Here is a 57,671-nt window from a genome sequence, read left to right as displayed (position 1 = left end):
TCATTTGATGAGTGGTTTTACGATATTGTTGTTTATTGTACAGATTATTTCTTTTACTTTTTTCATTCAATTGGTGCTGAGTTATCTTGGTTATGTATCTAAAAGCGATTGGGTAATTTTTGTTCGTATTTTTACTTTTTTCGGAATATTTGTGCTTTCAAAATTCTTGATAGAAAAGATTGTGGCAACCATTTTTAACATTGAAGAATTTGCCGAACAATTCAATTTACAAAAGGTTAGTTACAGAACTTTTATTGGATTGATTTTATTGCCAATAAACATTTACTTGTTTTATAACAATACGCCATCAAATATTTTGATTTATTGCACAATTGCTGTGATTTTAATAATTAATTTGTTTTCTTATCTTATTTCGTTGAAGATTTATCAAAACTTACTCATCGGCAAGTTGTTTTATTTTATTTTGTATCTTTGCGCACTTGAAATAGCGCCCTACTATTTTATATATTATTTGATTACAAAAAATTTAGCACATTAGAATGTCAAACTTGAAAGTGAAAACAATTTTGGTGTCACAGCCAGAACCAAAAGTAGAGAATTCACCTTATTTTGAATTGCAACAAAAGCATAAAGTAAAGATTGATTTTCGATCGTTTATACATGTAGAAGGTGTAAGTGCAAAAGATGTAAGAGCTCAAAAAATAGACCTAAATAACTTTACTGCAATCATTTTGAATAGCAGAAATTCCGTGGATCACTTCTTTAGAGTAGCCGAAGAAATGCGTTATAAAGTTCCCGAGGATTTGAAATATTTTTGCCAATCGGAAGCGATTGCTTTTTACTTACAAAAGTATGTGGTTTATAGAAAACGTAAAATCTACGTTGGTCAAAAAGACTTTGTTGATTTATCTCCGCTAATCAAAAAATACAAAGAAGAAAAATTTCTTTTACCCGCTTCAGATCAATTGAATTATGATGTACCACAGACTTTGGATGCGTTAAAAGTAGATTGGACACAAGCCACTTTTTACAAAACAGTAATGAGCGACTTGTCTGATTTGGCAGATGTATATTACGATGTTTTAGCATTTTTTAGTCCAACCGGAATTAAATCATTGTTCAAAAATTTTCCGGACTTTAAACAAAACGATACCCGTATTGCTGTTTTTGGAAGTACTACTCAGAAAGAAGCTTTGGAGCACGGATTACGGATTGATATCTTGGCACCAACACCAGAAACACCATCGATGACAATGGCTTTGGAAAGATATATTGCCGACGCCAACAAAGGAAAATAAAACAAAATTAGAATCATAAAAAAAGCCATTCTCAATTAAGGGAATGGCTTTTTTCTTTGGTTAGGTTGGTTAATTATAATTGTGGCCCGGCTTTCACCAAGCTTTTTCCTTGTTCGTTATCGGTATATTGTTCGAAATTCTTGATGAAAAGCGATGCTAAGTTGTTGGCTTTTGCATTCCAGTCTGAAGCATTTTCATAGGTGTCTCTTGGGTCTAAAATCGCTGAATTTACATCATGTAATGACGTTGGAACTTCAAAATTGAAAACTGGAACTGTTTTAGTAGTTGCATTTTCAATTGAACCGTCAAGAATTGCGTCAATAATAGCACGTGTATCTTTTATCGAAATACGTTTTCCTGTTCCGTTCCAGCCAGTATTCACCATATACGCTTTGGCTTGGTTTTGCTCCATTTTCTTAACCAATTCTTCTCCGTATTTTGTTGGATGCAAGGACAAAAATGCTTTTCCAAAACAAGCAGAGAATGTAGGTGTTGGTTCGTTAATACCGCGTTCTGTTCCCGCTAATTTAGCTGTAAATCCGGAAAGGAAATAATATTGAGTTTGTTCCGGTGTTAATTTTGAAACTGGTGGCATTACACCAAAAGCATCGGCTGTCAAGAAAATAACTTTATTAGCATGACCCGCTTTTGATACTGGTTTAACAATATTATGAATATGATAAATCGGATAAGAAACTCTCGTGTTTTGTGTTACAGAAGTGTCTTTAAAATCAATTGTTCCATCAGAATCAACCGTAACATTTTCTAATAATGCATCTCTTTTGATAGCACTATAAATATCCGGTTCATTTTCTCTGCATAAATCTATGGTTTTGGCATAACAACCGCCTTCAAAATTGAATACGCCTTCGTTATCCCAGCCGTGTTCATCGTCACCAATTAATTCTCGTTTTGGGTCGGTAGATAATGTTGTTTTTCCCGTTCCCGAAAGACCAAAGAAAACAGCAACATCTCCTTCTTCCCCTTTATTTGCTGAACAATGCATCGAGGCAATTCCTTGCAATGGCAAATAATAATTCATCATAGAAAACATTCCTTTTTTCATTTCGCCGCCATACCAAGTTCCACCAATAATTTGGATTTTCTCGGTTAAATTAAACGCGACATATACTTCAGAATTTAATCCGTACTCTGCAAAATCTTTGAAAGAAGTTTTAGAACCATTCATTACAATGAAATCTGGCTCGCCAAAATGTTCTAGTTCGGCTTCCGTTGGGCGAATGAACATATTGGTTACAAAATGCGCTTGCCACGCCACTTCCATAATGAAACGGACTTTCAACCTTGTGTTTTCATTGGCACCACAAAAAGCATCAACAACATATAATTTCTTTCCTGATAATTGAGTAGTGGTATTGTTTTTTAACGCTACCCAAGTATTTTGGTTTATGGGTTTGTTGTCGTTAACTGCTTTTTCAGAATTCCACCAAATGGTATTTTCGGTGATGCTATCTTTAACAATGTATTTATCTTTTGGTGAACGCCCGGTAAAAACACCAGTCATAACATTTACTGCTCCAAGTTCTGTTAGTTGGCCTTTTTCAAAACCTTCTAAATTTGGATTTAACTCATCATTATATAACTTTTCAAGGGAAGGATTGTGAATAATTTCGTGAACGTTTTTAATCCCATATTTTTCTAACGAAATCGATTTCGTAATTTGAGCGTAGTTCTCCATAGAAATTAGTGTGTGTTGCATTATAAATTAGACGACAAAGGTAAAAATTAAATTCTACAAACTATTTTTTTTATTAAAATATTATCTTTTTGCTTTACAAATATTCCAAAACAAAATACCCCAAGCCAGTATTAACAGGGCTCCACCGATTGGCGTGACAATCCCAATAAATTTAAAATCAACTCCTGTTATCGCTTTGGTAGTTAACAAATAAATAGAACCCGAGAAGAAAATTACTCCAAAAATGACCAATTGAAACACCATTTTTTTTGCTTTTTCATCAAGTAAGGTATTGAGTCCTAAAAACAATAAAAAAAGCGCGTGATACATTTGATATTTTACGCCGGTTTCAAAAGCTGTGAGTTGCTCAACCGACAATTGTTTTTTTAAAGCATGAGCACCAAATGCTCCTAAAATTATTGCTATCATTCCCATCAAAGCAGCAACACTTGTAATTTTTCTTTCCATTTTATGAGTCTATACTAAAACACAAATTTATTCGTTATCTGAATACTATTAAAGAAATTTCACGTTTCTTTTGGTATAGGAACCATTTTAAAATTTATTTTTGCACCATCAATTTACAATTATGAAATCGAAGATTCACGACACTAGCGCCAGCGAACTGGTGAAACAATACCAAAAAAACAACATTAAAAACATGAGTAAAAAGATATCTCTTATACTTTGTTGCGTTTTTGTTTTCAGCCCTATCACAATAGTTAATTGCCAAACAATAAAATCAGGCGAAAGACTTGTTTTTGCGGGTTCCTATAATATGAGCGGTTTAATGACGCAATTGGCGCAAGTTACCATGTCGACCGAAAATGTTACCACTGCCAAAAACACTTATTTGCATTTGAGTTGCGAATTATCAACCTACAGCAAATGGGATTCGTTTTTCAAAATCAGAGATTTATATGAATCTTATGTGAATCCGATAACTTTAAAACCAAGTTTATATAAAAGGAACATAGACGAAGGCGGTTGGACCAAAAAAGAAAAATACGTTTTCAAAGGAAACACGGTTAATAGTACTTCGAAGAAAAGAAATCGACCCGAAACTCAAAACACCTTTACCATTGGCGGTTCCACACAAGATGTGATTTCGCTTTTGTATAAAGTAAGAACTATGGATTTGTCTAAATTTAAAGTTGGACAAACACAAAACTTAATGATTGTTTTTGACGAAAAACAAATTCCAGTTACCTTAAAATACATGGGCAAAGAAACTATTTCTGCTGGAAATTTAGGTAGCAAAGAATGCTACAAACTATCAATTGGCGCTAAAACCGATGCCTTAAAAGGAAAAGACAAAAATCTAATTTGGCTTACAGCCGACTCAAAAAAAGTTCCGGCTTTGCTAAAGTTTAGTATTCCAGTTGGAACTGGACAATTAACGTTAACCTCAGCAACTAGGATTTAATCATGAGAAAATTATATTTAGTTTTAGGAATACTATTTACGATTTTAGCAATTGTTTTTTCGGCTTTGCCGATGGATACTATTGCTTTTTTACCAATTGGGTTGGCTATGGTTTTTTGTTTGTTATTGCTTAAAAAATCTGAGGCAAATCAAAAAAAACTTCCTAATATTTTACTACTTTTATGTGTTCTTTCCTCCGTATTTGTTTTGGGGAAAACACTTCTAATAAAAGACGAGGTGGTGAAAGACACCAAATTTGAAAAAGAAAAAATTGAAACCAAAAAAGAAGCCAAAAAAGAACTCGAAGATTTAGAAAAGGATTTGGAATAAAAACAACAGCATGAGAAAAATTTTAATCATCGGTGCCGGACGTTCGGCATCTTCACTAATAAAATATCTTTTAAGAAAATCTACTCAGGAAGACTTAAATGTAACACTTGGCGATTTATCAATTGAATTAGCCAGAAGAAAAACATATAATCATCCCAATGCAACCCCAATTGCTTTAGACATAAATGATGTTGAACAGCGCCAAGCCGAAATTCAAAAAGCAGATATCGTTATTTCCATGTTACCGGCACACATGCATATAGAAGTGGCTAAAGACTGTGTAACTTTTAAAAAAAATATGGTTACGGCTTCTTATATTTCGGATGAAATGCAAAGCTTGGATGAAGCAGTAAAGGCTAATAATTTGGTTTTTATGAATGAAGTGGGACTCGATCCTGGCATTGACCATATGAGTGCCATGAAAGTAATTCATGAAATTGAAGCCAAAGGCGGTAAAATGATTTTATTTGAATCGTTTTGTGGCGGTTTAGTAGCACCGGAATCAGATAATAATCTTTGGAATTACAAATTTACATGGGCTCCACGAAACGTGGTTTTAGCTGGCCAAGGTGGTGCCGCGAAATTTATTCAGGAAGGCAAATACAAATACATTCCGTATCACAAATTGTTCCGCAGAACCGAATTCTTTCACGTCGAAGGTTTCGGAAAATTTGAAGGCTATGCTAATCGTGATTCCTTAAAATACAGAAGTATTTATGGTCTTGATGATATCCTGACGTTATATCGCGGAACAATCCGTAGAGTTGGTTTTTCCAAAGCTTGGAACATGTTTGTGCAATTAGGCATGACCGATGATTCTTATGTCATGGAAAATTCAGAGACGATGAGTTATCGAGATTTTATAAATTCTTTTTTGCCTTTTCACGCATCCGACTCGGTAGAATTAAAAACCAGAATGTCTCTTGGTATTGAACAAGACGACATCATGTGGGACAAATTAATGGAACTCGATATCTTTAATAAAAAGAAGATTGTTGGACTCAAAAATGCTACTCCGGCACAAATTTTAGAACGCATCTTAAACGACAGTTGGACCTTACAACCTGAAGACAAAGACATGATTGTGATGTACCACAAATTTGGTTACGAACTTGATGGCGAGCGCAAACAAATAGATTCCAAAATGGTTTGCATCGGTGATGACCAAATCTATACCGCGATGGCAAAAACCGTTGGCTTACCTGTTGCGATAGCGACTTTACAAATTTTGAATGGCAACATCAAAACACCTGGTGTACAATTACCAATTAAAAAAGAAGTATACGAACCTATTTTGAAAGAAATGGCAACACATGGTATTGTTTTTCACGAAACCGAAATGCCTTACGTAGGTTATAATCCTGATAAGTTGTTGGGGAATTAATTTCTGAGTTACTAAGTTCCTGAGAAGCTGAGTTACTGAGTTATTTGAAGCGAATGGTTTGGGCATTTTAGGAATGGTAATTCCTGCTGTCCGTTATACTTCGTGCCACTCCCATCAGGGCTATTTAGCCATGGCCTTTTGTTAAATCAGTTGTTAATCAAATCTTTTACTTATAACTTAAAACAAAATTTCTATTTTTGCTTTAAAATAAACTGTTTTTTAATAAAAATACAATATAACTGTACATTAGGGCTAATTATTAACTCATATTATATATCGCCCCGCTGGGGCTCACACTTTTGGATTGATAAATTATCTACCAACATGCAGTCCCGATGGGACTATAAAAGCTCCTTTAGGGTCTAAATCTTGGTAGAAAACTACAAAAATGCAGTCCCGATGGGAGTAAAAAAGCTCCTTTAGGAGCTAAATCTTGGTAGAAAAAGGTTGTTCTATGTTTTTAAGCCCCAGCGGGGCGACATATAAATAATTCGGATTTTATCCGATAATGACATTTCAAATTTATACAATGAAAATAAATCAACTACAAATAGAAATCGACGGTATCGATAAAGAAATCCTCCGCGACCTTATGGAAGATGCCCGAAAACCGATATTGCAAATCGCCAATAAAATCGGAATTTCCGGTGCTGCGATTCACCAACGTTTACGAAAACTGGAAGATGCAGGCGTAATTGCCAGCTCGAAACTAATTGTAGATAATAAAGTTTTGGGCTATAAAACCATGGCGTTTATTGGAATTTATCTCGAGAAAGCTTCGAGTAATTCGGAAGCAGTGAAAGAACTTAAAAAAATCCCGGAAGTTCTCGAATGTCACTATACAACAGGAAATTGGAGCATCTTAATCAAAATGATTTGCCGCGATAACGAACATTTGATGCAACTGCTTAACAAAAAAATTCAACCTATTAATGGCGTTTCCAGAACAGAAACGTTTATTTCTTTAGAACAACAAATTGAAAGACAGATTCAGTTATAGTTAAACTTTTATGTGACCCCAGTTTTCGCCACGCTTAATTCGGTAAATCTGCATTTCACTGATTCCGAATTGTTTAGCCAAAATCTTGATACGTGTTTTTTGATTTGGTTTACTAAGTAACTTTTTTAAATGGATAACCTTTGTTGTAGTTAGCTTTCTACCGTCGGCTTTTATGTTATGCTCTGTTAATTTTCTCAATGAATTGATAACATGCGGGCTTTTCTTATGGTGAGCCAGTTTCTCTTCGTATGTAGCCCATTTTAGGTTTTTTACCAAATCATTATCGCGAACATAATCTAAGTGCAATACATATTGCTGCTCTTCAGACGTTTTCGGAATAAATAATTCAGCCACAAGTTTGTATATAAATAGGGTCTTGTAACTTCTCTTTCCATTCACCGATTTTCCGTAACGAAAGGTTTTATAGCCATCTGCATAAGATCCTTTTAATTCGTTTCCGTCCATAAAATTTTCTGAAAAACTTATGAGCCTTCCTCTATTAGAAACAGCGTATCTAAATTTCAAGGAAATATCTGTCTCGATTTCCCGAAATTCTTCGTTTGAATAAAGTATAATCATCTATTGTGGTATTAGATGCTCAAATCTACGAAAAATTATTCTTTAGGATTTAAATATTTTGAATAAACTCAAGAATAACAAGGCTTGCGGGAAATGGATTATAAAACCGTTCGACGAAATGTATAAAAGAAAAAATCCGTCTCGTTCCAAAAAACGAGACGGATTTCAATTTATCTTCTATTTCCAAAAACCTGGAGTGCCCAGTATAAGAGCGAAGCCAACGCTCCGATAGCGGCAACTACATAAGTACGTGCGGCCCATTTCAAGGCGTCTTCGGCACCGGCGTATTCTTGTTGGCTTAACATGTTTTTATTTTTCAGCCATGCTAAAGCTCGGTTGCTGGCATCGTATTCGACCGGCAATGTAATAAAACTAAAGGCAGTAGCGACTGCCATCAATACCAAACCGATAACAGCTACATAAAATCCGAAACCTAAATGCGCTCCGGCTCCGAGAATTAATCCTCCAAAAATTAACCATTGCGATAAGGTCGATGAAACGTTTACAACTGGAACTAATTGTGAGCGCAACTGTAACATAGTATATGCCGTCGCGTGTTGAACAGCGTGACCACATTCGTGTGCAGCAACTGCTGCAGCCGAAGCATTCCGTTCGTTGTAAACGGTCTCACTGAGATTAACTGTTTTATCGGCTGGATTGTAATGATCTGTTAATTGTCCCGGTGTTGATATGACTTTAACATCATAAATACCGTGATCGTGTAGCATTTGGGTGGCGATTTCTGCACCACTCATGCCGTTGCGTAAATGAACGTGTGAGTATTCCTCGAATTTACTCTTTAACTTAGAGCTAACGGCAAAACTGACTAAGGCAATCAAGCCGATTAAAATATAATATCCTATCATGATTTATAAAATTAGTTTTTATCCTTTCATCAAATTGTACGCCATTATCTTTGCAATGACATCTTGACATTTATCTGCAAATTGTGATAAAAGCAACAAGTTCTGCGGCCTCATAATAAGTGAAATTGACACTTATAATTTCGTAACCTGCATTTGCTTTTTCGTTCAGAAAGTGCGCTACTTTGTCGGTTAGCTTTTCTTTCATGCTGCTGAAACCAGCTTTTTCAACAATGGTGTGGATTTCGTGTTTTTTCATAATGTTGTTTTTTCTTCTTATACGAAAAAATAAAAAAAGGTTACATTTGAAGTGTAGCATCGGCATTAGAATCTCGCAGGCGAGTGTCAAATATTCGAAAAATCTGTAAAATGAAAAGCTGTCTGAGCATTTGATATTAAGAGGAGAATGTCCAGTGGACATTCGGGGATAAATTAAACAAAAAATACCTGACTGCCACTGGCAGTCCTCCTTTTAATTTCAAATATTTAAGATTTAAGAATAGATTTGACCGCCGAAGATTATTTCATCCGTTCGCCTACGGCTCGGGTCAGAGCCTTGATTTTTTGTTTAGCTTCGCTTCGTTCAGCTTCGCTTCGTTCAGCTTCGCCTCGGGTCTTTTGCATCAAGGCAAAAGAAAATTAACCTACCAGATTAATCACTTTCCCTGGAACGATAATGACTTTATTTGGTGTTCTGCCGTCAAGTTGTTTAATGGTTCTTTCGTCTGCCAAAACAATTTCCTGAATCTGCTGCACCGTTAAATCTAAAGACAATTTAATCGTAAAACGCATTTTCCCGTTGAAGGAAACTGGATATTCTTTTTCTGATTCTACTAAGTATTTCTCGTTAACGATTGGAAAATCTACTGTTGAAATTGAACCTTCGTGCCCTAATTGTGACCAAAGTTCTTCAGCAATATGTGGCGCATAAGGTGAAATTACAATTGCCAATGGTTCCAATATTTTTCGGTGATGGCATTTTAGCGTTGCCAATTCGTTTACACAAATCATAAACTGTGATACTGAAGTATTGAATGAGAAATTCTCGATATCTTCGGTTACTTTTTTGATGGTTTTGTGTAATGATTTGTACATGTCTGCTGTTGGTTCTTCATCAGAAATATTTAAACCTGTATTGTCATCAAAATACAAACGCCACAGTTTTTTCAGGAAGCCTGAAACTCCGGTAATTCCGGCAGTATTCCATGGTTTTGCTTGTTCTAATGGACCAAGGAACATTTCATACAAACGCAAAGTATCGGCACCATAATCATTACAGATATCATCAGGATTAACGACATTGTATTTTGATTTAGACATTTTTTCTACTTCTCTATGAACTGAAAGAATCTCGATTCTATCACCACTTGTTATTACATCACCATCAAAACATGAAGAATTCAAAATATCAATCTTGTACCTATTGTCATCTTGAAGTTCATCAACTACAATTTCGTTTTTCAAATTAACATAGTTTACATCAACTGGAGTTCTGTAGCAAATAAAATTAAATGGCAACCCGTTTAAATCTTGATTGAATTCAAGTTGAAAGCTCATTCTCTCATATAGATAGCTTTTTAGAACAATAGGTAAAATATCTATTGAACCTCCATTAATAAACTGTGTATATAATTCTTTAGAAATTATCACCTGAGTTTGTCCGCTTTTCTCACCAAATCTGGTCTGTAACACAAATAAAAAAGCGCTTTCTCCCAAAATCATTCCCTGATTAATCAACTTCTTGAAAGGCTCTTCGGTTGGCGCAAAGCCTTTGTCTTTTAGGAATTTGTTCCAAAAACGCGAGTATAATAAGTGGCCTGTGGCGTGTTCGCTTCCGCCTATGTATAAGTCAACGCTTTCCCAATATTTCAATGCGTCTTTGCTAGCAAATTCGGCGTCATTATGCGCATCCATATAACGCATCCAATACCATGAACTTCCTGCCCAACCCGGCATGGTGTTTAATTCTAACGGAAATATTGTCGCTTCATCAATCAACTGATTACTAACCACTGAACACTGAACACTATCCCAAGCCCAATCCGTTGCATTGCCTAAAGGTGGCTGTCCATCTTCGGTTGGCAAGTACTTTTCAACTTCAGGTAAAATGATTGGTAAATATTTTGAGTCTATCATCTGAGGCATTCCATTTACATAATAAACTGGAAATGGCTCTCCCCAATATCTTTGTCTGGAGAAAACCGCATCGCGCAAACGGTAATTGGTTTTGCCTTTTCCGTGGTGAACTTTTTCTAGTTCTTCGATGATTTTTTTGGTTGCGGCTTTATAACCCAAACCGTTTAGGAAATCAGAATTTATCAATTCAAAACCATCTTTAGAAGCAAACGCTTCCTGCGAAATATCTTGATTGAAAATATTTTTAATTTCCGGCATTCCTCCCGAAGTTTCGGGATTGCCTTTGAAATGATTCGCGAAAGCATAATCTCTTTCATCTCCACAAGGCACCGCCATAACCGCTCCGGTTCCGTAACCTGCTAAAACGTAATCGCCAATCCAAACCGGAATCGATTCTTTTGTAAATGGATGTTCGGCATAAGCGCCAGTGAAAACTCCGGAAATGGTTTTTACATCCGCCATTCTCTCACGTTCCGATCGTTTTGCTGTTGCTTCTATATAACTTTCAACGGCTGCTTTTTGTGCTGGAGTTGTGATAATTGAAACCAATTCGTGTTCCGGAGCCAAAGTCATAAAGGTAACTCCGAAAATCGTATCAGGACGCGTAGTGAAAACATCAATGGTTGTCGGTTGCTCTGACAACGGAGAACCGAGAACGGAGAACTTTACTGTAGCTCCAACCGATTTTCCAATCCAATTGCGTTGTGATTCTTTGATAGATTCGCTCCAATCGATGGATTCTAAGCCTTGCAATAATCTTTCAGCATAAGCAGAAATTCGCATCGACCATTGTGTCATTTTTTTACGAATAACCGGATGACCACCACGCTCGGAAACGCCGTTTACGATTTCGTCATTCGCCAAAACTGTTCCCAAAGCAGGACACCAGTTTACTTCGGTTTCTGCCAAATAGGTTAATCGGTATTGTAATAATCTTTTTTGCTTTTCTTCTTCTGAAAAAGCATTCCATTCTGACTTGAAAAAGATTTCAATATTGTCATCGCAAACCGCATGCACTGTTGCATTTCCGGCTTTTTCAAAAATGTCAATTAGTGTCGATATGTCTTCGGCTTTGTCCGTATCCTTGTTATACCAAGAATTGAATAATTGAATGAAAATCCACTGCGTATGTTTGTAATAATCGGCATTTGAAGTACGTACTTCTCTACTCCAATCGAATGAAAAACCTATTTTGTCTAATTGTTCACGGTAACGCGCAATATTTTCTCGAGTTGTTTTTTCGGGATGTTGCCCGGTTTGAATTGCGTATTGCTCCGCGGGAAGTCCAAAAGAATCGTAGCCTTGCGGATGCAACACATTAAAACCTTTGTGTCGTTTGAAACGCGCCACAATATCGGAAGCAATATAACCTAACGGATGACCAACGTGAAGTCCGGCACCGGAAGGATACGGAAACATGTCGAGTACGTAATATTTTGGCTTGTCTGAATTATTGCTGGCAGCAAAAGTTTGGTTTTTAGCCCAATACTTTTGCCATTTTTCTTCGATTTTTTCGTGATGATATTTCATTACTCTTTTTTATTGTTTTTTTACACCTGTCAGGTTTTAAAAACCTGACAGGTGTAGTGCGCAAAAGAAATTTAAGCGGCAAATTTACGTTTATTATAATAAAGTTAAAAGTTTGTACGTTATAAAGAAGAAAAACAATTTTCTTTATTATTTTTACCACATCAAAAAACCATTTATGTTATCATCATTTGAAAAGTTCCAGAAACGCAGAGTTATTACTTCCTATTTTTCGGTCGTGTTGAGTATCTTTTTAGTGTTGTTTTTATTGGGGATTTTGGGACTGTTTGTAATCAATTCCAAACGATTATCAGACAATTTCAAAGAAGAAATCGCGATGACTGTTTTCTTTAAAACAGAAGCATCTGATTCAACAATAACCGCTTTTACAAGTGAATTGAAAACGGCAAAATTTGCAAAATCTTTTGAATATGTCTCGAAAGAAGCAGCCGCTAAAAAACACATGAAAGTAATTGGCGAGGATTTTATGCAGTTTTTAGGTGTTAATCCACTTCAGAATTCTTTTGACATTCACTTGAAAGCCGATTATGTTACCAATGCCGGCATTGCTAAAATTGAAAATCGACTACGCAAAAACGAAATGATTGCCGATATCGTTTATGATAAGCAACTAGTAACTTTAGTCAATGATAACATCAAGAATATCAGTATGTGGATTTTGATTATCAGTTGTGTTTTTGCCTTTGTTTCGGTATTACTAATCAATAGTTCATTGCGTTTATCAATCTTCGCTAACCGATTTATTATTAAAACCATGCAAATGGTTGGCGCAACCAAATCATTTATCAGAAAACCATTTATTCAACGCAGCGTTTTTCTGGGATTGATTGGTTCTGCATTAGCCATATTTGCTTTGATTGGCGTATTAGTTTATATTCAAACTACGTTCCCAAATCTTGGCATAATAGAAGATAAATTAGCTATTACAGTAGTTCTTCTGAGTGTTTTGGTTCTAGGTGTTGTGATTACATGGATAAGCACTTACTTTGCTACACAGCGCTTTTTGAATTTGAGAACTGATGATCTTTATTAAGAAATTATAAACTTAAAAAGAGGACGAGATTGCGTCGTTCCTCGCAATGACAATATGAAAAACAACGAGCAAAAACCTGATTTTCTTTTTGAAAAGGGAAACTATAAAATCCTGTTGATTGGGATTGGAGTTATCGCTTTAGGGTTTATTTTGATGAGTGGCGGCGGAAGCGATGACCCAACCGTTTTTAGCGAAGATGTTTTCAGTTTTAGAAGAATTCGTTTGGCACCAACCGTAGTTTTAATCGGTTTTGGAATTACGATTTATTCTATTTTCAAAAAATCTAAAGCTAAATAATGGATTATTTACAGGCTATTGTACTAGCCATTATTGAAGGAATAACTGAATTTCTTCCGATTTCTTCAACTGGTCATATGATTATTGCTTCGTCATTTTTTGGCATTGCTCATGACGATTTTACCAAATTATTTACTGTCGTGATTCAGCTTGGCGCGATACTTTCGGTGGTTGTTTTATACTTCAAGCGATTTTTTCAAACACTCGATTTTTACTTTAAACTTTTAGTTGCCTTTATTCCGGCTGTTGTTTTTGGATTGCTTTTCAGCAAAAAGATTGATGCTTTGTTGGAAAATCCGGTAACTGTTGCAGTTTCGTTAGTACTTGGTGGAATCATTTTATTAAAAGTTGATGATTGGTTTACACAAAAAGAGGAAACTCAGGAAACTGAAAAAATAAGTTATGCTACAGCTTTAAAAATTGGTTTGTTCCAATGTTTGGCTATGATTCCAGGAGTTTCCCGAAGTGGGGCGAGTATCATTGGTGGAATGTCACAAAAATTATCTCGAAAAACTGCGGCTGAATTTTCATTTTTCTTGGCGGTTCCAACAATGCTTGGCGCGACAGTTAAAAAATGTTATGATTATTATAAAGACGGTTTTGACTTAAACCCCGATCAGATTAACTTTTTGATTATTGGAAATGTTGTAGCCTTTATTGTAGCAATGTTAGCTATCAAATCTTTCATTGGATATTTATCTAAACATGGTTTTAAAATGTTTGGTTATTACCGAATTGTAGCTGGTTTAGCTATTCTGATTATTCATTTCTGCATCATGAAATTAACGACAATCTAATGACTTCCGAAGACTTTTTAGAAGGTCAAATCCTTTTGATTGACAAACCTTTGACTTGGTCTTCGTTTCAGGCGGTGAATAAATTGAAGTACATTTTAAAACGCAAATACAATCTTCCTAAAAAATTCAAAATTGGTCATGCAGGCACTTTAGATCCATTGGCGACAGGCTTACTGATTGTTTGCACCGGAAAATTTACCAAACGAATTACAGAAATTCAGGCGCAAGCAAAAGAATATACCGGAACAATTACTGTTGGTGCAACAACGCCTTCCTATGATTTAGAAACCGAAGTTGACGCTACTTTTCCATCAGAACATATTACATCTGAATTAATTCAGGAAACGGTAAAACAATTCGTTGGTGAAATTGACCAAAAACCGCCCGTTTTCTCTGCCATAAAAAAAGATGGGAAACGATTATACGAACACGCCCGTGCAGGAGAAGAAGTTGAAATTTCTTCCAGAAAAACTACCATATATGAATTTGAAATTACTAAATTTGATATGCCTAAAATAGAATTCAGAGTAGTTTGTAGCAAAGGAACATACATTCGTTCACTTGCTTTTGACTTTGGGAAAGCACTAAATTCTGGAGCGCATTTATCCGCTTTACGCCGAACAAAAATTGGAGATTTCTCTGTTGAAAACGGTATTTCTCCGGAAGAATTCGAGAAATAATATTGAAGATTATGAGAGTTTATGTATTATTATCCATCTTATTTTTTTGCTGCCTTGGTTATTCACAGGAAACACCAAAACAAACAGACGTAAAAGAGCCTAGACATTCGTATGCAAAATTAGACTTTTCGGTTCCTATAAAAGCCAATCAATATGCCGGAGAAATCGATCCTTACACAGGTGAAAGTGAATATTGGTTTTTACCTGACGGAATTAACGCCCGATTTGGATTTGGCGTGAAGCCAGTCGACTGGATTGGCATTGGTGCGAATTTAGGAATTGATTGGAAAGGCAGTAAATGTTTAGTGGTGGCACCCGTATTTGGATCACTCAAAATTTGTCCAAGAGGCGGAATGGATTTACGCTATTTTGTAGAAGCCGGTTTTGGAAGATCTTTTGCTCTCGGGAAAGATAAATTAGCCGGTTATTTTAAAAAAATAAGCTTGGGAATTGAAGAACCCGATAATGGTGGGATTGGTTTGTATATAGAACTTTGTCAATACGGTTTCAGCAAAATCACAGATGAAAAAATAGGTAGCTTCTGCCTTGGATTGACCTACAATTTTAAATAATTATTCCAAAGCATTTATTAAATCTATTATTTCCTTTTGAGTCGATAATCCTTTGTCGTGCAAATACCAAAGTTGCAAATCGGTTTTCCCTTTTTCGTCAATTAGTCCGTATTGCTTTTTATAATCCAAAATTAATTGTGTTGCGCCAATTGGTCTTGGTCCGAAATCACCCAAAACTTCTAAGGTGTTTTTATCAAGAATAATTAACTTCGGAATTGACTTAGTGCCATTGGTTAAAAACAAATTCATCAAGTCATCATTTTCATCGCGAAAAGCGATTTTTAATTCTATATTTTCTGAGAGTTGTGCCATTTTATAAATGATAGGAAGAAGCTGCGCTGCATCGCCACACCAACCTTCGGAAATGACTAACCAAATATATTCCTTTTGTAAACGCTGCAGTTTTTGCACATTTTCATCTGCAATTACAATCGTTTTCTCTAAACGATTCATTCTGGTTTCGTTCAGTTCGCTGTAATGTGTCAATGCTTCCGATTGTTCGTTGCCTGTTGATTTCCCTTCATTTAATAAGGCTTTGATTTGATTTCTATAATCCGTGTAACTGTGACTTTGCAAAAGGCTTTTTTCTATAATCGATTTCATAACTGCATTTTGATGCTGCGAAGTTACAAAACCCACATGTCAAAAAACATGATAATTGTTGGTTAACATTCTTTTTACCAAATACCATAAAAAAAGAGAATATGTTTATATTTGCATCACTTTTGATATTAAGAGGAGAATGTCCAGTGGACATTCGGCTTTATAGTCTCAGTCAAATTTTAAATTAAAAAGGACATACCAATGAAATACAAAAGAATTCTTCTAAAACTAAGTGGTGAAGCTTTAATGGGCGACAGACAGTATGGAATTGACCCAAAACGTCTTGCTGAATATGCTGATGAAATTAAAGAAATTCATAATAAAGGTGTAGAAATTGCCATTGTTATTGGTGGTGGAAATATCTTTAGAGGAATTGCCGGAGCCAGTAACGGTATGGATAGAGTTCAAGGCGATTATATGGGAATGTTGGCAACAGTTATCAACGGAATGGCTTTACAAGGCGCATTGGAAGACAAAGGAATGTTGACACGTTTGCAAACGGCTTTAAAAATTGAAGCGATTGCCGAGCCTTATATCAAAAGAAGAGCGGTGCGTCATCTTGAAAAAGGAAGAATTGTTATTTTTGGTGCGGGAACAGGAAACCCTTATTTTACTACTGATACTGCTGCGGTTCTTCGTGGCGTTGAAGTGCATGCTGATGTGATTTTGAAAGGAACACGTGTTGATGGAATTTATGATTCTGATCCTGAAAAAAACACCAATGCCGTAAAATTCGAAAGCATTACTTTTGATGACGTTATCAAAAAAGGATTGAACGTTATGGATTCAACGGCATTTACTTTAAGTCAGGAAAACGCATTGCCAATTGTGGTTTTTGATATGAATAAAAAAGGAAATTTATTGAAAATTTGCAGCGGAGAAAATGTTGGAACCGTTGTGAAAATATAGTTTATAGTTTGTTGTTTATAGTTTATTGTTAACCCAAAACCACAAACCCAAAACCATAAACCAAATAAAATGGAAGAAATAGAATTTATTTTAGACAGTACAAAAGAATCAATGGTTGGTTCTATTGCACATTTAGAAAAAGAATTTTTAAACATACGCGCCGGAAAAGCATCACCACAAATGTTGGGTAGTGTTTTTGTAGACTATTATGGTTCTCAAACACCATTATCTCAAGTTTCCAATGTGAATGTTCCAGATGCCCGAACGATTACCATTCAACCGTATGAAAAAAGTATGTTGCAGCCCATAGAAAAAGCAATTATGGTGGCAAATATTGGCTTCAATCCAATGAATAATGGTGAAAATATAATCATAAGCGTTCCGCCTTTAACTGAAGAAAGAAGACGCGATTTGGTAAAGCAAGCAAAATCAGAAGCAGAAGATGCTAAAATTAGTATTCGAAATGCGCGTAAAGATGCCAACACTGATATCAAGAAATTAGAAAAAGAAGGAACTTCTGAAGACATTTGTAAATCTGCTGAAGAAGACATTCAAAAACTGACGGATGGTTTTATCCGAAAAGTGGATGAACATTTGACTATCAAAGAAGCCGAAATCATGAAAGTGTAACTTTATTAATTCAATATTAAATCCGTCCTGATACATCGAGACGGATTTTTTTATTCCTATTTTTGTCAAATCATTGCTGCCAATTACTTTCAAATGAAGCGACTATTTCTACTATTTTTATTTTTCACGCTGTCGCTACAAGCACAATTCCAAGTCAATGGAATTATAAAAGATTCTGAAACAAAAAAAGCGCTTCCGTTTGCCACTATAAAAACCGAGAATGGCTTTTCTACTATTGCCGATGTTGATGGGAAGTTCAATTTTCTTTTGGCATCACAACCCGAAACATTGACGGTTTCCTATGTTGGCTATGAATCAAAAACCATTTCGCTATTCGAGATAAAAACTTTTTTTACGCTTTATCTTTTACCAAAAATTGATGTGCTGAAGGAAGTAAGCATTTCAAATATAAATCCTGCAAATGCCATTATTGCCAAGGTAATCAGAGAAAAAGAAAACAACAATCCGCAAAAAAAATTGAATAGTTTTCAATTCAAATCGTATACTAAATTATTGGTGACAGCAAATCCTGACTCAATTGTCGGGAAAATTGATACCGTTTTTGTGAATGCAGTTTCCAAAGATAAAATTGCCAAAATAGATTCGTCCGATTATAAGTTTAAGAAAATTATTGACAAACAACATTTGTTTCTAACCGAAAAAGTATCACAATTTCAGTTTGAAAAACCAATACTAAAAGAAACTATTTTGGGCACCAAAATGGCTGGTTTTAAAGAACCTATTTATGAGTTTTTAGGATTTAGTCTGCAGTCATTTTCTATTTATGATGATAAATACGAGCTTTTTGAAACCAAGTACAAAAGCCCAATTTCCAATGCAGCCCTCAAAGAATATCGGTATAAAATTCTTGACACAACTTCAATTGACAATCGACAGGTGTTTGTTTTATATTTTAAAAATAAAAACAAGAAAGGCTTGGAAGGCTTACTATATGTTGACCAAGAAAACAATGCTATCGCTAAAGCGGTGATGCGAATTCGTGGCGTTTTAGACATTACCGGAATTCACGAATTTACCTATTTGCCCGAAGAAAAAATTTGGTTTCCTATTCGGAAAAACTTTAAAATAGTCAAAGGAAAAAGTAAAGAGCCTACCAAAATTTTGGGCGGTCGAATTGAATTTGCTGCCGAAAATGATGATACCAATTCGAAAAAAGCGGCTTCCGATTTCACTTATCTTTCTTCCGAAATGCAAGCTTTTGATATAGCGGTGAATAACAATCTGAAAATTAAAAAATCTTTTGTTGCCATTGAAGTTAAAGATAATGCCAACAAAAGAGACGACGCTTTTTGGAACCAAAACAGAATGGATAGTTTGGACACGAGAAGCGAGAGAACTTATGTCGTCTTAGACAGTATCATAACTAAACAAAATATAGAGAAAAAAATCAAATTTGGCAGAAAAATTATCAATGGTTATGTGCCATTTGGTCCGTTTGATTTTGATTTGCGTTATCTTTTGAGTTATAATAATTATGAAGGATTTCGCGTTGGAATTGGCGGTATTACCAATGATGCTTTTTCGAAAAAACTTCGTATTGAAGGCTATACAGCGTATGGCTTGAAAGATGAAAACATAAAGTACAATTTAGGAACGGCTTTTAGAATTGGTAATTTTTCCAACACTTGGATTGGTGGTTCGTATACTGACGATGTTCGCGAGATTGCGAGTACCAGTTTTGCTACAGACAAAAGGGTTTTTAAACTCTATGATCCTCGGCCAATCAACATCAGTACTTTCTATAATCACAAAACGTGGCGTGGCTATATTGAAACCAAAATTATTCCAAAAACAGAAACTATTTGGCAGCTTTCACATAGCGAAATAAGTCCGTTGTTTAATTACACTTTCAATTATAATAATCATTTGTATAGTGATTTTACGATGACAACGGCAATGTTTTCTATACAATGGAATCCTTTTAGCGATCTTATGCAAACACCAAATGGTAAAATTGAATATGAAAAACGATACCCAAAGTTCGCATTTCAGTTTACTAAATCGCTGCCAAATTTCTTTGCTAATGATTTTAATTTTGGAAAAGTTGATGCCCGAATTGAGTATGAAAAAAAATATTTAAACGGACAAAAATCGACTGTTTTACTACAAGCAGGTTATGCTTTTGGAGCACTTCCAATCACGCACTTGTACAATACTTCACCAAATAATCTGACCAAAGACAATCTTTTACAAAGAATAACCATTGCTGGAAAAAACAGTTTTGAGACGATTTATTTCAATGAATTCTTTTCGAGTGAATTTGTGATGCTTCAATTCAAACATGGATTAAAAAGACTGGAATTGTTAAAAAAAGTGAAGCCATCAATGGTTTTAGTAACACGAATGGCATGGGGAAATCTGCAACATCCTGAACGTCACGTTGGCATTGCATACAAAACTTTAGACCAAGGTTTCTTTGAATCGGGTATCGAATTGAATCAAATTTATAAAGGTTTTGGATTAACTGGATTTTACAGATATGGCCCAAACCAACTGCCTCGATTTGAAGATAACTTAGCGGTCAAACTAAGTTTTGTTTTTGATTTTGGATTTTAATTACGGCTTAATTATCAAAACCGAAGGAATGTCCGTAAGCCAAGAAACCTCGTCATCAACCAATTTTTTCCAAGTTTCTAAACTAAAAACGATTAAATCTTGCTGAGCCAAAAATGGTTTGTTGAGTTGATCAGGATGTAACACTTCGATGTTATCCGGATGATTTTGTTCTAAAGCAGCTAAAGCATTTTCAACAATAAAGTTATTTTTAGTATGTCCGTTACTGTCCAAAATCGTAACATGAGAATCATTATTGAATATTAATTTTTGGGCGTAATCAATCAGAAAAACATCGCCAACGCTATAAATACCAACGAATACTTTATCAATTTGATGCAGATCTTTATCAATCAAAACGCCAAGTGGTGGTTTGGTTTTGGAAATTATCAAACGTGTTCTGTCATCAAAAGGTGAATTTTCAAACAATCCTTCTTTCCCTTTAAATTTATCCAATAATCTATCCGGATTGATAATTCTTGTGGTAAATCCTAGCACTTTCCCTAGTAAGGTTCCTTCAAAAATAGATTTCCCCAAACCAACCAATACCAAATCATATTTCCCTTCATGTGCAATGTTAGCAATATCAGTTTCAATATCGTTGGTTGCTTTGAAAATAGTGGTGATATGTTGTTCTAGTTTTCGAGATTCTTTCACAATAGGCTCAAAAGTGTGGGTTTCATATTCTTGCAAATTATACGCGTGCATTTCATCACTTGCCGTTAAATGCATAGCCGTCACATTTGCAGAATCGGGTTGCTTTTTAACAAGACTGTTTGCTAAACGGAGTAGTGATTTTCCTTTCTGATTGTTCCCAAAAGAAATAAGAATATTATAATCGGAACTCTTTTTAACCTCTGAAGGAATAATGGCATCTTTGGTTTTAAAAATAAAATTAATAATATCCAACGCCGGACCAGTCATAAAAGTAGTAACCAACGCCATAATTACCATCATCGTAAAGACTTTTGGCGAAAGCACACCCAATTCGTAACCAATGTTTAACACAACCAATTCCATCAAACCACGCGTGTTCATCAAAGCACCAATAGTTAAACTATCGCGCCAACTTTGTCCAACAAATTTTGCCGCTAAAGCACTTCCAAAGAATTTTCCGGCAACAGCAACTAAAATGATAAATCCAGTAATTTTCCACAAATAAGGTTCGTTTATTAAACCTATTTCTGTTCGCAATCCAGTGAAAACAAAGAACAATGGCAATAATAAAATCAGGGCAACATCTTCTACTTTTTCAATAAAAACATTTCTGAATTTCGATATATCTGGCATAATAACACCTGTCATAAAAGCACCAAACAATGCATGAATACCAATGATTTCAGTCAAATAAGAAGATACAATAAGTGTCAGGAAAAATATAGCTACAACCGATTTTTTAATATTATCTTTTTTGGCATATAAATCCCCAATTCGTTTTAGGAATGGTTTAACTACAAACAGCATCATTAGAACATAAGCAACCGCTAACCCAATAACATACAACGCACTCACAAAACTTCCTGCTTTTACGATGGCAATAACTGCTGCCAATATACACCAAGCAGTAATATCATCGGCCGCAGCACACGTGATAACAATAGTTCCTAATCGGGTTTTATGAATGCCTCGTTCTTGAACAATTCGAGCCAAAACCGGAAATGCCGTGATGCTCATGGCAATTCCCATAAACAAACTAAACGATAAAAACTCTATACCAGGCGGTGCAAATTGATGATAGATATAATAGGATAATCCAATACCCAAAGCAAACGGAATTATAATGCTCGCATGACTGATTACAACTGCTTCGTTGGCTTTGTTTTTTAAGACTTTCAAATCTAATTCCATGCCTATCACAAACATGAAAAGTATCAAACCAATCTGACTCAACATTTGAAGATTTCCAAGTGAAGCCACTGGGAAAAGTGCTTCTTTCATATCCGGGAAATACTGTCCAAAAAGTGATGGCCCAAGAACAATACCGGCAATGATTTCTCCAATAACGGAAGGCTGTCCAATTTTTCTAAAAATCCAACCAAAAATTCTGGCAACAACAACAATCGTAATAATTTGGAATAGTAATAATGCTAATGGATGCTGTAAATTGTGAAATAATGAAGAAAGAAACTGAACCCATTGACTATCATCTGATGAAGGAGAAACTATTTTTCTGCCAACTTCCAGTAGTTTTCCTTGTTCAACAATTCTATATATCAAATAGGTAAATCCACCTGTAATGAAAATATAAAATAAAGAGTTTTTAAAATTTCTCATCCAAAAATAGTTGCCGCTTGTGCATACAAAGATGCTAAAAACAAGCTGATTTTTTTTAGTTTTTTTTATGCTATTAACAATTATTTAAAATTAGCCATTTAATCTCGCATAAATTAAGGAAAACTTTATGCAAATGGTCTACTTCTTTTGCCGTTTTGATTACCTTTGCAACCCATTTTAGGATTTATGAAAAAGTTGTCAGGTATTGGTTTTTGGGAATTTATCGCTCGGATAATCTTAAGAAATCGTATTGCTATTATAATAGGTATTCTTGTCGTTACAGGAATGCTGATAACGCAATTCAAACACATACGGTTTACGCAAACAGAAGCCAATTTAATTCCTGCTAACGACAAAGTAAATTTAGATTACGATAAATTCCTGGATCATTTTGGTGAAGAAGGCAATTTGATTGTCATTGCAACCAAAGACAAAAAACTATTTACCCCGAAAGTTTATCTTGAATGGCGCGATTTGATGAATACTATCAAGTCAAGTAAAGAAGTAAGTCTAGTAGTTTCAGTAGATAATCTGCAAAAACTTACCAAAAATGATTCGCTTGAAAAATTCGAATTAAAACCATTGGTGGATGACAGCAAAATTCAGGACGAAGGCTATCTGAAACAGATTCAAAAAGAACTATTCACCAAACTGCCTTTTTATGAAGGCTTGTTGTTCAACAAAAAAACAGGCGCAATCCGCTCTGCCATTTACTTAGACAAAAAGATTGTCAATACGAAAGCCCGAAAGGAATACGTTTTGAACAATTTAATTCCGGCTCTTGCCAAATTTAAAAAAACAACCGGAATCGAATTACATACTTCGGGTATGCCTTATATCCGAACGTTGAATGCCAAAACCATTATCGACGAAATTGGTTTGTTTATTGGAGCAGCTTTGCTAATCACTTCACTGATTTTCTTTTACTTTTTCCGTTCGTTCAGAGCAACAATGGCGTCACTTATTGTCGTGATTATCGGTGTAGTCTGGTCATTTGGAATAATTGGTGCCTTGGGTTACGAGATTACAGTATTGACTGCTTTGGTTCCAACATTGGTTATCGTAATCGGAATCCCGAATTGTATTTTCTTTATCAATAAATACCATCAGGAATACCACAAACATTCCAATAAGGCTAAGGCATTACAACGTGTAATTACCAAAACCGGAACCGCAACATTGATAACCAATATTACAACTGCAGTTGGTTTTGCAACGTTTATTGCAACCAATAATGTATTGTTGAGAGAATTTGGCGTAGTTACTACGATCAATATTATGGCTATCTATTTACTGAGTTTGCTAATTATCCCTGTCTTCTTCAGTTATATTCCGCCTCCAATTCAGAGGCATCTCGGACATTTAGAACGTGAGTCTTTGACGTCGTTTTTGAGATGGATAGTAAATACAGTGAAATACAAGCGTATTGGCGTATACATTACCGCTGTTTGTTTGCTAGTTTTTGGAATTGTCGGAATATACGAAATCAAGGTTTCGGGAAGTATCTTGGAAGATATGCCTAAAAAGACAGCGTTTTTTGATGATATCCGTTTCTTCGAAAAGGAATTTGACGGCGTGCTGCCCTTGGAAATCATGATTGATACCAAGAGGAAAAATGGTGCAATGAAGCTATCCAATCTGAGAAAAATGGAAGAATTGGAACATACGATTTCCGATATTCCCGAACTTTCAAAGCCGTTGTCCATCGTAAATATTGCCAAAAGTTTCAATCAGGCGTATTACAATGGAAATCCGGATTTTTACACTTTACCATCATCTCAAGAAGAAATTTTCTTGTTGCCATATATCAAAAACTCACTTAAAAACGACAAAGACAATCAACTGAAAAGTTACATTACTGCAGATGGAAGTGTGGCCAGAATGACAACATTTATCAAAGACGAAAACGGGGAACGAATGGAAGCTATTGAAGCGCACATTCGGAACAAAGTGAATAAATTATTTCCTTCGCCAAGATATGAAGTTATCATAACGGGGAAAGCATCGGTATTCCAAAAAGGAACTAAATACTTATTAGACAATTTACTGTCTTCATTATTGTTTGCCTTTTTCCTAACCGGAGGGTTGGTTGCCATTATGTTCCGATCGTTTAAGATGGTTTTGGTTTCGATAATTCCAAATCTATTACCATTATTGATGACCGCTGGATTGATGGGCTTTTTGGGCATTCCGTTAAAACCATCAACTTTATTAGTTTTCGGAATTGCTTTCGGAATGTCGGTCGATGATACCTTGCGCTTTTTGGCACAATACCGACTCGAATTATCGCGCAACGACTGGAAAATCAAAAAATCCGTTTTTGCCACATTTGAGGATGCTGGAATCAGCATGTTCTATACTTCAATCATTTTGTTTTTTGGTTTTTCGGTATTCATGCTGTCTAGTTTTGGCGGAACGGTTGCCTTAGGCGGATTAGTTGCACTAACCTTATTCTTCGGAATGTTGTCTAATTTAGTTTTGCTTCCGTCATTGGTTTTAACCTTGAATAAAAGATTGGCTAATGAACAGGATTTACCAGAACCAACTATCGATATTTTGGAACGCACAGATGAGGAAATTGACGAACTGGAAATGAACAATAAATAAATTATATTTGCGTTTAGATTATAACATCTACTATTTAAAATTTTATATCTGATATTTAAATGAAACATACAAAAGTTAAAAGCTTACTAAACGGTGAAACAACGATTACAGAAGTAAATGCAAAAGGTTGGGTAAGAACTTTTAGAAACAATCAATTTATAGCGTTGAACGATGGTTCGACAATTAATAATATTCAGTGTGTTGTCGATTTTGAAAACACGCCTGAAGAAATTTTGAAAAGAATTACAACCGGAGCTGCAGTTTCGGTAACCGGAGCTTTGGTAGAAAGTAAAGGTGCCGGTCAGAAATATGAAATCCAGGTTTCTAAATTAGAAATTTTAGGCGATTCTGATGCCGAGAAATTCCCGATGCAGCCAAAGAAACATTCATTGGAATTCTTGCGTGAAAATGCACATTTACGTGTTCGTACCAATGCTTTCGGAGCGATTATGAGAGTGCGTTCGGTTTTGGCTTTTGCGGTGCATCAATATTTTCAGGAAAAAGGTTTTGTGTATGTGAATACTCCTGTAATTACGGGTGCCGATGCCGAAGGTGCGGGAGAAATGTTCCAAGTAACCTCATTGCCATTAGACAATTTGCCAAAAAACGAAGAAGGAAACATTGATTACAAAAAAGATTTCTTCGGGAAACATACAAACCTAACGGTTTCGGGACAATTAGAAGGGGAAACTTTTGCGATGGCTTTGGGACAGATTTATACTTTCGGACCAACATTTAGAGCTGAAAATTCAAATACTTCGCGTCATTTGGCTGAATTCTGGATGATTGAACCGGAAGTGGCTTTCAATGATTTGAATGACAATATGGATTTGGCTGAAGATTTTATCCAATATGTAATTAAATATACGATGGATAAATGTGCCGAAGATTTGAAATTCCTTGAAGGTCGTTTAGCTGAAGAAGAAAAACAAAAACCACAAGCTGAAAGAAGCGAAATGTCTTTATTGGAGAAATTAAACTTCGTTTTGTCAACCAATTTCAAACGTGTATCTTATACCGAAGCTATTGATATTTTAAGAGATTCTACTCCGAATAAAAAGAAAAAATTCAGTTATATCATCAACGAATGGGGCGCCGATTTACAAAGTGAACACGAAAGATATTTGGTTGAAAAACACTTTAAATGTCCGGTGATTTTGTTTGATTATCCAGCCAACATCAAAGCATTTTACATGCGTTTGAACGAAGACGGAAAAACCGTTCGCGCCATGGATATTCTTTTCCCCGGAATTGGAGAAATTGTTGGAGGTTCGCAAAGAGAAGAACGTTATGATGTTTTGGTTGAAAAAATGAAAGCCTTAGGCATTGACGAAGAGGAACTTTGGTGGTATTTAGATACACGAAGATTTGGTTCGGCAGTGCATTCAGGTTTCGGATTAGGATTTGAAAGATTGGTATTATTCGTAACTGGAATGACAAACATCCGCGACGTAATTCCATTTCCAAGAACGCCACAAAATGCAGAATTCTAAAAAATGTTTATAGTTTATGGTTTATAGTTTGTAGATAACTATAAACCACAAACAACAAACCATAAACAAACAAATATGTTAAAGCAGTTTCTAAATCTAAAATTATCACAAAAACTATCACCTCAACAAATTCAGTTGATGAAGTTGATACAATTGCCTACGCAGGCTTTTGAGCAACGACTCAAAGAGGAAATGGTAGAAAATCCGGCTTTGGAAAGTGGTAAAGAAGAGGAAGAATTGTATGAGAAAGATGAATTCGACAATAATGAAGATGATTATGATGATTATGAAGGTAGCGACAACATTGACACTGACGAAATCAATATTGATGAATATTTAAGTAACGACGAAACGCCCGATTATAAATTGCAGGCCAATAATTATAGTGACGATGATGAAGAACGACAAATGCCTTTTGCGGCATCAACAAGTTTTCACCAAGATTTAATCAATCAGTTAAATACTTTTATCTTATCGGATGAACAGCGCGATATCGCTGAATTTTTGGTTGGCAGTATTGATGATGATGGTTATTTGCGCAGAAATGTTCAAGACATTGTAGACGATATGGCGTTTACACAAGGCGTTTATACGGATGAAAAAAGCGTGGAAAAAATTCTGCATATCATTCATGACTTAGAGCCTTCCGGTGTTGGCGCAAGAGATTTGCACGAATGTTTGTTATTACAACTCCGACACAAAACGCCAACAGAATATGTTGATTTGGCAATCAATATTATAGAGAACAATTTTGATGCTTTTACCAAAAAACATTACGAAAAACTTCAGTCAACGTACGAAATTTCGAAAGAGCAACTAAAAAAGGCGATTGAAGAAATTGAAAAATTAAATCCAAAACCAGGTGGTGCTTTTGACAGCAACAGCCGAACGGTAGAACAAATTGTTCCCGATTTTGCTATCCGAATTGTTGATGGCGAATTAGAACTTACGTTGAACGGTAGAAATGCTCCAACTTTGCACGTTTCCAAAGATTATCAGGAGATGCTGCAAACCTATAAAGTCTCCAAAGACAAATCGAATTCGCAAAAAGATGCGGTGCAGTTTATCAAGCAAAAATTGGATTCAGCCAAATGGTTTATCGATGCAATTCGACAACGTCAGGAAACGCTTTTTGTAACGATGAATGCGATTATGCATTTCCAGCAGGAATATTTCCTTGATGGCGAAGAAACCAAATTGAAACCAATGATTTTGAAAGACATCGCCGATATGGTTGGGCTTGATATTTCTACGGTTTCCCGTGTTGCGAATAGTAAATATGTCGACACACCTTATGGCACCAAATTAATAAAAGAGTATTTTTCGGAATCCATGAAAAACGATCAGGGCGAAGATGTTTCTACGCTTGAAATCAAAAAAATTCTGAAAAACATTATCGAAGAAGAAGACAAAAACAAACCTTTGCCTGATGATCAGTTGGCCGAAATCCTAAAAGAAAAAGGCTATCCAATTGCCCGAAGAACCATTGCTAAATACAGAGACTTGCTTGATATTCCTGTGGCCAGAATGAGGAAAAAGATTTAACAATAGCACTTTGAAAAAAATCCTTCCTTTTTTTTCGTATCTCTTTCACCCTATTTTCATTCCGTTTTTAGGAACTTTTTTTTATGTTTTGCTCGAAGCTCGGTATTTTACTTTACCACAATACTTCATTCTTTTTCTGCAAATAATCATCATTACTTTCCTATTACCCATTGCGTTTTTTTATCTCCTGAGAACTTTCGGAAAAATAGAAAGTGTCATGCTTTCTGATATTTCGCAACGTAAAATTCCTTTGTTATTACAGCTAATGCTATTTGCGGTTTTAATAGAAAAAAGCATCACGATTGACCGATTTCCAAGCTTGTATTTCTTTTTTGTTGGAGGATTGTTAAGTACCATTTTTGCATTTCTGTTATTGTATGCCAAATTCAAAGCGAGTATTCACATGATTGGCATTAGTTCACTAACCGTTTTTATAATTGGGTTAAGCATTCATAACCAAATTAACACCATCAATATGGTTACTTTTTTTGTAGTGATGAATGGACTTGTTGCTTCTTCGCGTTTAGTTATGAAAGCACATTCAAATAAAGAATTGTTTGTTGGTTTTTTGTGTGGCGTGATTCCACAAAGTATTTTACTCTATTTTTGGTTATAGAATATAGAACATCAGACCGAAATTGATTGTATTCATATTAATCGATTGACTGTCTATTTTGGCTGAAGATTTAAACAACGGATTTAACCCATAATAAGCAGAGAAATTCCAGGTATTCCAACCAAAAGCTAAATAAACTCCATATTGAAATTGATTCAAATCCTTATTGTTAGAAATGGTAACTGTCCCGCTTGACGAAACCGATTTGTATTGGTCATAAAAAAGATAACTCAATTTTACTCCAGAATGAACGCGCCAAAATATATGACTTTCAGGAGTCGAGTTTCGCCATCTGAATTCTATAGGCAAATCAATATAATGAAATGATAATTTGTTTTTGGTAAATGAAACCCCAGAATCCAAAACCTGATAGGTATATGCCCCATTTGTTTCTGTAATTCCTAAATTTTGATTGTAAATCGCCAATGTATAGCCCAAACCAGCTGCTATAGAAACTGTTCGTTTTTTATTAATGGGCATATCTCTCAAAAAACCAATAGCAATTCCCGGAGAAAGTTTGTTTTGGGTAATACCATCAGGACGCTTCTGTAATGCGTTATAAGTAATGTTTAAATAAAATTGGTCTTCGCGATATAACGAATCAATGGCATCAAAATCAATTTCATCTTTAACCTCTTTCTTGATTTCAGTTTCCTGAGCAAAAATGCTAAGCGTAGTAAAAAATGTTATGATGAAAAGACCGATTCGCATACTGATGTTATAAGCCATAAACTTACGAAAAAACACCTTTGCAAAAAGGTGTTTTTTATGAAATATTTTGATTGAAAAATTAAAACAATCCTTCTATGGATAAATATCTTTCTCCTGTATCATAATTAAAAGTCAATACACTGGCATCATTTGGAATCTCTTGCAGTTTTTTGGCAACAGCCGCCAAAGAAGCTCCCGAAGAAACGCCAACCAAAATTCCTTCTTTTTTGGCAATAGCTCTGGCAAATTCGTAAGCTTCATCTTTACTCACTTGAATGATTTCATCGATAGCAGCGGCATGATAATTTTGAGGAATGAACCCGGCTCCAATTCCCTGTATTGGGTGTGGCGATGGACTACCACCGCTTAATACAGGAGATAATTCAGGTTCGACAGCAATGACTTTTAGATTTGGAAATTTTTCTTTTAAAACTTCGGAAACACCTGTAATGTGCCCGCCAGTTCCAACTCCGGTAATGATATAATCCAATCCTTCAGGGAAATCGGCTAATATTTCCAATGCTGTAGTAGTTTTATGAATATCAATATTCGCTTGATTTTCAAATTGTTTTGGTGACCAAGAGTTTGGGGTTTCGTTAACGAGTTCCGCTGCTCTTTCGATAGCACCTTTCATTCCTTTTTCACGAGGTGTCAATTCGAATTCAGCTCCGTAGATTTCCATTAGTTTTCTTCTTTCGACACTCATCGATTCGGGCATAACCAAAATAACTTTGTATCCTTTTACGGCAGCTACCAATGCTAATCCAATTCCGGTGTTACCCGAAGTTGGCTCAATAATGACACTATCAGGGTTTAAAAGCCCTTTCTTTTCAGCGTCTTCAACCATAGCTAAGGCAATTCTATCCTTGATACTGTTTCCTGGATTGTTTCGTTCCAATTTTATCCAAACATTTCTGTTTTCAAATAATCGACTCAATTTTACAACGGGCGTATTGCCGATGGTTCCTAAAATGTTGTTTGCTTTCATATGTTTTTTATTAAATTAAATACTAAAATTTATTGCTTCAGGGAAGTTTTGAATATTTTTTATAATGATTTCACTTTTATGAAAAACTAAAGATTGTGCCGGAATAGAATTCGTAATCCAAACATTCCCGCCAATTACAGCGCCTTTACCAATAGTGGTATTGCCTCCTAAAATAGTGGCATTGGCATAAATCACAACATCATCTTCTATAGTAGGATGACGTTTTTCTGAGGCTTTGTCTTTGCTTACTGTCAACGCTCCCAAAGTTACGCCTTGGTAAATTTTTACATTTTTACCGATAACTGCTGTTTCACCTATTACTATTCCAGTTCCATGATCAATAAAGAAACTTTCTCCTATGGTTGCTGCTGGATGAATGTCGATTCCTGTTTTGCTATGGGCATATTCAGCAATGAATCGGGACAAAATAAACACGTTTTTCTTCCATAAAACATACGCAACCCTATGCACTGTTATGGCAAAAAAACCTGGATAAGCAATCAAGACTTCATTCCTTGATTTGGCAGCTGGGTCAAAAGCCAAAATTGTTTTTAAATCCTGCAAAAGCTTTTTGTAGACTTCACTAATAGTACTGAAGAAATCTTCTGTTAACTGAGTTGATTCCTCATTTGAAAACTCTTCTTGCTCTAATAATTCTTTTAAAACCGTTTTTAGTTCAACCTCTTTTTGTTCGAAAAAATCATATTCAATATATTCTTTGTTGGAACAAAACAGCCAATAGGTTAGTTCATTGATCCAATATTTAGCTTTCTTTTTATTCAGCAAAATTCTCTTTTCCAGAAAATTGGATTGGTATATTGCTTTGTTTACTGATTTCATAGTATAAAATTTGATTTTGAGAATGCTCTAAAAACAAAAAACCCTTCAAAAAATTGAAGAGTCTCATTGTTTAAAAACTATATGATAGCATTAGTCCATAACAAATGACTCCTCTTTTTTTGAGAAACAACAACAAATACTGTTATGGAAAAAATTTGATTTCATTTGAATTATATTACACAAATATGGCAAGATTATTCTGGTTGTGCAACTTTTTGAAAGAAAATTTAACTTTAGTCTAGCTAAAAAAGCCCAAGTAAAGTAATCTTGGCCGATAAAACCTTAGCCTTTGCAAGGCTAGCTTTTTGTTTTTCAGAGCGCTTACGAAAGTAAACTTTCGCCTTTCATAGTAAAAGGGATTACCTGCGGTGATCCCTTGGCGGGAAATCTTGGGCGATAAAACCTTAGCCTTTGCAAGGCTGGCTTTTTGTTTTCCTCATCGCTTACGAAAGTGAACTTTCGACGAGATAGGTTTCATAGTAAAAAGGGATTAGCTACGCTGTTCCCGTTTGGGGAATCTTGTGCGATAAAACCTTAGCCTTTGCAAGGCTGGCTTTTTGTTTTCCTCATCGCTTACGAAAGTGAACTTTCGACGCGCTGTGAAAAACAAAAAACCAAAGCTACCGCTTTGGTTTTATCGCAGAAAGGAAGGGATTCGAACCCTCGTTATGTTACCATAAACACGCTTTCCAAGCGTGCGCCTTCAGCCACTCGGCCACCTTTCTATTGGGATGCAAAGAACAACAAATTTTTTCAGTAAAAAAAGTTAGTTTAATAATTTATTACTGCATTTCGCCACGAAGAGAGGTCTCAAAAATAGTTTTAAAAACAGCCGGAGCTACATTTTGCCCCAACAAGTACATCAGTTTTGTAACGGCAGCTTCCGTAGTAATGTCTTTTCCAGAAATAACTCCTATTTTCTTCAATTGTGAACTGGTTTCATATTGCCCCATGTTAACACTTCCACCAGAACATTGGGTAACATTGATGATGTACAACCCTTTTTTTATGGCTTTTTTCAAGGTTTGAATAAACCATTCTTCTGTTGGTGCGTTACCCGAACCATAGGTTTCAAGGAGTATTCCTTTTAAATTTGGAATTTCAATAATCGCCGATAAAACAGATTCATTAATGCCCGGGAACATTTTTACAATCACTACATTACTGTCCAATTTTTTATGGACTACTAATTTTTTGGCCGATTGCTTTGGCAAAACCAAATTGGTATTAACATTCAAATGAACTCCTGATTCTGCTAACTGTTGAAAATTGGGCGAAGCAAACGCTTTAAAATGTTCCGCATTTATTTTTGTTGTTCGGTTTCCGCGATATAATTTGTATTCAAAATACAAACAGACTTCATGTATTACGGATTTCCCTTTTTGTTGCAACGAGGCGATTTGTATAGCCGTAATCAGATTTTCTTTAGCATCGGTTCTTAAATCTCCTATTGGCAATTGAGAACCTGTAAATACAACCGGTTTATTCAAATTCTCTAGCATAAAACTCAAGGCTGATGCAGAATACGACATCGTATCCGAACCGTGAAGCACCACAAATCCATCAAAGTTGGCGTAGTTGCTTTCAATGATTTCTGCAATTTCAATCCATTTTTCCGGATTTATATTCGAGGAATCAATAGGTTTTTTAAAGGAAATCGTTTCGATATCGCAATCCAAATGCTTGAGTTCCGGAATTTTTTGCAATAGCTTTTTAAAGTTGAACGCTTTTAAAACACCCGTTTCAAAATCTTTTATCATACCAATAGTTCCACCGGTGTATATTAAAAGTATGTTGGGTTTAGTTTGCATTCAAATATTTTGATTTATTCACCACCGGATTGGCATACATCGCTAAAAAACTTTCTACCATTTGCGGATTGTTTACGTCAATCTTCATTTCCAGTCTTCGTTCAAACAATGATTTTTCGTTTTCTGTATAGAAATGGCTATAGGTATTGGATTTATTCAATAAATCATATGCTATATAATTCGTTGGCCAAAGTTTATAGCTCTGCAAAATGGAGTCGTCAATAGTCTGCGCCAAAGCCTGAACTTGCTTATTTGTGTTATCAAATTCTTGTTCAATTTTATCTAATTCGGCATCTAAAATATCGCCAACATGAATGTGAATGTGTTTCTTTTGACCGATTATTCCGCTTAACAGTGTAATAAAATCTTCATTTTTTTCCTTGATGTAAATTTCGTCATTGGCTTCGGCAATTAACTGGGGCATTTTCAAAGCATCGGTTGGGTCATATTCATACGAAATCGAAACAGGAACAATTTTTATTTTCTTAAAATAGTCAATTAAATTAACTTCATCTGAACCCATTGCCAGCATTTTCAATACGCCGGAATGTGTTGCATCGTTACCATCTTTTGTTCGCCCTTCGCGTTGCGCAATCCAAACCGAACGATTTTCACGCAACAATAATTGTCCGATGTATTCCGATAGCAATTTTGAACTTTCCAACAATTCCCTTGGGGACAAACCTCGTTGTACTAAAAAATTTCTATTGAGTTTTGATAGCGTTTTTATAAATGATTTTTTAACCAAATTATCTCCGATTGCTGAGGCTGTCATCACTAATCCGTGATCAAATAGCGCAACATTCAGTAATGAAGTGTCTAAAATAATATCTCTGTGATTGGAAATAAAAAGATACGATGTGTTGGGCTGCAATTTTTCAAAACCCGAAGTAGATAATCCTTCCGAGCTTTTTTCCAATACTTTTTGAATGGATTGATAGATGAAATTACATTGAAAATCACGAATTGAATGTGTTTTTTTGAGTTGATTTTTCCAAACTTCTTCTTCCACATCTGGGAAAGTGAAGCTCATCAACGCCTTCATCATCGGATGATTTACAGCCGATTGAATGGCTTCATTGACTTCGGCATCATAAAACGGTCGAATCGGATCAAATCTTTGCATCTTGGCTTACAATTTAGCAGGAACAAATGAACAAAAAAAAAGTCAATTTTTGTTAGATTTTTTGGCTTAAATCCCAAAAACTTGTTTAGAATTTTCGGTCGTAATTCGGGCAATTTCTTCTATTTGCAAATCATATATAGAAGCTAATTTTTCGGCAACCAATTTGGTATAGCTGCTTTCGTTTCGTTTGCCACGAAATGGAACTGGAGCTAAATAAGGCGAATCGGTTTCGAGAACAATGTGTTTCAAATCGATTTCATTTAAAAACTGGTCAATCTTTCCGTTTTTAAATGTTGCAACACCACCAATTCCGAGTTTCATATTCAAATCGATGGCTCTTTTGGCTTGACCAAAATCGCCGGTAAAACAATGAAAAATTCCAAATAAATTAGTTGCTTTTTCGCTGTCTAAAACTTCGAAAACTTCATCAAAGGCATCACGACAATGGATATTGATCCCTAATTTATATTTTTTGGCTAATTGAATTTGGTGTTGAAATGCGTGTTGCTGTTGTTTCAAAAAGGATTTATCCCAAAACAAATCGATCCCAATTTCGCCAATAGCGTAAAACTTTCTTTTTGTTAATTCCGTTTCTACATGTGCCAATTCTTCCAAATAATTTTCTTTGACATACGTTGGATGCAAACCCACCATCAAGAAAATATTCTCTGGAAACTGCTCTTCTAAATCATACATTTTTTGCGTATAACTGGAATCAATAGACGGAACGAAAAAGCGAGAAACTCCGTCATCAATGGCTCGTTGAATCATTTCGGTTCTGTCGCTTTCAAATTCTTCAGAATAAAGATGCGTGTGTGTGTCGGTTAAAATCATTAGTGAAAAGTAGCTAAGTTTATATAAATATCCGTTCGCCATTACATGGCTCGGGTCTGAGTGACTAAGGTACTAAGTTCTAATCCAAATCCTTTAATAGCTTTTGCGCTTTTGTATAATCTTCTGCATCTACCGGAATTTGTTTTAAGTAGGCTTTGCATTCGTCAAATTTCTTTTGTTTCAAATTAGACAACGCCAAATACCACGTCGCTTTGTCTTTATAAACGGAATTGCCATTTTTTAAAGAGCTTAATATTGTTTCTGCTTTTGTATAGTTGTTGGTTTCAATTAAAGAAATGGAATAAAAATACAGTAGTTCAGGATTATTGATATGTTGTAATTTCTCAAAAGAAGTTATTGCATTTTGGTATTGCTTCTCATTAAAGAAATCCTGCGCTTCTTTAAGATTGGTATCGTTGTCACCTCTTTCTACAAATTGAGCCGTTTCATATTGATTGTATTCGCTGTATTTTGGGTCATTTTTTGTGAATGTGAAAATTCCCAATCCGATAACCAAACAAGCTGCAACAGCATAAAACCAAGGTTTAAATGCAATGACTTTTGATTTGTTTTTGATAGTTTCTGTGAAATGTCCTTTAGAAATAGCTTCTAAATTTTTCTTGAAATTGATAGTTTCGGCAGAAAATTTATGTGATAATAACTGTGTTGTCCCTTTATACAAATTAAACTGCTGTTTGAATTTAGCATCGTTATGTAGCTTTTCTTCAAAGAGTATTTTTTCGTCGGTAGGCATTTCGTTAGCGAGGTAACTTTCAAAGCCAATGTATAGTTCTTCGTTCATGGTATTCCTAGTTTATAGATCGAAATCTGGGTGATTGCTGTATCATTTCGGTTAACTGGCCAGTACAAAGTGATTTCTTTTTGCGCACATAACCATAAGTCACATTCAGTTTTTCGGCTACTTCTTCCATAGTTTTTGTGACAAAACTAAGTTTGAGTACTTCCTGGCATTTCTCACCAAGTTTTTGAAACATCTCATCAAACAATGATTGTTTTTCGTCAAAGACTTCGGTTTGGAATGTCATTTCCTGAACAGATTCATCTATAGATACATTATCATCCTTTAATGTTACCTCTTTATTGGATGATTTTTTTAATTCATTGAGCCATCTTCTTTTACAAAGTAGAAAAAAATAGGCGTCAAACGGACAGGTAAGTTGCAATCCGTTGGTTTTGGCTTGGTTATAAATTGTGATTAATACTTCCTGAATTACATCCTGCGCTTCATCGTCATCACCACTATTTGTTCTGATGTAGTTTTTGACTTTGGGCACGAACTTTTTATAGATAGATTGAATTACTGCAGAATTGTTTTGGACTAATCCGTCAATATATAGTTGGTCGGGATGCAACTTTGTTTCGGTCATGAGTGCCTAATTTATTACTTCGTACAGTTCGCCCTTTCGGGCTCGAGTCTGCTAATTTAAAAAAATAAAACTATTTGGGGTAACAAAGTTTTAATCGTGTTGATATAAGGATATAAAGTTCATCAATATACTGTTTTAAAAGATTCTTTAAAAAAAATCAGAATCATGGGTAACAAATTAAAACACGAATTGATATAACTATATAAAACAAAAATTAACAACAATTAAAACACTAGAAATCATGAAAACAACATTTAAAAACATCGCATTATTATTTTTAACAACAATCGCTTTAGCAAGTTGTACTCCTGAAGCACAAACTACAACTGCAGCACTAAAAAATGTTGCGCCTGAGAATGGCAAATCATTTTCAGCAGACGAAGCATCACAACCAATTAGTTTTAGATGGACACCACTTGTGCCAAAACCACAAACCGTAATTTATAGATTAAAAGTATGGCAGTTAATGCAAGGTCAAAATAGCGCAGAAGCTATGAGAACCAATCCACCAATCGTCACAAAAGATGTCGATAATATTACCCAAACTACAGTTGCCGGAATCTATACCGGTCCGTGTAGACCTCCTTACTTATGTGATTATGTTTGGTCAGTAGAAGCAATTACTATAAATAATGGAACAATAACCACAACTGTTATCAGTAATCCAACCGCATTTTTCTTTTAATAATTAATATAAAATATAAAAACTTAGAAATCATGAACACAAATTTTAAAAACACCGCATTATCCCTTTTCGCCTCATTAGCCATTGCAAGCTGTTCAACCGACACTCCAGATGGAAATCAAATTCCAACTGCATTAGAGTTTAGCAATCTTAAACAAACCGCTCTAGAAAATGTTACACAACAGTTTACTCTTAACGCAGGAGGTGGCTCTGTAACTTTTACATCCGCAAAAGGAGTAGAATTAACCATCAACGGTGACTGCTTAACCTTAAATGGACACCCAGTTACAGCAGGTCAGGTAGCTATTGAATACGCCGAAGTCTTTGACAAAGGAACAATGTTGGTAACCGATAAACCTACTATGGGTAGAAAACCAAACGGCGATATGGCTTTGATTATTTCTGGTGGTGAATTTTATATAAACGCTACTCAAAACGGTCAACAATTGGAAATTACTTGTCCAATGCAATTGAAAATTCCGGCTGATTTAACTGGTGGACTTGAAACCGGAATGTCACTTTGGGATGGAACCATTGATGAAGATGGAAATTTAGACTGGGATCAGCGAGATCAAAATCCTGCCGGAGGACAAGGTGTATTTGGCGAAGGACAAGGTGCCAGTGCTGCTTACTATGCTTTCTTAAATGATTTTGGTTGGACTAATGTGGATAGATTCTATTCGGATCCAAGACCAAAAACTACCATACTTGCTGAAGCTCCAACTGGTTATGATTTTGAAAACAGTGCGATTTATTTACACTACGATGGTGAAGGAAGTGCCTTAGCTAAACTCGATACTTACAATGCCGGAACCAATCAGTTCTCTGAACATTACGGACAAATACCAGTAGGATTAGTGGCACATGTAATTTTTGTAACAGAAGATAATGGAAACTTCAGATATGCCATCAAAGCAGTTACCATTGCAGCCGGAGATGTTTATGTTTTCTCTAATGCCGAAACTACTGTTGGAACCGAAGCACAACTGATAGCAGCGATAAACGGTTTGCCTTAAATCGAAGCAAGGTAAATTCCTTTGGAAAAAGTGGTGACTAGTTCACCACTTTTTCCTATTTTTATAGATCTTAAACCTTTTGACCATGAAGAAATTAAAAATACTATTATTCGTTTTACTTTTCTTTTATCCCAAATTTGTTGAAGGGCAAACAAAAGTAAAAGACACCATAACCCGAAAAGCCACTATCAATTATGATAAAAAAGGAAATCAGGTTATTTTTAAACCCGAAGTTCCGCCTTTAATTCAGGTTGCCGGAGCACCAAAAGCAAGTTTTAGTTATTTCTGGGAAATGGGTGACGGAAGTTTTAGCAAAGAAGTAACTCCAAAAAAAGTCTATAAAAAACCAGGCGAATACAAAATCAACTTAGCCGTAACCAATAATTACGATAACGGAAAACCTCCAAAAACCCGACCAAAAACAGTTGCTGTAACTGAAATTACCGAAACAAAATATGATGAAATAGCATCTATAGAAACATTGGATGGTTTTAATCTTTTCACAAATAGAGATCCCGTTCCTGAAGAAGAAATGGTGCTAGCCATCAGCTATCAAAATCTTTTAGATTACACCACCAATGGCAAATTATATCTTTTTTATAATGACAAGGAATTCAAAAACAAAAATTTCGAACTGCTGGAAACAAGAACACATTTCGGGGAAAAAGAAATAAATGAAACCGGAATTGCATGCGTAGATGATTTTAATAATTCCAATCAGAATGTAGCTTCATCAGATTATTATCCTTCGTTTAGGAATTCGTTTTCAAAAGACGAAGAGAATTTAGAACTCAGTTTAGCCGAAAGCAAAATGCTCTTTTCGGATGTAAAGGTTTTTGAGTTTGACAACATGGAAGCCAAACAAACTCGAAACATGTTCTTTACTTTCAAGACCACTAAGGAAATGGTAAAAGACACCAGCGCCATTGTTAAAATACGAAGCATTTATGTCCCCGACAGAAGTTACAAAAACCACAAAAAGAAAACCCTCGAAATGGAAATCGTAACCTCTCATGACCCAAATAAAATGTCGAGTAATGGCACATCGATGAATTATCGTTTGGTACGATTTAAAAACCTGAATTTTAAAACCCGTTTTCAAAACGATGGCGAAGGTCCGGCCAGAATGATTCGGTTGGAAACGGATATTCCGGACATGTTTGATAAAAAAACATTACAAATTGTAGACTCGTATCCCAAGTGTTCCATTTGTCCCAAAGGCGAAGAAGTAAATTATAGCTGTTTGGACACGATTATTAAGAAAAACCAAATTCATTTTGTCTTTAAAAATATTTACGTTCCGGGAAGCAATCAAAAAAATGTAAAGGAAAAAGACAGTACCAAAGGATTTGTAAAATATACGATGAAATTTGCCAAGGATTTTCACAAGCAAACAACGCGAAGTAAAACCGCCATTATATTTGATAAAAATGAACCTGTGATTACCAATTATGCTGTAACGCGATTCAAACCGGGAATTTCTATTGGTGTCAGAACAGGCTATAATTTGTTTCCCGACCAGGAAAATTCAAAGAGTTATTTTCTTGGTGCTACCATTTCTCCGTATAAATCCTATCGCTTTTATTGGCAATCCGAATTGTATTACAGCTATTTTGAAAGTAATTTTTCGAGTGTATCGGACTTTCAACAGGTTCCGTTTAATCCTCCCGTTTTAATGAACGGAACAATTTATGACACGGGTTTTACGCAAACATCTATAAACTCAAAGACCGTCAAAAATATTGTAGAAGTGGTGCCTGTTTCCTTGAGATACAACATCAACAATTATATTGGTCTTGGCGTTGGCCCACAATTTTCTGTACTGCTTAGTCAAACCGATGAACTGAACCGAACGCGAAAAATTTATGCGCCAATTTTCACAACAACTCCACCTTCGCCCGGTGAAGAAATAGAATCAATGAGAACGAGTAATTCGCAAAAAAATACTACCAACGCCTTTGAAAAAATGCAAACAAGTATTTTTGCCGATGCTACTTTTGGCTTTGCACGAATTGGTCCGAGTTTTGGAATCCGCTATTATCTCAACTTTGAAACAGATTTTAATTACTGGCAGTTTTACGCGATTTGGAAGTTTTAATTTATGCAAAAAATAATCCTTCTTTTCCTATTCACTTCATTCGTGTTTTCCCAAAGTAAACCAAGCGCTTTAGAGGATAAAATCTATAATTCGGTTGATGCTTTTGTGGCAAATCCAACTGTTGAAAGTTTACATAAATTAGAAGTTTCAGAAAAAACATTTAGCCCAAAATCAAAGTCAGAATGGTTGGCATTTGTCATCTTAAAATGCAACAAAGCCTACTATGAAAACCAATTGGGATTTACAAATAAAGCGATTTCTAATTATGAAATGGCTTGGCAATTATATCAAAAAAAGGAACTCTCAAATTACGATATTATTGAATCTTGTTTGCAGCCTTTGGGAAATTTGTATACCATTATTGGTGACTATGAGAATGCCGAAAACACAATCAAACAGTATTTTTATATCGCCAATGTAACAAACAATCAACAACAGAAATATTCCGCAATTTTAAATCTTTCCAACGTATATCAAAATACCGGAAAGGTAAACGAAGCCATTGATTTGCTGGAAAAAACAATTGCAACAGAAAAACTGACCAATGCTCAAAAAGGTCTATTATACACCAATTTAGGCAACAATTATTTCTTGAGTACAGACGCCTTTGTCATTAAAGGAAATCCATATACAAAAGGTGAAGCTGCTTATAAAAAAGCAATCGCATTATTAAAATTAGATAAAAATCAAGCGGAAACCTTATCGACTGCTTATCGAAATTTAGCCAAAAGATGTGCGGTTACGCAAGAATACGACTTGGCAAATTCCAATATGGAAAACGCAAAAGCCGCGTTCGGATTAATTCCGAATTTGGAACCCCGAAAAAAAGCGCAATTCTATTTTGATGAGGCCATTTTACAATTCAAACAAAAGAAAATAACAGAAACTTCTCAAAGCATTTCGACCGTTTTTAAAATTCTGATTCCTTATTACTCAAAGTCGAAAACTGTATTGCCAAACAGGAATTCATTGTATGCAGAAACCGTTTTATTGGATGCATTAGACTTACAATCCGAAATTTATCTGGAAAAAAATCAACCTAAAAGTGCATTAGAAAGTTATGGTTTAGCCTTTCACATTGAAGGTTTATTTCAGTCACTTTTGGTGTATGAAAACTCTAAAATCATCACACAAATCAGAAATAGAAATCGCACCGAAAAGTGTATTGCAATCTATTATTCCTTATATCAAAAAGAAAAGAAGAGTAGCTATTTGGAAAGTGCTTTTTTACTTTCGGAACAAACCAAATCGGCGATTTTAAAACAAGCCATTTCCAATTCTAAGACACGTTCAAGAGAAGAAAAATTAATTTTAGAGCAACTTCAAAATTGGAATACCATTATTGTAAAAGAACAGCAAAAATTACAAAAGGCTGATATTTCAAAAATTAACGAAGCCATAAAAAAACAAAATGAATTGATGCTTTTACTGAAATCAAAAACAGCATCAAAAGCAAATGAGAAAAAGGAATTTATTCTGACGGATTTGTATTCCAAACTCGACAAAGACAATGCTGTAATGGTTGAGTATTTTTTTGGTCGTGAGAACATCTATGTTTTTACTATTGAAAACAAGAATATTAAACTGGATTTTATCCAGAATGATCATACTGCAATACCTAAATTGGTTCACTTTATCGATTTCTTTAGCAGCTCCAATACGATTTCTGATAATCCTTCAGCTTTCAATCATTTTTCAAATGTCGCTTATACTATCTTAAAACTTCCAAAAATAATCACAAATAAAAACCTTATCATAATTCCCGATGGCATCTTAAATTTTCTGCCTTTTGAAGCTTTAATCACAAGCGAATCATCTACTACTAATTTTGCTAAAATGCATTATTTGCTTACTGATTTTAAGGTTGGATACAATAATTCAGCTGATTTTTATCTGAACGCGTTTCCATTTCAGCACAAAAAACAAATAGTTTTGGGTGTATTCCCGATATTTGAAGGAACCAATATGGAATTAACTTTTTCTAAGAAAGAACTTCAAAATATAAAGGCCAATTTTGATGGAAAATATTTGGAAAGTCAAGATGCGAGTTTCGAAAATTTCATGCAAAATGCAGCCAATTATTCAATACTTCATCTTTCAACTCACGCTTCTTCGGGTGATATTTCAGAACCCGCAAGCATCAAATTTTATGATCAGGAAGTTTTATATTCTGAATTTTATAATCTGAATCTAAATCCGGATTTAGTCGTTTTAAGTGCTTGTGAAACCGGAATTGGTAAACTCTACAAAGCAGAAGGCGCAATGAGTGTTGCGCGTGGATTTCAATTTGCCGGAGCACAAAACTTGCTTTTTTCTCTATGGAAAGTTAATGATTTTACGACCTCTGTTATGATGGAGAAATTCTATAATAATGTAAAAAAAGGACAATCGTATTTCGATTCGAATCATCAGGCAAAACTTGATTTCCTTTACGATGAAACCATATCAAACACAAAAAAATCGCCTTATTATTGGTCCGCATTCGTGTATTATGGAACCTTGGGAAATCCATCGCAAACAAATTATTTTTTATGGATTTCTTTATTCGGAGGAATAATTGGTTTACTATTGTTGTGGAAACTGTTTTTTAGAAAAAAATAACTCGTTTCTGTCCATTATGATTACATATTATGAAACAACTTCAGGAAGTTCTCAAAAAAGAAAAGTACAAGAAAATAAATTTTAAGGTTTCAAAAACCCAGCATTTGTTGGTTAAGGCGACTATAAACGGAGTTTCGGGAAATTTTATTTTAGATACCGGTGCTAGCAATAGTTGTGTTGGTTTTGAAAGTATTGACCGTTTTAATCTCAAAGCCGGAAAATCAAAAACCAAAGCTTCGGGTGCTGGAGCAACCGGAATGTTTACGCAATTGGCAAAAAACAATTCGCTCCAAATTGGTCGTTGGAAAACTGCCGATTTTCATTTGGTTATTTTTGATTTGTCACATGTCAATGAGGCGTTGCAACAATACAAGGCCAAACCGGTTCATGGCATTATTGGTGCCGATATTTTATTAGAAGGCAAAGCGATTATTGATTATTATAATCATTGTTTGTATTTGAAGTAACCTTTTTTAGTCTTTTTATTACATTCGTAAGCAACCAATTACAAGATTGCTCATCTCACTTTAAACCTCTAAACCAGACATTATGAAATCAAAGATTCAGAAATCAGCAATCCTTTTATTCCTATCCTCTTTTTTAATTATTTCCTGCAGTGATACTGAGAACAAAATAGTAGTTATTGGCAATACCATTACAGCCCCATTAAAAAACTTATTTAATCAAAACACTTCAGACCTAATCCAAACCTTTCACATGAACGCTGCGGATAATGCCATCACAATTACATCATCTCAGGGTGTTAAGTTAGAAATTACACGATCGTGTTTAAGAAAAAACAACTTGAATGTTACTGGCATTGTGGATATTGAATTTATTGAAATCTTTGATAAGGGAACGATGTTAGTGACCAATAAACCTACGTTAGGAATGGTTGGCACTGAAAAACATTTATTGACTTCGGGTGGAGAGTTTTATATTAATGCTACTCAAGGAGGAGAGCAATTAACATTAGCATGCAGCCTGTTTTTAAATGTCCCTACTTCAATCACAGGAGGAACGGATAATAATATGACTGGTTTTTTAGGTAATGAAGATGCTAATGGCAATATTATCTGGGATACTTCGACAAGTAATGAATTTTGGGCTTCAAGTTTAAGTGCCGGAGCCGCTGAAACCTACAACACATTTGTTAGTAAATTTGGCTGGTTTAATTGTGATAAATTCATATCCTTTCCTAATGGCAGTACTAAGATAACCGCTTATGTTCCTCAGGAATATGGCAATGGTAAAAGCTTGATATTTCTAGCGGCAAAGAATTTTCCAAATTCACTTGGTCAAACATCAGGGACTTATCCAATAGGTTTAGAATGCAGCTTAATTTTTGTGGCTGAAAATAATGGAAGCATCAGATATGCCATCAAACAGAATATAATACTCACAGCAAATCATCAAGTTACTTTTGAATCTTCAGAAATGGCAACGGCAACAACCGCAGAAATGGTAACGATAATTAATGCATTGCAATAATTATATCTCATTTTCATTACTAAAGTCATCAACAGGTTTGATGACTTTTTTGTTTGAATGTAATGTGTAAAAAGCAATAATAGTACTCAATAACATCAAAAAACTTCCCAAAATAAAAGGTGCTCCAGCCAATTGAAATGGTGCTTCTTTGTGTGTGAAAAAGTAAAATGTATTGGTCATCATTGGCGGTCCAATAATAGCCGATGCACTCATCAAACTTGCTAAGGTTCCCTGAATTTCTCCTTGCTCATTTGCCGGAACTTTTGCAGAAATTGTTGCTTGTAGTGCCGGACCAGCAATTCCCCCTAAGCAATACGGAATTAAAAACACAAACATCATCCAGCTTTCTGTAGCAAATGCAAAGAGCAACATTCCGACTGTATATAAACCCAAACCAATATAAATACTTTTTTGGTTTCCCAATCGAGGACTTGTCCAACGAATTAATCCGCCTTGCACAATTCCGACTAAAAGTCCAACTACGCCAAGTGAAATTCCGACCATTTTTTCATCCCATTTGAAACGGTACATCGTGAAAAAACTCCAGTTGCTATGAACAGCGTGCGAGCCAACATATAAAAGGAAAATGGCTAAAATCAAACCCATTAAAGACGGATACTTTTTTAGATTTATAAACGCCGTAATTGGATTGGCACGCTTCCATTCGAATTCTCTTCTGTCCTTTTTAGCTAAGGATTCGGGTAAAATAAAATAGCCATACAAGAAATTCAGCATACACAAAATAGCTGCTGCATAAAACGGAACTCTCGAGCCAAACTGTCCTAACAAGCCTCCAATAACTGGCCCAATTATAAAGCCCAATCCAAACGCCGCACCAATCATTCCGAAGTTTTTCGCTCTGTTTTCGGACGTACTTACATCAGCAATATAGGCTGAAGCCGTAGTTATGCTGGCTCCTGTTAAACCTGCAATAATTCTTCCTATAAATAACCAAATGATGGTTGGTGAAAAAGCCAATAAAAGATAATCCAATGCAAAGGCAAAAAGCGAAATCAGAATAATTGGTCTTCTCCCATACTTATCACTCAAGTTACCAATTAATGGTGCGCAAACAAACTGTGTAATCGCATACGCAAAAGTCAACCAACCTCCATATTTTGCAGCTTCACTAATATCGCCATGAATCAGTTCAGCTATTAACTTTGGGATTACCGGAATAATTATTCCCCAACCCGTAATATCGATAAGCATCGTGATAAAAATAAATCCAATGGCTGCTTCTTTTTGATTTTTTTTCATAGCATAAAAGTGATAAACAAATAAACGAAAAATCCCGCTTCAAAAACGAAACGGGATTTTTATTTCTTAGACCTGACAGGTCTAACTATTCTCTAAAGTTCCAATGCTTTCTTAACATTGTTATCCATTAATAATTCTTCTGGTTTTTCTAATGCTTCTTTCACAGCCACCAAGAAACCAACTGATTCACGACCATCAATAATTCTGTGGTCATAGGATAAAGCTACAAACATTACTGGTGCGATAACGATTTGGCCATTTTTTACAATCGCTCTTTCTACCACATTGTGCATTCCAAGAATTCCTGATTGTGGAGGATTGATAATTGGTGTAGATAACATACTTCCGAAAACGCCTCCATTTGAAATGGTAAATGTTCCGCCAGTCATTTCATCAACCGTGATTTGACCGTCACGGGCACGAATAGCCAAACGCTTGATTTCAGCTTCAACACCGCGGAAAGATAAAGTCTCTGCGCTTCTCATTACCGGAACCATTAATCCTTTTGGACCGGAAACGGCTACTGAAATATCACAAAAATTGTATGAGATTTTCTCTTGACCATCAATCATTGAGTTTACATCCGGATATAATTGTAAAGCACGAGTAACTGCTTTTGTAAAGAACGACATAAAGCCTAATCCTAATCCGTGTTTGGCTTTGAAATCTTCTTTGTATTGTTCTCTTAAAGCGTAAATGGCAGTCATATCTACTTCGTTGAACGTAGTCAACATTGCGGTTTCGTTTTTTGCAGCAACCAATCTTTCAGCTACTTTACGACGCAACATCGATAATTTTGTTCTTTCCGAACCACGGTTTCCACCTGTTGGTGTTCCCATTGATGGTACAGCGTTTACAGCATCATCTTTGGTAATTCTTCCGTCTCTTCCTGTTCCAACTACATCTGAAGGTTGGATGCTTTTTTCGTCTAATATTTTTTTGGCAGCAGGCGATGGTGCTTGGGCAGCATATGTTTTAGCAGCAACAGGAGCCGCTTTTACTTCTTCTTTCTTTGGAGCCTCAGCTTTTGGCACTTCAACTTTTACTTCTTCTTTAGCTGGAGCAGAACCACTTGGTTTGGCTGCACTGGTATCAATTAAACAAACTACAGAACCAACAGCAACGGCATCGCCTTCTTCTGCTTTGAGTGTGATAATTCCACTTGCTTCAGCTGGTAATTCCAACGTAGCTTTGTCTGAATCAACTTCAGCTATTGCTTGGTCTTTTTCTACATAATCGCCGTCTTTTACTAACCAAGTTGCAATTTCAACTTCTTTAATCGATTCTCCCGGTGATGGGACTTTCATTTCTAAAATCATTTTTTTAATATTTTAAATTATGAATTTTAAATTTTAAATGTGTGTATTTCTACTATGTTCTAGCCCCGATGGAAGCAAGTATCCTTTTTTGTTAGAAAAATGCCTCTCGACTTCGCTCGAGGTGACAAAAAAGATACTGCAAACAGCGGGAAATAGCTCCTGATTGCTTCTTTCCTCGCAATGACTATCTAAATAAATTTTTATCAAATACCATTCTGATAGCATCCGCATGACGTCTTCTATCTCTGGTATGACTTCCTGCGGCCGGCGCTGAATACGCTTTAAGCGAAGCTAATCTCCATTTTACTAAATCGAAATTCATCAGCATATAGCTGTAAGCTCCCATATTCTTTGGTTCTTCCTGTGCCCAAACAAAATCGTCTGCATTTGGATAACTTGCAATAATTGCTTTCAACTGCTCTACAGGCAACGGAAATAATTGCTCGATACGAACCAAAGCTACATCATTTCTGCCTAAATTTTCTCTTTCAGCAAGAATATCGTAATAGAATTTACCGGTGCAGAAAACTACCGATTTTACTATTTTCTTGTCAACTGATTTGTCATCAATTGTTTCCTGGAAACTGCCTTTGTACAATTCCTCACGAGTAGAAACACAAAGCGGATGACGTAACAAACTTTTAGGCGTAAACACAACTAGCGGTTTACGGAATTTTGTTTTCATCTGTCTTCTTAACAAGTGGAAGAAATTCGCCGGCGTCGTACAATCAGCCACATACATATTGTGACGAGCACAAAGTTGTAAATATCTTTCCATACGAGCTGAAGAGTGCTCTGCACCTTGTCCTTCGTAACCATGTGGTAACAAAAGAACGATACCGTTTTGGTTGTTCCATTTGTCTTCGCCACACGAAATATATTGGTCAATCATGATTTGAGCGCCATTGGAGAAATCGCCAAATTGTGCTTCCCAAATCGTCAATGCGTTTGGATTTGTTAAAGCGTAGCCATAATCAAATCCCAAAACACCATATTCTGAAAGCAAAGAATTAAAAATATTGAATTTTCCTTTTTTGCCTTTAACCAAATCCAACAGCACCACTTCTTCTTCGCTGTCTTCTACTTTTACAACGGCGTGACGATGAGAAAATGTTCCTCTTTCAACGTCTTGTCCTGACACACGAACATCATAACCTTCGGTCAATAAGGAACCGTAAGCTAAAGTTTCAGCTGTTCCCCAATCGATGACATCATTGTCATACATGGTTTTTCTATCGGTAACAATTTTTGAAATTTTGCTGATGAATTTTTTATCCGATGGCAATGTCGAAACCGAAACAATGATTTCATCTAATTTCTTTTTATCGAAAGTGGTATCCACTTTTTTCAGCATTTCATCATCAGAAACCTGAACATAGCCTTTCCATTCGTCTTGCAAAAATGGCTTGATAATAGTCAAATCTTTTTTGCGGGATGCTTGCAGATTTTCATCAAGATTGTCTTTGTATTCGTTTTCAATTTTGGTCAGATACGCCGCATCAACAATTCCGGCAGCAATTAATTTTTCTGCATAAATATCTCTTGGATTTTGATGCTTAGCAATGATTTTGTATAAAACCGGTTGGGTAAAACGTGGCTCATCGCCTTCGTTGTGACCATATTTTCTGTAGCCTAACAAATCGATAAATACATCGCGTCCAAACTGCATTCTGAAATCCAAAGCAAAAAGCATCGCGTGAACAACCGCTTCGGCATCGTCCGAATTCACGTGAAGCACCGGTGACAAAGTCACTTTGGCTACATCCGTACAATATGTTGACGAACGCGCATCTAAATAATTAGTCGTAAATCCAACTTGGTTGTTGATAACGATATGAATTGTTCCACCTGTTTTGTAACCGTCAAGTTGCGCCATTTGCACAATTTCGTATACAATTCCTTGTCCGGCAACTGCGGCATCACCGTGAACAGCAATTGGTAATACTTTTGAGAAATCGTCCGAGTAATATTTGTCTTGTTTGGCACGGGTAATTCCTTCAATTACGGCTCCAACCGTTTCTAAGTGTGAAGGATTTGGCGCCAAATTGATATTGATTTTTTTGCCTGTTTTCGTAATTTTTTCAGAAGTTAAACCCAAATGGTATTTTACATCACCATCAAAATATTCTTTATCATAATCTTTTCCATCAAATTCTGAAAAAATATCTTGTGTTGGTTTGTGAAAAATATTGGCAAGGATATTTAATCTTCCTCGGTGTGCCATTCCCATTACGAATTGCTCCACGCCTCTTTCAGCAGCTGCTTCAATCAAAGCATCTAATGCCGGAATAATGCTTTCGCCACCTTCAAGCGAGAACCGTTTTTGACCTACATATTTCGTGTGCAAAAAGTTCTCAAAAGAAACCGCTTCATTCAATTTTCCTAAAATGTGTTTCTTTTGGTCGTTATCAAAATTTGGTTGATTGTCGTTGACGTTTATTCTGTCTTGAATCCATTGAATAATTAATGGATTTCTCATGTACATATATTCGATACCAATGTGTTGGCAATAAACGATTTTCAAATGATTCAGGATTTCCTGAAGCGTAGATGGCTTGTGTCCCAAAATTTTGGCGGCATCAAAAACCGTATTCAAATCGGCAGATGACAAACCGAAATTTTCTATATCTAAAGTTGGTGAAGAAGTTCTTCGGGTACGAACCGGATTTGTTTCTGTAAAAAGATGTCCACGAGTTCTATAACCGTCTATTAATTTCAGAACATTAAACTCTTTTTGAAGTTTGTCTGAAACCTGCCCGTTTTGAGGAACATTTGCAGCATAATTGGCCAATTCAATTACGACATTTTCTTCATTAAAAGTGGTCATTCCAAAGTCAAAACCTTGAAAAAAGGCTCTCCAACTCGGCTCAACGCTATCTGGGTTTTGAAGGTATTGTTCGTATAAATCGGCGAAAAATTCGGTATGTGCTGCGTTTAAAAAGGAAAACCTATCCATAAAATATAATTGAATGTCCTAATCTATATAATAGTTTGGCAAAAGTACGATAATTGCATAAAATTATTAATTATTTTAAATACTTTTATCTTTTAAAATTTAATCGAAAAAATTCATGAACTACTTTAAATTAATCGATTGCAGTAAAACCATTTTTCTATTTGTTTTTTTAACATTTACTTGCACATTTTATGCGCAGCAAAAACCATTGCCAAAAGCTAAAACTGGGGATTTTTGGGAACATGTTCAATTTGGCGGCGGTTTTGGCGCCTCTTTTGGTAACGATTACACAGATATTACTGTTGCGCCAAGCGCCATTTATAATTTTAATGACCATTTTGCTTTTGGAACCGGATTGCAATACAGTAATTTGAAACAAAAACATTATTACTCTTCCAATGTTTACGGTGGAAGTTTGATGGGACTATACAATCCAATTGAGGAAATTCAGTTTTCACTGGAGTTAGCAGAAGTAAGTGTCAATAACAAGTACATGGATTTAGGCGGAAATTACAGCCGCAGTTTTTGGAATACCGGTTTGTTTTTTGGCGGAGGTTATCAGGAAGGTGGCGTTACTATTGGTGCTCGTCTCAACTTACTTTTTGACAAAAAAGAAGACATTTACGGTAGTGCATTTATGCCATTTGTGAGAGTGTTTTTTTAAAACTTGCTCCTATACCAAATTTCCTTTGCTATTTTTTTATTAACAAACCTTTTTTGAAGAAAATCAATAAAATTGTTTTGTTATATTTGTAATTCAAATTTTTAGCTATGAGCATTTTAACTAGAAAAAATGAATTGATTGAATGGATTTCTTCTGTTGAAGACGTTTTGTTATTAGACGAAATTGAAAAGTTTAAACGCTATAAAACTTTTGATTTTGATTCGGAATTTAAAAAAAGGTATCAAAAGTAAAGAACTTAAAGAAGAAACTACACAATATATCAAGTCGTTACCTTGGAAAAATTCAGAATAATATATCAACAAGAAGTTGAACAGTATTTGAATAACTTGATGACCATTCTTTTCGAAAAAGACTATTTTATTTATCTTGAAATGCTATCGATTACAAAGACAAAATTATCGATTTTGTTGATCAAAACATTGCCGTTTTTCCTCATAAACACACCCCTAAACATCTTATCCATTTAGGCTCAAAATATATCTTTTACACGAGTAACAAAAGAACTACTTGGTATATTTTCTTTGAGAGTAAAGGCAACAAGTATTTGATTACTTATATTACTAACAATCACGTTAAAATTGCAAAATGGCTTTGAAGGCTAAAACCGATTTCTAAACCAAACTTTCATCCATTCTCGTTTTAAAATAAGAAAAGAAACTTGTTCTGAAAGCTCTACCAAATCGGAACCATCTAATTGTTTTACTGTTTCTTCAGGAACATCAATGATGTACAGCAGGTTTAAATATTCCGCAAATTTGTATTGAATCAAGCGATAAATTTTTTCGTGGATCTGTACTTTAAGTTCATGCGGAGTGGTGCTTTGTGGAAAATCAACCGCTTCGTTGGCAAGGTTGAAATCCTTATTGATTTGTTCAATCAATTTGGAATACAAGTTTTCCTTTTCGGCTTCCGAAAGTAAATGGTCGGTATTGGATGGTGCAACAAACAAATTGGTATAAGATTTAAGATTAACGATTTTTGAATATAAGATTGAAAACTGAATACTAGAAACTGAACAGTGAACACTTTTTTAAACGTTTCTACTCATTAATTTTTCGCCAAAAGCTTTCAGAACTACTTTTTTGTCATTGCCAATATTCATCTTCTCTAAAGTTTCAAATGCTTTAAAAGTGTAATGTTGAATGGCATTTTGCGTGGCTTCTGACGCTCCGGTTTGATTAAAAATTTCCTTTACTGAATTAATTTTATCCGAATTATCGCTCGGTTGAATGGAGAATAAATGCCGTAACTGTTCTTTCTCATTTGGAGATGCAAATTCAATGGCTTTCAAATACAAATACGTTTTTTTGTTTTCGATGATATCGCCACCAACTTGCTTTCCGAAGGTTTCCGGATTTCCAAAAGCATCTAAATAGTCATCCTGCAACTGGAACGCAATTCCTAAATTCAGACCAAAATCATAAATAGCATTTGCATTTTCTGCAGAAGTTTGGGCGACAATAGCTCCCATTTTCATAGAAGCACCGACTAAAACTGCGGTTTTGCATTTAATCATTTTCAGATATTCTGCAATCGTAACATCATCACGCGTTTCAAAATCAACATCGTATTGCTGCCCTTCGCAAACTTCTAAAGCTGTTTTGCTAAATAGCTTGGCTAATTCCCTGAAAATTGTTGGTTCATATCCTTCAAAATATTGATAGGCTAAAATCAGCATGGCGTCGCCCGAAAGAATTCCGGTATTGATATTCCATTTTTCGTGCACGGTTTCATTTCCTCTTCGTAAAGGTGCGTCATCCATTATGTCATCATGAATTAAAGAAAAATTATGAAAAACCTCAACCGCTGTTGCTGCGTCCAATGCTTTTTTGGAATCAACATCAAAAACTTCGGCACTCATTAAAGTAAGAACCGGTCGCAATCTTTTTCCGCCAAGCGAAAGAATATACTGAATAGGCTCGTAAAGATTTTTTGGTTCTTTCTTTAGAACTAACGATTTAAAATGTGCTGTTACTATGTCCTGATAATGCGATATCGCGTGCATAAATTTTTTTTGCTAAAGTAATTCAAATAATGCTTTTGTCAAATATTAATCAAATGTTAAAAAAATGTAAAAACTTTGGAAACTATTTTTGTGTTAAAAGTTTCCATTATATCTTTGCGCCACATTTTAAGATGATAATGGAAAATAAAATTATAGAAAAAGCAACAGAAATGTATCTAACACTTGGCTTCAAAAGTGTTACGATGGATGATATTGCATCAGAAATGGGAATTTCAAAAAAGACGATATATCATCATTTTGAAAACAAAAATGATTTAGTAGAAGCGGTAACCTTATATCTTTTTGAAACTATTTCATGTGGAATTGACGAAATAATGACATTAAATAAAAATCCAATTGAAGAACTTTTTGTGATCAAGGATTTTGTAATGAAAAATTTGAAAAACGAAAGCACTTCGCCTATTTACCAATTGCAAAAATATTATCCTCAAATTCACAAAACATTAATGTCACGTCAATTTGAAAAAATGGGAGATTGTGTAATAGAAAATCTCAAAAAAGGTATTGAACAAGGATTGTTTAGAAATGAAATTAATCTTGAATTAATTGGTCGTTTCTATTTTGCTGGAATGACAAGCATTAAAGATGCCGAGCTTTTTAATCCAATTCAATTTAGCATCAAAGATGTACAAGAAACCTATTTAGAATATCATTTACGTGGCATTTGTACTTCGAAAGGCGTCGAAATTTTAGAACAATTAATTAAAAATAATTAATAATCATCAATATGAAAAACAAAATATTACTAACTCTTTTCCTAATTACAGGCCTTTTGCAGGCACAGGACAAGGCTCAAAACTATTCTTTTAGTTTACAACAAGCCATAGACCATGCACTACAAAATAACTATTCAGCCATCAATGCCAACAGAGATATTGCTTCGGCCAAACAGAAAAAATGGGAAACCACAGCTGCAGGATTACCCCAAATTAGTGGCAGTGCTAATTACTTAAATAATTTCGATTTTACCCTACAAGGGATTTCGGGAAATGCTTTCAATCCTGCTGGTAGTCCTGATGATATTACTCTGGTAGCCTTTGGAACAAAACAATCTATGAATTCTAGTTTAACTTTGAGTCAATTACTTTTTGACGGTTCCTATATTGTAGCACTTCAGGCTTCTAAAGCATATTTGAAATACTTTGAAAATGCGAAGCAAAAAACGAATATCGAAATCAAGGAAATGGTCATCAATGCGTATGGTAACGTTTTGTTGGCCGAAGAAAGTGTGGCTATTCTCGAAAAAAACAAAGCTACGCTATCAAAAACTTTAGGCGATACACAAGAAACGTTTAAAAACGGTTTGATTGAAGAAGAAAATGTTGAGCAGTTACAAATTACACTATCATCAATTGAAAGCAATTTGAATAATACCAAAAGATTACAAGATATTGCAATGAAAATGCTAAAGTTCACTTTGGGAATAGACATCAACGACGATTTAAAGCTGACAGATAAATTAGATACACTTTCGGTATCCAATTTGGATTTGGCGTTTAGTCAAGGAGAATTTGTGGTGACCAACAACATCTATTATCAAATGGCGACTAACTTTACTGAGCAACGTTCGTTAGAATTGAAGTTGGAAAAAAGCAAAGCCTTGCCTTCTCTAGGTGCTGCGTTCAACTTCGGTTACAATTCATTTGCCAATAATTTTTCTTTTGCCGATAAAGACCAAAAATGGAATAAATTTTCAAATCTTGGAGTGAGTTTACGTGTGCCGATTTTTAGCAGCTTTGGAAGACATGCCAAAACACAACAAGCTAAAATTGCTTTAGATCAGGCAAAAACACAACTTACTCAAACCGAGCAGCAATTAAAATTGGAATATGAAAAAGCGAAAAGCGAGTATGACTTCAGCATTGAAGAATATGCTACGTCTAAAAATAATCTTAGCCTAGCCGAGCGTATCGAAAGAAAGCAACAAATAAAATTTACTGAAGGCTTATCCTCAAGTTTTGATTTCAGTGAAGCACAAAGACAATTGTATACAGCCCAACAATACTATTTACAATCGATGGTGAATATTATTAATAAAAAAGCTGCGCTAGAAAAAATAATAAACAAAAACTAATCAAATACAAATGAAGAAATTACTATACTTATCCGCATTATCAATCGTTCTTCTTTCATGCTCAAATGCATCGAAAACAGAAAATATTGACGATTTAATTAACGCTAAAAACGTAAAAGCATTAAACGAAAAGAAAACAGCTCTTCAGGCTGATATTGCCAAAATCGAAGGCGCATTAGCCACTTTGGATGTTAAAAAAGAAGAAGCGTTGGTTGCTGTTTTAACTGTAAAAGACACTGTTTTCAATCACTATCTTGACATTCAGGGAAATGTTGACACTAAAGAAAATATTTTGGTGCAACCTGAATTCAGCGGAACATTGACTTCGCTTACCGTTAAAGCTGGTGACCGCGTTTCGAAAGGGCAAATTCTTGGCAGAGTTGATGACGCCGGAATGAGTTCACAATTGGCAAGTACACAAAATCAATATAGTTTAGCCAAAACGACTTTCGAAAGACAAAAAAATCTTTGGGATAAAAAAATTGGTTCTGAAATTCAATATTTACAAGCACAAACGCAGATGGTTTCTGCTCAAAAAGCGGTTGCTCAAATAAATGCCCAATTATCAAAAACGGTTATTCGTGCTCCGTTTTCAGGAACAATCGATGAAGTCTTTGTAGAAAAAGGTCAAGTTGTAGCGCCAAGTGTTACCGGTTTGTTGCGTATTGTAAATCTTGGAAACATGTATGTTTCTACTTCAATTCCTGAAACCTACATCGGGAAATTGAAACTTGGCGATTTGGTTGATGTTTATTTAACTTCACTTGGAAAAACCTATAAGGGAAAAGTACGTCAAGTTGGAAACTTTATCAATCCAAATAACAGAACTTTTGGTATCGAAGTTAGCGTTCCAAATCCTGATAATTTATTGCGTCCAAACCAAGTGGCTAAACTAAAAATCACGGATTATACTAGTAAAGATGCCATAGTTGTTCCAACAGGTGTAATTCAGGAAGACGGAAAAGGCGACCAATATGTTTACATTGTTGAAGGAAGTAATGGAAAAACCGGAATTGCTAAAAAAGTGGTGGTTACTGTTGGTAAATCATCTGATAACGTTACCGAAATTTTAAGCGGTTTGTCGGCAAACGACATCATAGTAACTGAAGGGGTGAATACAATTTCTGAAGGAATGAAGTTGAATTTCTAATATCTAATATCTAACATTATATATGTCACATCAAAATAAAGAATTCAGTATATCAAGTTGGGCTGTTGACAATCGTGTCACAGTTTATATTTTGACCCTTTTAATCGTAATAACAGGTGTAATTGCCTACACAACGATGCCGCGTGAGGATTTCCCGGAAATCATCGAAAATAAAGTATATGTCTCGTCTGTTTTCCCAGGAAATTCAGCCGAAGATGTGGAGAAACTTATTGTAAAGCCACTCGAAAAAGAAATCAAAAATATCAGTGGTGTTGAAAAAGTAACGGCAAGTTCATTTCAGGATTACGGAATGATTATAGTCGAGTTTGCTGATAAAATCGGAATTGAAGAAGCTAAAGTCAAAATTAAAGACAAAGTTGATCTTGTCAAAGCCGATACGGATTGGCCAAATTTGGATAACGGAAGCAAGGTAGAGCCAAGTGTTTTTGAATTGAACATTTCGGAAGAAGTGCCGATTTTGAATATCAATATGCAAGGGAATTATACCACACAACAGTTGAAAGACTATGGTAAAAAACTCCAAGATGATATTGAAGAAATTCCAGAAGTTAAGCAAGTAGATATTCTGGGTGTTGATGATAAAGAGGTAGAAATTGCTGTTGATATTTTCAAAATGACCGCTGCACAGGTTTCATTTGACGACATTCAAAACGCTGTGAAATATGAAAACATGACACTTTCGGGTGGAAATTTGATTTCGCAAGGTTCCAGAAATAACATCCGAATTGTAGGTGAAATCAAAGATCCAAAAGAACTCGAGAACATTGTTGTAAAACATTTCAATGGAATCGTTTACTTAAAAGATATCGCTACCGTTTCTTTCAAAGAAAAAGAAAAAACGACTTATGCCCGTGAAAAAGGAACCGAAGTGGTGATGCTTAATGTGAAAAAACGTTCAGGACAAAATATGATTTCTGCAATTGAACAAGTGAAAGAAAAACTCAAATTAGCTGAAGAAAATTATTTGCCAAAAGATTTAAAATTAAAGTTGACTAACGACCAATCTTCGCGTGTAGAACACCAAGTTGATGAATTGTCAAATCATATTATTTTCGGAATTGTACTGGTAATGATAGTGTTGATGTTCACGATGGGATTGCGAAACTCCTTGTTCGTTGGCGCGGCAATTCCACTGTCGATGATGATGGCGTTTACGATTCTGTCTGCTTTTGGTTTAACGTTAAACACGATGGTTTTATTCGGATTGGTAATGGGATTAGGAATGCTGGTTGACGACGGAATTGTAGTTGTCGATAACGTTTTTGCCAATATGAAAAAAGGAATGCCTAGAATTCAGGCATCTAAAATTGGTATTGGTGAAATTGCCTGGCCGGTTATTTCTTCTACTGCAACAACTTTGATGGCATTTTTACCATTTGCACTTTGGCCTGGAACAATGGGTAAATTCATGAAGTATTTCCCAATTACATTAACGATAACATTAAGTGCTTCTTTATTTGTAGCGATGGTTGTAAATGCTGCCATGACTGGTGGTTCAATGGATATCGAAGATAAAAATGTTACTAAAAAATCGGCCAAAACCTATTCAATAATTTTTACTGTTGTTGCTGTAATCTTTGTCCTTCTTGGAAATATCTATGATTCGAAATTTGCAAGAGCTATTGGTCACATCTCCATTATTTCTCTTGGATTAATGTGGTTGTATAAAATAAAATTATACCAATGGACACAAGATTTCCAACATGGTTTCTTTCCAAAAATGGAGAAAAAATACCAA

Annotated in this window: 51 protein-coding genes and 1 tRNA gene (1 of these 52 running past the window's edge); 30 read left to right on the top strand and 22 right to left on the bottom strand. The window is 35.3% G+C overall.

Going from position 1 to position 57,671, the window contains the following annotated elements; all coding sequences use genetic code 11:
- Positions 1-499, top strand: partial view of a DUF4271 domain-containing protein gene (locus tag RMN97_RS12180; RefSeq protein ID WP_309614792.1) — the 3' portion only. It extends 176 nt beyond the left edge of the window; the window shows 499 of its 675 coding nt (coding positions 177-675); the start codon falls outside the window, past its left edge; its stop codon occupies positions 497-499.
- 10 nt (positions 500-509) lie between these two features.
- Positions 510-1,259, top strand: coding sequence for a uroporphyrinogen-III synthase (locus RMN97_RS12175; protein WP_309614827.1), 750 nt, complete (start codon positions 510-512; stop codon positions 1,257-1,259).
- Between the two features lie 73 nt (positions 1,260-1,332).
- Here the strand turns inward: RMN97_RS12175 and pckA are convergent, their stop codons facing one another.
- Entirely contained in the window at positions 1,333-2,958 is a 1,626-nt protein-coding gene (gene pckA / locus RMN97_RS12170; RefSeq protein ID WP_309614826.1) for a phosphoenolpyruvate carboxykinase (ATP), read from the bottom strand.
- 81 nt (positions 2,959-3,039) lie between these two features.
- Entirely contained in the window at positions 3,040-3,426 is a 387-nt protein-coding gene (locus RMN97_RS12165; protein ID WP_309614791.1) for a DUF423 domain-containing protein, read from the bottom strand.
- A 121-nt stretch (positions 3,427-3,547) separates the two neighbouring features.
- Here RMN97_RS12165 and RMN97_RS12160 point away from each other — a divergent pair, with 121 nt between their 5' ends.
- The 4 genes from RMN97_RS12160 to RMN97_RS12145 all read left to right on the top strand — a co-directional run bounded on the left by RMN97_RS12160 (position 3,548) and on the right by RMN97_RS12145 (position 7,097).
- A complete protein-coding gene (locus tag RMN97_RS12160; protein ID WP_309614790.1) occupies positions 3,548-4,384 on the top strand; it encodes a DUF3108 domain-containing protein in 837 nt (278 codons plus the stop codon).
- A 2-nt stretch (positions 4,385-4,386) separates the two neighbouring features.
- Positions 4,387-4,713 (top strand): hypothetical protein, encoded by a 327-nt coding sequence (locus RMN97_RS12155; RefSeq protein WP_309614789.1) that lies wholly within the window; start codon positions 4,387-4,389, stop codon positions 4,711-4,713.
- A gap of 10 nt (positions 4,714-4,723) precedes the next feature.
- Positions 4,724-6,097 carry a saccharopine dehydrogenase C-terminal domain-containing protein gene (locus RMN97_RS12150; RefSeq protein WP_309614788.1) on the top strand — a complete coding sequence of 458 codons (1,374 nt, stop codon included), beginning with the start codon at positions 4,724-4,726 and terminating at the stop codon, positions 6,095-6,097.
- Positions 6,098-6,626: 529 nt separating this feature from the next.
- Positions 6,627-7,097: an Lrp/AsnC family transcriptional regulator gene (locus tag RMN97_RS12145; protein ID WP_293896575.1), complete on the top strand. Its 471-nt coding sequence runs from the start codon at positions 6,627-6,629 to the stop codon at positions 7,095-7,097.
- Here RMN97_RS12145 and RMN97_RS12140 read toward each other — a convergent pair whose 3' ends face one another.
- The 4 genes from RMN97_RS12140 to RMN97_RS12125 form a co-directional block, all read right to left on the bottom strand.
- Positions 7,098-7,676 carry an NUMOD4 domain-containing protein gene (locus RMN97_RS12140; RefSeq protein WP_309614787.1) on the bottom strand — a complete coding sequence of 193 codons (579 nt, stop codon included), beginning with the start codon at positions 7,674-7,676 and terminating at the stop codon, positions 7,098-7,100.
- Between the two features lie 170 nt (positions 7,677-7,846).
- Positions 7,847-8,542 carry a zinc metallopeptidase gene (locus RMN97_RS12135; protein ID WP_309614786.1) on the bottom strand — a complete coding sequence of 232 codons (696 nt, stop codon included), beginning with the start codon at positions 8,540-8,542 and terminating at the stop codon, positions 7,847-7,849.
- Between the two features lie 70 nt (positions 8,543-8,612).
- A complete protein-coding gene (locus RMN97_RS12130) occupies positions 8,613-8,798 on the bottom strand; it encodes a hypothetical protein (RefSeq protein ID WP_309614785.1) in 186 nt (61 codons plus the stop codon).
- Between the two features lie 380 nt (positions 8,799-9,178).
- The gene (locus RMN97_RS12125; protein ID WP_309614784.1) at positions 9,179-12,205 is read right to left on the bottom strand and encodes a class I tRNA ligase family protein; all 3,027 of its coding nucleotides are present in this window, start codon (positions 12,203-12,205) and stop codon (positions 9,179-9,181) included.
- A gap of 175 nt (positions 12,206-12,380) precedes the next feature.
- Between RMN97_RS12125 and RMN97_RS12120 the strand changes: the two genes are divergently transcribed.
- The 5 genes from RMN97_RS12120 to RMN97_RS12100 are packed head-to-tail and all read left to right on the top strand — an operon-like array spanning position 12,381 to position 15,602.
- Positions 12,381-13,256, top strand: coding sequence for a permease-like cell division protein FtsX (locus RMN97_RS12120; RefSeq protein WP_309614783.1), 876 nt, complete (start codon positions 12,381-12,383; stop codon positions 13,254-13,256).
- 54 nt (positions 13,257-13,310) lie between these two features.
- Positions 13,311-13,553: a DUF3098 domain-containing protein gene (locus RMN97_RS12115; protein ID WP_309614782.1), complete on the top strand. Its 243-nt coding sequence runs from the start codon at positions 13,311-13,313 to the stop codon at positions 13,551-13,553.
- Complete coding sequence (locus RMN97_RS12110) at positions 13,553-14,350, top strand: undecaprenyl-diphosphate phosphatase (RefSeq protein ID WP_309614781.1); 798 nt, start codon at positions 13,553-13,555, stop codon at positions 14,348-14,350. Before RMN97_RS12115 ends, RMN97_RS12110 begins: the two co-directional genes overlap by 1 nt.
- Positions 14,350-15,030, top strand: coding sequence for a tRNA pseudouridine(55) synthase TruB (gene truB, locus RMN97_RS12105; protein ID WP_309614780.1), 681 nt, complete (start codon positions 14,350-14,352; stop codon positions 15,028-15,030). The genes RMN97_RS12110 and truB overlap by 1 nt, the downstream gene beginning before the upstream one ends.
- 11 nt (positions 15,031-15,041) lie before the next feature.
- A complete protein-coding gene (locus RMN97_RS12100) occupies positions 15,042-15,602 on the top strand; it encodes a hypothetical protein (RefSeq protein ID WP_309614779.1) in 561 nt (186 codons plus the stop codon).
- Here RMN97_RS12100 and RMN97_RS12095 read toward each other — a convergent pair whose 3' ends face one another.
- Positions 15,603-16,205 (bottom strand): thioredoxin family protein, encoded by a 603-nt coding sequence (locus tag RMN97_RS12095; protein ID WP_309614778.1) that lies wholly within the window; start codon positions 16,203-16,205, stop codon positions 15,603-15,605.
- A gap of 201 nt (positions 16,206-16,406) precedes the next feature.
- Between RMN97_RS12095 and pyrH the strand changes: the two genes are divergently transcribed.
- From pyrH to RMN97_RS12080, 3 genes are all read left to right on the top strand, one after another.
- Positions 16,407-17,114 carry a UMP kinase gene (pyrH, locus tag RMN97_RS12090; RefSeq protein WP_309614777.1) on the top strand — a complete coding sequence of 236 codons (708 nt, stop codon included), beginning with the start codon at positions 16,407-16,409 and terminating at the stop codon, positions 17,112-17,114.
- 69 nt (positions 17,115-17,183) lie between these two features.
- Positions 17,184-17,744 (top strand): ribosome recycling factor, encoded by a 561-nt coding sequence (gene frr / locus RMN97_RS12085; protein WP_309614776.1) that lies wholly within the window; start codon positions 17,184-17,186, stop codon positions 17,742-17,744.
- Positions 17,745-17,837: 93 nt separating this feature from the next.
- Positions 17,838-20,321, top strand: a complete 2,484-nt coding sequence (locus RMN97_RS12080; protein WP_309614775.1) for a DUF5686 family protein — start codon at positions 17,838-17,840, stop codon at positions 20,319-20,321.
- Here the strand turns inward: RMN97_RS12080 and RMN97_RS12075 are convergent, their stop codons facing one another.
- Positions 20,322-22,592 (bottom strand): cation:proton antiporter, encoded by a 2,271-nt coding sequence (locus RMN97_RS12075; RefSeq protein ID WP_309614774.1) that lies wholly within the window; start codon positions 22,590-22,592, stop codon positions 20,322-20,324.
- Between the two features lie 186 nt (positions 22,593-22,778).
- On the opposite strand from RMN97_RS12075, the gene RMN97_RS12070 reads away from it, so the two are divergent.
- The 4 genes from RMN97_RS12070 (at position 22,779) to RMN97_RS12055 (ending at position 28,853) form a co-directional block, all read left to right on the top strand.
- Positions 22,779-25,199 carry an MMPL family transporter gene (locus RMN97_RS12070; protein WP_309614773.1) on the top strand — a complete coding sequence of 807 codons (2,421 nt, stop codon included), beginning with the start codon at positions 22,779-22,781 and terminating at the stop codon, positions 25,197-25,199.
- Positions 25,200-25,258: 59 nt separating this feature from the next.
- Positions 25,259-26,692, top strand: coding sequence for an asparagine--tRNA ligase (asnS, locus tag RMN97_RS12065; RefSeq protein ID WP_309614772.1), 1,434 nt, complete (start codon positions 25,259-25,261; stop codon positions 26,690-26,692).
- A 75-nt stretch (positions 26,693-26,767) separates the two neighbouring features.
- Positions 26,768-28,237 carry an RNA polymerase factor sigma-54 gene (gene rpoN, locus RMN97_RS12060; RefSeq protein WP_309614771.1) on the top strand — a complete coding sequence of 490 codons (1,470 nt, stop codon included), beginning with the start codon at positions 26,768-26,770 and terminating at the stop codon, positions 28,235-28,237.
- A gap of 10 nt (positions 28,238-28,247) precedes the next feature.
- On the top strand, positions 28,248-28,853 hold the full coding sequence (locus RMN97_RS12055) for a hypothetical protein (RefSeq protein ID WP_309614770.1): 606 nt from the start codon (positions 28,248-28,250) through the stop codon (positions 28,851-28,853).
- On the opposite strand, the gene RMN97_RS12050 is transcribed toward RMN97_RS12055, so the two are convergent.
- The 9 genes from RMN97_RS12050 to RMN97_RS12010 form a co-directional block, all read right to left on the bottom strand.
- On the bottom strand, positions 28,848-29,582 hold the full coding sequence (locus RMN97_RS12050) for a porin family protein (protein ID WP_309614769.1): 735 nt from the start codon (positions 29,580-29,582) through the stop codon (positions 28,848-28,850). The two genes, RMN97_RS12055 and RMN97_RS12050, sit on opposite strands and share 6 nt — an antisense overlap.
- 61 nt (positions 29,583-29,643) lie before the next feature.
- On the bottom strand, positions 29,644-30,552 hold the full coding sequence (gene cysK, locus RMN97_RS12045; protein ID WP_309614768.1) for a cysteine synthase A: 909 nt from the start codon (positions 30,550-30,552) through the stop codon (positions 29,644-29,646).
- A 15-nt stretch (positions 30,553-30,567) separates the two neighbouring features.
- On the bottom strand, positions 30,568-31,392 hold the full coding sequence (gene epsC / locus RMN97_RS12040) for a serine O-acetyltransferase EpsC (protein ID WP_309614767.1): 825 nt from the start codon (positions 31,390-31,392) through the stop codon (positions 30,568-30,570).
- A gap of 640 nt (positions 31,393-32,032) precedes the next feature.
- Positions 32,033-32,117 (bottom strand) — tRNA-Ser (locus RMN97_RS12035).
- A 57-nt stretch (positions 32,118-32,174) separates the two neighbouring features.
- Positions 32,175-33,203 (bottom strand): asparaginase, encoded by a 1,029-nt coding sequence (locus tag RMN97_RS12030; protein ID WP_309614766.1) that lies wholly within the window; start codon positions 33,201-33,203, stop codon positions 32,175-32,177.
- A complete protein-coding gene (locus RMN97_RS12025) occupies positions 33,193-34,329 on the bottom strand; it encodes a 1-acyl-sn-glycerol-3-phosphate acyltransferase (RefSeq protein ID WP_309614765.1) in 1,137 nt (378 codons plus the stop codon). Before RMN97_RS12025 ends, RMN97_RS12030 begins: the two co-directional genes overlap by 11 nt.
- A gap of 66 nt (positions 34,330-34,395) precedes the next feature.
- Positions 34,396-35,163 carry a TatD family hydrolase gene (locus RMN97_RS12020; RefSeq protein ID WP_309614764.1) on the bottom strand — a complete coding sequence of 256 codons (768 nt, stop codon included), beginning with the start codon at positions 35,161-35,163 and terminating at the stop codon, positions 34,396-34,398.
- Between the two features lie 79 nt (positions 35,164-35,242).
- Positions 35,243-35,965: a tetratricopeptide repeat protein gene (locus tag RMN97_RS12015; RefSeq protein ID WP_309614763.1), complete on the bottom strand. Its 723-nt coding sequence runs from the start codon at positions 35,963-35,965 to the stop codon at positions 35,243-35,245.
- 7 nt (positions 35,966-35,972) lie between these two features.
- A complete protein-coding gene (locus RMN97_RS12010; RefSeq protein ID WP_309614762.1) occupies positions 35,973-36,551 on the bottom strand; it encodes a sigma-70 family RNA polymerase sigma factor in 579 nt (192 codons plus the stop codon).
- A gap of 241 nt (positions 36,552-36,792) precedes the next feature.
- Here RMN97_RS12010 and RMN97_RS12005 point away from each other — a divergent pair, with 241 nt between their 5' ends.
- From RMN97_RS12005 to RMN97_RS11980, 6 genes are all read left to right on the top strand, one after another.
- Positions 36,793-37,236 (top strand): hypothetical protein, encoded by a 444-nt coding sequence (locus RMN97_RS12005; RefSeq protein WP_309614761.1) that lies wholly within the window; start codon positions 36,793-36,795, stop codon positions 37,234-37,236.
- A 32-nt stretch (positions 37,237-37,268) separates the two neighbouring features.
- Positions 37,269-38,252, top strand: coding sequence for a hypothetical protein (locus tag RMN97_RS12000; protein WP_309614760.1), 984 nt, complete (start codon positions 37,269-37,271; stop codon positions 38,250-38,252).
- Positions 38,253-38,337: 85 nt separating this feature from the next.
- On the top strand, positions 38,338-40,350 hold the full coding sequence (locus RMN97_RS11995; RefSeq protein ID WP_309614759.1) for a PKD domain-containing protein: 2,013 nt from the start codon (positions 38,338-38,340) through the stop codon (positions 40,348-40,350).
- A 3-nt stretch (positions 40,351-40,353) separates the two neighbouring features.
- Positions 40,354-42,951 carry a CHAT domain-containing protein gene (locus RMN97_RS11990; protein WP_309614758.1) on the top strand — a complete coding sequence of 866 codons (2,598 nt, stop codon included), beginning with the start codon at positions 40,354-40,356 and terminating at the stop codon, positions 42,949-42,951.
- A gap of 29 nt (positions 42,952-42,980) precedes the next feature.
- Positions 42,981-43,418, top strand: a complete 438-nt coding sequence (locus RMN97_RS11985) for a retropepsin-like aspartic protease (RefSeq protein ID WP_309614757.1) — start codon at positions 42,981-42,983, stop codon at positions 43,416-43,418.
- A gap of 82 nt (positions 43,419-43,500) precedes the next feature.
- Positions 43,501-44,442, top strand: a complete 942-nt coding sequence (locus RMN97_RS11980) for a hypothetical protein (protein WP_309614756.1) — start codon at positions 43,501-43,503, stop codon at positions 44,440-44,442.
- On the opposite strand, the gene RMN97_RS11975 is transcribed toward RMN97_RS11980, so the two are convergent.
- From RMN97_RS11975 to RMN97_RS11965, 3 genes are all read right to left on the bottom strand, one after another.
- Positions 44,443-45,735, bottom strand: a complete 1,293-nt coding sequence (locus tag RMN97_RS11975; protein WP_309614825.1) for a TCR/Tet family MFS transporter — start codon at positions 45,733-45,735, stop codon at positions 44,443-44,445. It lies immediately after the preceding gene.
- Between the two features lie 59 nt (positions 45,736-45,794).
- Positions 45,795-47,021 (bottom strand): 2-oxoglutarate dehydrogenase complex dihydrolipoyllysine-residue succinyltransferase, encoded by a 1,227-nt coding sequence (gene odhB, locus RMN97_RS11970; RefSeq protein WP_309614755.1) that lies wholly within the window; start codon positions 47,019-47,021, stop codon positions 45,795-45,797.
- 184 nt (positions 47,022-47,205) lie between these two features.
- Positions 47,206-49,977 carry a 2-oxoglutarate dehydrogenase E1 component gene (locus RMN97_RS11965; RefSeq protein WP_309614754.1) on the bottom strand — a complete coding sequence of 924 codons (2,772 nt, stop codon included), beginning with the start codon at positions 49,975-49,977 and terminating at the stop codon, positions 47,206-47,208.
- 115 nt (positions 49,978-50,092) lie between these two features.
- On the opposite strand from RMN97_RS11965, the gene RMN97_RS11960 reads away from it, so the two are divergent.
- Together RMN97_RS11960 and RMN97_RS11955 are read left to right on the top strand one after the other, a co-directional pair.
- Positions 50,093-50,641 (top strand): hypothetical protein, encoded by a 549-nt coding sequence (locus RMN97_RS11960; protein WP_309614753.1) that lies wholly within the window; start codon positions 50,093-50,095, stop codon positions 50,639-50,641.
- A gap of 107 nt (positions 50,642-50,748) precedes the next feature.
- Positions 50,749-50,892: a hypothetical protein gene (locus RMN97_RS11955; protein ID WP_309614752.1), complete on the top strand. Its 144-nt coding sequence runs from the start codon at positions 50,749-50,751 to the stop codon at positions 50,890-50,892.
- Between the two features lie 368 nt (positions 50,893-51,260).
- Here RMN97_RS11955 and RMN97_RS11950 read toward each other — a convergent pair whose 3' ends face one another.
- Entirely contained in the window at positions 51,261-51,611 is a 351-nt protein-coding gene (locus RMN97_RS11950; RefSeq protein WP_309614751.1) for a hypothetical protein, read from the bottom strand.
- An 81-nt stretch (positions 51,612-51,692) separates the two neighbouring features.
- A complete protein-coding gene (locus tag RMN97_RS11945) occupies positions 51,693-52,667 on the bottom strand; it encodes a polyprenyl synthetase family protein (protein WP_309614750.1) in 975 nt (324 codons plus the stop codon).
- Positions 52,668-52,804: 137 nt separating this feature from the next.
- Between RMN97_RS11945 and RMN97_RS11940 the strand changes: the two genes are divergently transcribed.
- The 4 genes from RMN97_RS11940 to RMN97_RS11925 form a co-directional block, all read left to right on the top strand.
- A complete protein-coding gene (locus tag RMN97_RS11940) occupies positions 52,805-53,404 on the top strand; it encodes a TetR/AcrR family transcriptional regulator (protein ID WP_309614749.1) in 600 nt (199 codons plus the stop codon).
- 11 nt (positions 53,405-53,415) lie between these two features.
- A complete protein-coding gene (locus RMN97_RS11935) occupies positions 53,416-54,762 on the top strand; it encodes a TolC family protein (protein WP_309614748.1) in 1,347 nt (448 codons plus the stop codon).
- 10 nt (positions 54,763-54,772) lie between these two features.
- Positions 54,773-55,912: an efflux RND transporter periplasmic adaptor subunit gene (locus tag RMN97_RS11930; protein WP_309614747.1), complete on the top strand. Its 1,140-nt coding sequence runs from the start codon at positions 54,773-54,775 to the stop codon at positions 55,910-55,912.
- A 22-nt stretch (positions 55,913-55,934) separates the two neighbouring features.
- The coding region (locus RMN97_RS11925; RefSeq protein ID WP_309614746.1) for an efflux RND transporter permease subunit at positions 55,935-57,671 on the top strand (1,737 nt) is incomplete at its 3' end.

Source organism: Flavobacterium sp. (assembly GCF_031381455.1).
Taxonomy (GTDB): Bacteria; Bacteroidota; Bacteroidia; order Flavobacteriales; family Flavobacteriaceae; genus Flavobacterium.
This window is presented reverse-complemented; position numbering and strand designations above follow the sequence as displayed.

Coding starts and splice junctions, on each gene's coding strand:
- RMN97_RS12140 (WP_309614787.1), bottom strand. CDS start 7,676: ATGATTATACTTTATTCAAACGAAGAATTTCGGGAAATCGAGACAGAT.
- RMN97_RS12020 (WP_309614764.1), bottom strand. CDS start 35,163: ATGATTTTAACCGACACACACACGCATCTTTATTCTGAAGAATTTGAA.
- RMN97_RS11945 (WP_309614750.1), bottom strand. CDS start 52,667: ATGCACGCGATATCGCATTATCAGGACATAGTAACAGCACATTTTAAA.
- RMN97_RS12115 (WP_309614782.1), top strand. CDS start 13,311: ATGAAAAACAACGAGCAAAAACCTGATTTTCTTTTTGAAAAGGGAAAC.
- RMN97_RS12110 (WP_309614781.1), top strand. CDS start 13,553: ATGGATTATTTACAGGCTATTGTACTAGCCATTATTGAAGGAATAACT.
- RMN97_RS11965 (WP_309614754.1), bottom strand. CDS start 49,977: ATGGATAGGTTTTCCTTTTTAAACGCAGCACATACCGAATTTTTCGCC.
- RMN97_RS12155 (WP_309614789.1), top strand. CDS start 4,387: ATGAGAAAATTATATTTAGTTTTAGGAATACTATTTACGATTTTAGCA.
- rpoN (WP_309614771.1), top strand. CDS start 26,768: ATGTTAAAGCAGTTTCTAAATCTAAAATTATCACAAAAACTATCACCT.
- RMN97_RS12130 (WP_309614785.1), bottom strand. CDS start 8,798: ATGAAAAAACACGAAATCCACACCATTGTTGAAAAAGCTGGTTTCAGC.
- RMN97_RS12100 (WP_309614779.1), top strand. CDS start 15,042: ATGAGAGTTTATGTATTATTATCCATCTTATTTTTTTGCTGCCTTGGT.
- RMN97_RS12075 (WP_309614774.1), bottom strand. CDS start 22,592: ATGAGAAATTTTAAAAACTCTTTATTTTATATTTTCATTACAGGTGGA.
- RMN97_RS12160 (WP_309614790.1), top strand. CDS start 3,548: ATGAAATCGAAGATTCACGACACTAGCGCCAGCGAACTGGTGAAACAA.
- RMN97_RS11980 (WP_309614756.1), top strand. CDS start 43,501: ATGAAATCAAAGATTCAGAAATCAGCAATCCTTTTATTCCTATCCTCT.
- RMN97_RS12050 (WP_309614769.1), bottom strand. CDS start 29,582: ATGGCTTATAACATCAGTATGCGAATCGGTCTTTTCATCATAACATTT.
- RMN97_RS12015 (WP_309614763.1), bottom strand. CDS start 35,965: ATGAACGAAGAACTATACATTGGCTTTGAAAGTTACCTCGCTAACGAA.
- epsC (WP_309614767.1), bottom strand. CDS start 31,392: ATGAAATCAGTAAACAAAGCAATATACCAATCCAATTTTCTGGAAAAG.
- RMN97_RS12005 (WP_309614761.1), top strand. CDS start 36,793: ATGAAAACAACATTTAAAAACATCGCATTATTATTTTTAACAACAATC.
- RMN97_RS11955 (WP_309614752.1), top strand. CDS start 50,749: ATGAGCATTTTAACTAGAAAAAATGAATTGATTGAATGGATTTCTTCT.
- RMN97_RS11990 (WP_309614758.1), top strand. CDS start 40,354: ATGCAAAAAATAATCCTTCTTTTCCTATTCACTTCATTCGTGTTTTCC.
- pckA (WP_309614826.1), bottom strand. CDS start 2,958: ATGGAGAACTACGCTCAAATTACGAAATCGATTTCGTTAGAAAAATAT.
- odhB (WP_309614755.1), bottom strand. CDS start 47,021: ATGATTTTAGAAATGAAAGTCCCATCACCGGGAGAATCGATTAAAGAA.
- RMN97_RS11985 (WP_309614757.1), top strand. CDS start 42,981: ATGAAACAACTTCAGGAAGTTCTCAAAAAAGAAAAGTACAAGAAAATA.
- RMN97_RS11935 (WP_309614748.1), top strand. CDS start 53,416: ATGAAAAACAAAATATTACTAACTCTTTTCCTAATTACAGGCCTTTTG.
- RMN97_RS12145 (WP_293896575.1), top strand. CDS start 6,627: ATGAAAATAAATCAACTACAAATAGAAATCGACGGTATCGATAAAGAA.
- RMN97_RS11930 (WP_309614747.1), top strand. CDS start 54,773: ATGAAGAAATTACTATACTTATCCGCATTATCAATCGTTCTTCTTTCA.
- RMN97_RS12025 (WP_309614765.1), bottom strand. CDS start 34,329: ATGCAAAGATTTGATCCGATTCGACCGTTTTATGATGCCGAAGTCAAT.
- RMN97_RS12135 (WP_309614786.1), bottom strand. CDS start 8,542: ATGATAGGATATTATATTTTAATCGGCTTGATTGCCTTAGTCAGTTTT.
- pyrH (WP_309614777.1), top strand. CDS start 16,407: ATGAAATACAAAAGAATTCTTCTAAAACTAAGTGGTGAAGCTTTAATG.
- RMN97_RS12030 (WP_309614766.1), bottom strand. CDS start 33,203: ATGCAAACTAAACCCAACATACTTTTAATATACACCGGTGGAACTATT.
- RMN97_RS12070 (WP_309614773.1), top strand. CDS start 22,779: ATGAAAAAGTTGTCAGGTATTGGTTTTTGGGAATTTATCGCTCGGATA.
- RMN97_RS12010 (WP_309614762.1), bottom strand. CDS start 36,551: ATGACCGAAACAAAGTTGCATCCCGACCAACTATATATTGACGGATTA.
- asnS (WP_309614772.1), top strand. CDS start 25,259: ATGAAACATACAAAAGTTAAAAGCTTACTAAACGGTGAAACAACGATT.
- RMN97_RS12080 (WP_309614775.1), top strand. CDS start 17,838: ATGAAGCGACTATTTCTACTATTTTTATTTTTCACGCTGTCGCTACAA.
- frr (WP_309614776.1), top strand. CDS start 17,184: ATGGAAGAAATAGAATTTATTTTAGACAGTACAAAAGAATCAATGGTT.
- RMN97_RS11960 (WP_309614753.1), top strand. CDS start 50,093: ATGAACTACTTTAAATTAATCGATTGCAGTAAAACCATTTTTCTATTT.
- RMN97_RS12125 (WP_309614784.1), bottom strand. CDS start 12,205: ATGAAATATCATCACGAAAAAATCGAAGAAAAATGGCAAAAGTATTGG.
- RMN97_RS11940 (WP_309614749.1), top strand. CDS start 52,805: ATGGAAAATAAAATTATAGAAAAAGCAACAGAAATGTATCTAACACTT.
- RMN97_RS11995 (WP_309614759.1), top strand. CDS start 38,338: ATGAAGAAATTAAAAATACTATTATTCGTTTTACTTTTCTTTTATCCC.
- RMN97_RS12095 (WP_309614778.1), bottom strand. CDS start 16,205: ATGAAATCGATTATAGAAAAAAGCCTTTTGCAAAGTCACAGTTACACG.
- RMN97_RS12120 (WP_309614783.1), top strand. CDS start 12,381: ATGTTATCATCATTTGAAAAGTTCCAGAAACGCAGAGTTATTACTTCC.
- RMN97_RS12000 (WP_309614760.1), top strand. CDS start 37,269: ATGAACACAAATTTTAAAAACACCGCATTATCCCTTTTCGCCTCATTA.
- truB (WP_309614780.1), top strand. CDS start 14,350: ATGACTTCCGAAGACTTTTTAGAAGGTCAAATCCTTTTGATTGACAAA.
- RMN97_RS12150 (WP_309614788.1), top strand. CDS start 4,724: ATGAGAAAAATTTTAATCATCGGTGCCGGACGTTCGGCATCTTCACTA.
- RMN97_RS12165 (WP_309614791.1), bottom strand. CDS start 3,426: ATGGAAAGAAAAATTACAAGTGTTGCTGCTTTGATGGGAATGATAGCA.
- cysK (WP_309614768.1), bottom strand. CDS start 30,552: ATGAAAGCAAACAACATTTTAGGAACCATCGGCAATACGCCCGTTGTA.